Source organism: Pseudomonas abietaniphila, assembly GCF_900100795.1.
Taxonomy (GTDB): Bacteria; Pseudomonadota; Gammaproteobacteria; order Pseudomonadales; family Pseudomonadaceae; genus Aquipseudomonas; species Aquipseudomonas abietaniphila.
On the sequence record NZ_FNCO01000002.1, the window covers coordinates 171,596 to 227,396 of the forward strand.

Sequence of the window (55,801 nt, forward strand, 5' to 3'; positions counted from 1 at the left end):
CCCGACTGGCGTCTTCCAGGCCGAAGCGCCTTGCATAGCGCTCGTTGATCCAGACGATTCGCGCTTCCTTGTCCACGATCACAGTACCTTCACTGGACTGCTCGATGATTTCGAACAACGAACGGATGGCGAGTCGCCGTACGCGTCGGTAATCCTTGAGGCTGTCACTGTCTTTCATGCACTGTTCCGTCGTTTCCGTCCCCGGCATCTGGCCGAACAGACTGCTGGTGATTGCTTTGTTCAGTTGAAACCCGGATGTGCTGCCGCCAGCAGTTCCTTGGTGTAGGGGTGCTGAGGTGCGTCGAACACGTCGTGGCTGGCGCCTCGTTCGACGACTTTGCCGTCCTTGACCACGATCAGGTCGTGGGCGAGCGCCCGCACGACCGCCAGATCATGGCTGATGAACAGATAGGTCAGACCATGCTTTTCCTGCAGTTGGCGCAACAGCGCCACTACCTGCTTCTGCACGGTGCGATCCAGCGCAGAGGTGGGTTCGTCGAGCAAAATCAAGGCAGGTTTGAGAACAAGCGCGCGTGCAATGGCAATGCGTTGCCGCTGCCCACCGGAAAATTCATGGGGATAGCGATGTCGGCTCAACGGATCGATACCGACTTCCTCCAGTACACGAATCACTTCGGCCTCACAGCAGACCTTGTCCAGTTCGCTGTGGACTTCCAGGCCCTCGCTGATGATCTGCGCCACCGACATGCGAGGACTGAGGCTGCCATAAGGGTCCTGGAAAACCACCTGCATCTGCTTGCGCCATGGCCGCATCTGCTTCTGGCTCAGGGTGTCCAGCGCGTGGCCCTTGAAACGGATACTGCCACGGGATTCCAGCAAGCGCAGGATTGCCTGACCAAGTGTCGATTTTCCTGACCCAGACTCGCCAACAATGCCGAGGGTCTTGCCGCGTTCAATGCTCAGACTGACGTCGTCGACCGCCTTCAGGTACTCCTGGTGACGATTGAAGATGCCACCACCCAGCGAGAACCAGACACGCAGGTTATCGACTTCAAGTACTTTCTCACGTGTGTCACGAGGCAGCGGTTCGCCCGCAGGCTCCGCGTCCAGCAGCAACCGGCTGTAAGGATGCTGAGGGTTCTTGAACAGCAGGTGGCAGTTGGACTGCTCGACGATTTCACCTGCGCGCATCACGCAGACTTTCTGGGCGATGCTATGAACCAGGTTCAGGTCGTGACTGATCAGTAGAAGTGACATGTTAAGACGTTGCTGTAACTCTTTGAGGAGCAACAGGATTTTCCGCTGCACCGTGACGTCCAGAGCCGTGGTGGGTTCGTCGGCAATCAGCAGTTCTGGCTCGCACGCGAGCGCCATGGCGATCATCACCCTTTGCCGTTGCCCTCCGGAAAGTTCGTGCGGATAGGCTTTCAGGCGCTTCTTGGGATGCTGGATGCCGACCAGTTCAAGTAACTCGAGAATGCGAACCTTGGCCTCTCTTCCGGTCAGCCCTTTGTGCAGCAGAAGCGTTTCCCCGATCTGTTTGGCCACGGTGTGCAGCGGGTTCAGCGAGGTCATCGGTTCTTGAAAGATCATCGCGATCTGATTGCCGCGAATGCGCCGCATCAGTTTGCCGTCTGCGCCCAGTAATTCCTGGCCGCGATACCTGATGCTGCCGGTGCTGACCGTGCCGGCTTGGGGCAGCAGTTGCAGGATCGAGTGCGCGGTCACGGACTTGCCAGACCCTGACTCACCGACCAGTGCCAGGCACTCACCGGCAGGAATGTCCAGACTGAGGTTCCTGACCACAGTATTTCCATTAAAAGACACCGACAAGTCGCGGATTTCAATCAGGTTTTCAGACATGTCAGGACCTCGGGTCGAAGGCGTCGCGCAACGCCTCGCCAATGAACACCAGCAACGACAGAATCAGCGCCAGCGTGAAGAAGGCGGTGAAACCAAGCCAGGGCGCTTGAAGGTTTTGCTTGCCCTGACCGATCAATTCACCCAGCGACGCACTGCCTGCCGGCATGCCGAAGCCCAGGAAGTCGAGGGCGGTCAGGGTTGAAATCGCACCGGTCAGAATGAATGGCAGGTAACTCAGCGTCGCGTTCATGGCATTGGGCAGGATGTGCCGCATGATCACCTTGCGGTCATCCAGCCCCAAAGCCCGCGCCGCCTTCACGTATTCAAGGTTGCGTCCGCGCAGGAATTCGGCACGCACCACGTCCACTAGGGCGAGCCACGAAAACAGCGCCATGATCCCCAGCAGCCACCAGAAGTTGGGCTCGACGAACCCCGAAAGAATAATCAGCAGGTACAGCACCGGCAACCCCGACCAGACTTCCAGCAGCCGTTGGCCGAGCAGGTCGACCCAGCCGCCGTAATACCCCTGTAAAGCGCCGGCAGCGATGCCAATCAACGCACTGATGACGGTCAGCGCCAGCGCAAACAGGATCGATACCCGCGAGCCGAAAATGACCCGCGCCAGCACGTCCCGTGCCTGGTCATCGGTGCCCAACCAGTTGATGGCGGAGGGCGGACTCGGGGCAGGCTTGTTCAGGTCATAGTTGGGTGTGTCATCGCTGAACGGAATGGGCGGGAACAGCATCCAGCCATCGCCCTTGCTGATCAATTGCCGTACATAGTCGCTGCGATAGTCGGGCTGAAAGGGCAGCTGCCCGCCAAATTCCTGTTCGGTGTAGCGTTTGAATGCAGGAAAGTACAACGAGTGTTGATAGCTGAGCATCAACGGCTTGTCGTTGGCGATCAACTCGCCGCACAGGCTGACGAGGAACAGGCCGCAAAACAGCCACAGGGACCACCAGCCGCGGCGGTTATTGCGAAAGCGCTCGAAACGTCGGCGAGCCACCGGAGACAGTCTGCGCATCAAGCATTCCTCGCGCTGAAGTCGATTCGGGGGTCGACCAGGGTGTAGCAAATGTCCCCGACCAGTTTTATCAGCAGTCCGAACAGCGTGAAGATAAACAGGGAGCCAAACACCACCGGGTAATCCCGGGACACCGCGGCCTCGTAACTCATGCGTCCCAGGCCGTCCAGCGAGAAGATCACCTCGATCATCAGCGAGCCTGCGAAGAACACGCTGATGAACGCCTGGGGAATACCCGCCACGACCAACAGCATGGCGTTACGAAACACATGCCCGTACAGCACCCGGCGTTCGCTAAGGCCTTTGGCCCGCGCGGTGACCACGTACTGGCGCGTGACCTCATTGAGGAAGGAATTCTTTGTCAGAATGGTCAGCGTCGCAAAACCGCCGATGACCAGCGACATCACCGGCAATACCAGGTGCCAGAAGTAGTCAGCGATCTTGCCCAGCGTCGTCATCTGATCGAAGTTCTCAGACACCAGCCCCCGCACCGGGAACCAGCTCAGCGACGTGCCGCCGGCGAACACCACCACCAGCAACATGGCGAACAGGAACGCAGGCATGGCGTAGCCGATGATGATCGCCGTGCTGCTCCAGATATCGAAATGGCTGCCATGCTTGACGGCTTTTCGGATCCCCAGCGGGATCGACACCAGGTAGGTGATCAGCGTCGCCCATAGGCCAAGGGAAATGGACACCGGCATCTTTTGCAGGATCAGGTCGGTGACCTTGGCCCCGCGGAAAAAACTGTTGCCGAAGTCCAGTTGCGCGTAGTTCTTCAGCATCAGCCACAAGCGCTCATGCAACGGCTTGTCGAAGCCGTACTGGTGTTCGATTTCTTTGATCAGCTTGGGGTCCAGACCACGACTGGCGCGGGATTGCCCTGTGTTCATGGTTTCGGTGTGTCCGGCGCCGATCGTGCCGCCCGCCACACCTTGCAGCTTGGCGATGGCCTGCTCAACCGGACCGCCCGGTGCCGCCTGCACAATGAAGAAATTCACCAGCAAAATGGCCAGCAGGGTGGGGATGATCAGCAGCAGGCGCCTCATCAGGTAGCCGAGCATTATTTGACCTCCGAAGGGATGGCCGACGCGCCCCGTTGCTGGGCGAATTGTTCGTTGGTCAGGGCTTGTGGGCTGATTTCCCACCAGGTGTCGATGGCTTCACTGTTGCTGGCCTGGACTTTGGGAATGCCGAATCGGTTCCACCACACGGTCGAGGAGCCCGGCGGGTAATAGTTGGGAATCCAGTAAAAGCCCCATTGCAGCACGCGATCAAGCGCATGGGCGTAGTCGATCATCTCAGGCTTGTTGTCAGCCTTGGCCAGGCCAGTGATCAGGGTGTCAACGGCGGGGTCGCGCAGCACCATGTAATTGCTGGAGCCTGCGTCTTTCGCCACCTTGGAGCCGAAATTGTTGTAGAGCTCCATCCCGGGCGATGTGGACACCCCGTACCCGGTCACGATCATGTCGTAGTCACGGGCCATTACGCGGTTCAAGTATTGTGCCGAGTCGATCCGGCGGATTTCAAAGTCGATGCCAATCTGCGCCAGGTTGCGCTTGTACGGCAGCAGGATCTTCTCGAAGCCGCTCTGGCCATTGAGGAACGTGAAACTCAAGGGCTCTCCGGCGGCGTTGACCAGTTTGTCGCCCTTGGGCATCCAGCCGGCTTCCTCTAACAACGCCAGCGCTTGCAGCTGTTTGTCGCGAATGAAGCCGGTGCCGTCTGTTTTGGGCGTATGGAACACGGTGGTGAACACTTCCGGTGGCACCTGACCGCGTAATGGCTCCAGGATCTTCAGTTCGGATTCGGTGGGCAGTTCGGTGGCCGCCAGGTCGCTGTTCGAGAAGTAGCTGTTCTGGCGAACGTAGACGTTGCGCATCATCTGCTTGTTGGTCCACTCGAAGTCCCAGAGCATGGCCAGCGCCTGACGCACGCGGCGGTCCTGAAACTTGGGGCGGTCTAGATTGAAGACGAATCCTTGAGAGCTTTGCACCGAACCTTTCGCCAGATGAGCGCGCTGCAGGCGACCTTCGGTCAACGCGTCGCCGTCGTAACCGATGGAATAGCCGGTGGCGGAGTATTCACGGTTGTAGTCGTAACCACCGCCGCGCAATACCTGCCGCGCGACGTCCGTGTCGCCAAAGTATTCGACTTTGAAATGATCGAAGTTGTACATCCCGCGATTGACCGGCAAATCTTTCGCCCACCAATCGGTGTTGCGCTCGAAGGTGATGCTGCGGCCAGGGTCGACCTGACCGATACGGTAAGGACCGCTGCCGACAGGCGCCTCGAAACCGCCGCCGTTGGCGAAGTCGCGGTCTTTCCACCAGTGCTCCGGAAATACCGGGAGCGAAGCGAGGTCCAGCGGCAAGGTGCGGCTCTCGTTGCTCTTGAAGTCAAAGCGAATTTGCGTGGGGGACTCGACTTCCACGCCTTGCACGTCGCCGAACTCGGTGCGATACGACAGGCTGCCTTGGGTCATGAGCAGGTTATAGGTGAAACGTACGTCTTCGGCTGTGATGGGCGTGCCATCTGCGAAACGCGCCTTGGGGTTCAGATAGAACCGCAGCGACATGCCGTCGGCGGCGCGCTCCATCTTTTCGGCGATCAGGCCGTACACCGTGTAAGGCTCATCCAGCGATTTGACGGCCAGCGGGGAATAGAGCAGCCCGTTGACCTGGGACACGCCGGTGCCTTTGTCCAGATACGGCATGATGTGGTCGAACTGACCGATTTCCTGCGCCGAGCGACGCATGCTGCCGCCTTTTGGGGCGTCGGCGTTCACGTAGTCGAAATGCTTGAAGTTGGCCGGATAGCGAGGAGCCTCGCCGTAAACGGTCAATGCATGTTGAGGGGCGGCGGACAGGGCTTGAAAACCTGAAACAAGGACCAGCGTTGCTACCATCAGCGATGAAAAAACAAAACGCATTACACGAATCCTGACTGATGTCGTGGCACAACATCAGGGTTGAAGGTCATGAGCAGGCGATTGCGGCGTGCCCTTTGGTTTTTTATTGGTTACCTCCGGTGGCAAGGTACCGTAATGCCGGAATCTTTGTAACCGCACAATAGCGGGGGTTGATAACTTCTTTACCTTGCGGTGCGGCCTGGACGCATTTCAAGGGGCGATCACCGGCGCAACCGGCCAAATCAAAGCAATTTCTTTGCCGGAATCGTTACAGCAGCGGTGTGCGGTGCGCTATATACAAACGGCCCGCTTTTAAGGGCGGGCCGTTCGAGGCGTTGCTACGGTGTGAATCAGTCCTGACGACTGGTCACTTCCAGAAGGTGGTAGCCGAACTGGGTCTTTACGGGACCTTGCACCACATTGACCGGGGCGCTGAACACCACGGTATCGAATTCCTTGACCATCTGGCCTGGCCCGAAGGATCCGAGGTCACCGCCTTGACGGCTGGATGGGCAGCTGGAGTTGGAGCGTGCTACTTCGGCAAAATCAGCGCCGCCTTCGATCTGAGCTTTGAGTTCGTTGCATTTCTCTTCGCTGGAAACAAGGATGTGGCGGGCAGTGGCCTTAGCCATTTGGAATACTCCTGTCAAAAAAAGGAAAGAGCCTACCGGATTAAGGGGCCGTTTTCCCGAAAAAGTTCCGGTCTGGCTATCGAGGGGGCGATCTGCTGTCAGTGAGCGAAACTCGGGATTAGTACGCCTAGAGTCCTTTGCGAAACAATAACTGAGCATGATCGACATAAAGTTTTACTGGATCGATGCTTTTTCGAACAATACCAGCGGTCTGGTTAATCGTGTCGACATGATCCATCGGGTAATCGGAGCGAATGACTTTCCCCAAGTGCGAGCTGTAGCGTCCTACCAGGCCGTCGTTGAACGCGGCTTCCCTCTCAAATAGCAGTGTGTAACTGCGAAGTGCCAAGTGGAGTGGGTCAAAGGCATTTCGCCCTTCACTGATCAGCGGATGCTGAATGCAGCCACTCCAGGAATAGTAGTGCACGCCATCGACGCGCTCGGCGCCTTCACCTCCCCACTCCAGGGGCAGGCCTTGCGGGTATGCGCTATTGAACCGCGCCACACCCTCGGTGGTCAGGGCATCCAGCGCCAGAAGCGGGTCTTGCGGGAGTTCGGGGTTACCCCCGAGCAGCGCAAGGAAATGAGCAAAGCCCAGCGTCAGCCGCGAAGCCAGTCGCTCGGGCATCTCGCCGGGTGAAAAAGCGCGACGGACCCGGTCCGCGACCTCCGACCCGTGATTCGGGCCGCTGACGGAAGTCACCGAGGCGACCCAGTCTGGTCTGACCGCGGCAGCGTAGCGAGACGTCAGCGCCCCCTGACTGTGGCCGATCAAGTTGATCTTCAAATAGCCTGTGCGTTTAAGGAAGCGCTCGATCTGATCCAGCAGTTGTTCTCCGCGTGTCTCGTTGTCGTGAACGCCGGAAACGGCCGGCACGTGAACCCGACAACCGGCCTTTTCCAGGGCTTGAACGATGCCATGGAACATGGCGAATTCGCCGACACGCTCGAAACCGAACAATCCGTGAACCAGCAGGATGGGGTATTTGGTGGTGACTTCCGTGTACATGAGGATGACTCCCGTTTGATTGCTGAGGCGCACGAGAGTAAGGGGCAACACGCTGCGCGCAACGGCCTGTTGCGGGGTGCTTTTGAAGGGGTGCAGGCGTCTCCGAAGTTGTCGTTGGAAGGCTAAAACCCGGAGGAAAAGGCCTGTGCGCCAAGGAGGCGATGCTGCGCCGTAATGTCCCGGTGTCACGGAGCACATTTCCCACAGAGTCGATCCAGAACGTGACAGGCGATTGCTGTCATTGCGACAGGCGCATGAGAAGTCGGCCGTCGCTGTTTGACCGACTTCCCATAAACAGATGTTACCTGTAGCGCAGTTTGTTCACGGCTTCGCGCAGCAGGTGTTCGGTGCCTTCCCAGCCCAGACAACCATCCGTCACCGACACGCCGTAGCGCAGGGATTCGCTCAGCGGCTGACAGCCTTCGAAGAGGTGACTTTCCAGCATCATCCCGATCAGCGTGTTATCGCCCGCCAGACGTTGTTGCAACACATCGTTGAAGACCTGAGGCTGGCGCAACGGGTCCTTGCCGCTGTTGGCGTGACTGCAATCGACCATGATTCGAGCGGCGATGCGGTTTTTGTCGAGGCTGGCGTTGACCTTGCCTACACTCTGCGCATCGTAGTTTGGCCCGCTGTGACCGCCGCGCAACACGATGTGCGTGTCCGGGTTGCCTTGGGTCTCGATGATCGCCGGATGACCGTGACGATCGATGCCAAAATGACGGTGTGCGTGAGCGGCTGAGCGAATGGCGTCGCAGGCCACGGCCACGCCGCCGTCGGTGCCGTTCTTGAAGCCGACCGGCATTGGCAGCCCGCTGGCCATCTCCCGGTGGATCTGCGATTCAGTGGTGCGCGCGCCGATGGCCACCCAGCTCAACAAGTCGTCGAAGTATCCGGCGGCCATCGGTTGCAGCAACTCGGTCGCAATCGGCAGGCCGAGTCGAATCATTTCCCGCATCAGGTGACGGGAGAGCGTGAGGCCGGCGGCCATGTCGTCACTGCCGTCAAGATGCGGGTCGTAAGCGAGGCCTTTCCAGCCGACGGTCGTGCGTGGTTTTTCAACGTAGGCGCGCATCACCAACAACATCTGATCACTGACGTCGGTCGCCAGGCTTGCCAGCCGCTCGGCATATTCGAGAGCCGATTTCGGGTCGTGGATCGAGCATGGACCGATCACGACTAAAAGACGGGTGTCTTCGCCATTGAGAATGGCGCGCACGGATCGGCGATGAGCTTCGACTTGTGCGATCAAGGCAGCGTCCAGCGGCACCTGGTTCTTGAGTGCCAAGGTGCTGGGCAGGCGTTGTGGCGCGGGGTGGCTGTCGATCAAGGTCACAGGACGGGACGGCAGGTCGGACAGGTTGTTAGCGGCGACGGATGAATTCATGAGTAAGGCTTCCTGGTCGGCGGGCGTTTCCCGCACGGACCTACTGGGGTGTTCGACAATTGGCCGTATTGGCTGAGTGTGTGGATTTGCCACCTGTCAGTGACCGATCGGAGGCGGCAGGCTGTCCCGAACGGAGGTTGCTAAATCGCCATGCGAAGTCGATGTCGTTGCGGTAATAGGTGCTGTAGTTCATGTCATGTTCCTCGATTCGAAGCGAAAGTCAGGTTTTTGAAGGGCTAAAAAAACGAAACCCCCGGTCGGGAGGCCGACCGGGGGTAGAGTTATCTCTGGTTGGCGTCCCGTGATTCGTGGGCGCCGTTTGGGTATCAGGCGCGCCAGTGGCTAAACCAATACCCATAAAAATAAGAAGCAGGCGACGCGATCGTCAGCGCATCCCACACAGCGGTCTTCGCCACCGAACGCAAGGCGTCGGCAGGGCGATGAAGCGGTGAAAGGCTGGAAAGCAACATGATCGGTCTCCGTTGAATGACGCCGAGCTTACTTCAGCGGCATCCGGTTATTCAATTGGAAAATTCAATGGAATCGATTGATAGGGTATAGCCGTCTGCGTTGAAGTGGTCATCGCTGTGTGTCGCAGTAGAATGTCGCGACAGTCAGCCGCAGCACTTATCGTCGTGCGCGGGTAACGGGTGATCAGGAGGATCTACAGTGTCCACGAACGAGCAGCACGGCAACAAGCAGGGTCAGCGGCACCGATCAGCACCGGTGTTGTGGGCGGCGGCCCAATCACTGTCCGTGGCGGGCGACGTTGCCGCCAATGTGCGGCGCCACCTGCGTTTCATGGAGATCGCCGCGGAGCAGGGCGTCCGGTTTCTGTTGTTTCCGGAGCTGTCGCTGACCGGCTACGAACCTGCGATGGCTCGCGGGCTAGCCTTCACCGAACTGGACTCGCGACTGCAGCTTTTAAACAATAAGGCTCAAGCGTTGAAGATGGTCACTGTGGTTGGCGCGCCATTGCTCAGCAGGACGCGAGCTGATGTCCAGATCGCCGCGCTCACACTCGGGCTTGATGTCGGGGCACGTGTTTACACCAAGCAGCATCTGCACAGCGGCGAAGAGTCGGTGTTCACGGTTGGCTCAGGCGGCGCTTCTGTCGACTTCCAGGAGGAGCGGGTGCATCTGGCGGTCTGCGCGGATTTCAGCCATGCAGCGCATGCGCAGAAAGCTGCCACAGCGGGCGCCACCCTTTACGCCGCGAGCGTATTGATCTCAGGTCCCGGCTACGCGAACGATTCCGGCTTACTCCAGGATTACTCAAGGACCCACAGGATGCCTGTCTTGATGGCAAATCATGCTGGCGTCACCGGCGGCTGGCAGTCGGCCGGGCGTAGTGCGTTGTGGGCTGAGACCGGGGAGCGGGTCGCGCAGATCGCTGGCGTGGGTGAGGGCCTGCTGATTGCTTCGCGCACTGAAACTGGGTGGACGGCGCGCACCTTGACTGTTTCTCTTTAAGTAGCATGCGCTGATGATCGTGAAAAAAGTGAATCTTCGCCTGTCCCTCGCCTCGATCGATGATCTTCCGTTCGCCCGAGAACTCACGCGGGTCAACATGCGCGCTTATTACGCCCAGTACGGCTTGATCTGGCAGCCTGCGGCGTTTGACGCCGAATGGCCTTCGCGCGAGAGTTACTTGATTCACAGGGAAAGTTGTCTTATTGGATTTCTGGGAATCACTGTCGAGAAGAACTACCTGTACGTGCGCGATATTCAGTTGGTAGAAGCGTATCGCGGCGAGGGTGTCGGGGCGTGGGCCATGACGCGCATTGCGCACATGGCGGCTGAGAGGCGATGTGAACGCATACGGTTGAAAGTGTTTAAAAGCAATCCCGCAACAGCCTTGTACCGCAGGCTCGGCTACGCGAGCGTGGGGGAAGAAACGGCGTTGCTCTGGATGGAACGCCTTGTAGACGAGCGCTGACAAGCAGTTTGCGCGGTAGTGTCTTACTGCCATGGCGGATATTTTTGTTTATGACTGCGGTATGGGCAGGCGATTAGCACCAACTTTGCAGAAACATCCTACAAATAACAGGATGTAAATAACTTACTCTACTTCTGAACCGTTGTTACTCAGCGTCGTTGCGGGTATGACACCAACTTTCATTCCCAGCAGCACGGCCACTTTATGCGATTCGCCGCGCCGGCCTTTTTTTCGGCCGGAAAGTATTTGATAAGTCGTGGCCGGGTCAACACTGTTTTCCCGTGCAAACTCTTGAACAGATTTACCTTGTTGTTCCAGCCAGGCCTTGGCTTGTGCTGCGGTGCGGATTCCGGGCATAGTTCAAAACCGTTCAAGTCTGTTTAAATTTATCTCGATTCTACCATTCGTAAGGATGGGGTCAACAAGGTTGTGCATTCAAATGAGTGGAATAGGTGCCCGTATTAGGGAAGAACGCGAGCGCTTGGGGCTGTCGCAACGAGCATTCGGAGAAATTGGTGGAGTGGAGCCTAATGCGCAGGGCAAATACGAGAACGGGGACCGTACACCCAAGGCCGACTATCTGGCAGCGGTCGCTGCAAAGGGCGTCGATGTGCTCTATGTGCTAACGGGCGGGCGCACGCCGGCGCCCGTTGAGAACCTCAGCGAGGTCGAAGAATGGGTGCTGGGCAGCTATCGAACATTGGTCAAAGAGGATCAGGACGCGATTTTGCGATTGACCACAACACTGGCCGAATACAAGGCGAGCTACGCGCCGGAGAAGAAAACGCTATCGGAGGAAGATTGATACTCATTGACGTCTGCAAAGCGTGCGTTTGAAGATTTTTTCAAGTTTCATGGTCGATGGTGATACGTTGTCTCGATATTGTTATCGATTCTCTGGCACGGCCGTTCGAAGCGTTTTTCGAGCTAGGTCATGCACTTTCTTTTTTGCTAAGGTGACGACCATTCGTCATAAACTGTTCGTGAGGTGTCTGCTTGATTAGGGTGCTGGTTGTCGATGACCACGATCTGGTTCGGACAGGTATCACGCGCATGCTCGCTGACATCGACGGTTTGCAGGTGGTGGGTCAGGCCGACTCCGGCGAAGAGTCGTTGAAGAAGGCCCGCGAACTCAAACCGGATGTGGTACTGATGGACGTCAAGATGCCTGGCATCGGCGGACTGGAAGCCACTCGCAAACTCTTGCGCAGCCACCCCGAGATCAAGGTCGTGGCGGTCACTGTGTGTGAGGAGGATCCGTTTCCCACCCGCCTTCTGCAAGCCGGGGCTGCGGGCTACATGACCAAGGGCGCCGGCCTGACCGAAATGGTGCAGGCGATCCGTCTGGTGTTTGCGGGGCAACGCTACATCAGCCCGCAAATTGCTCAGCAGCTGGCGCTCAAGTCATTCCAGCCACAGACCAGCAATTCACCCTTCGATCTGCTGTCCGAACGGGAAATCCAGATCGCCTTGATGATTGTCGGTTGTCAAAAAGTACAGACCATTTCAGACAAACTTTGTCTGTCCCCCAAAACTGTTAATACCTACCGTTACCGTATCTTCGAGAAGCTTTCGATCGGCAGCGACGTTGAGCTCGCGTTGCTGGCCGTACGTCACGGCATGGTCGATGCCAGCGCCTGAAAATGACCCAGCCGTTTGATCCAAGTGCATTCCTGTCCACCTGCAGTGGCCGTCCCGGCGTGTATCGCATGTTCGATACCGAAGGGCGGCTTCTTTACGTCGGCAAAGCCAAAAACCTGAAGAAGCGTCTGGCGAGCTATTTCCGCAAGACCGGCCATGCGCCGAAGACCAGTGCGCTGGTCGCCAGGATCTCGCAAGTGGAAACCACCATCACCGCCAATGAAACCGAGGCGTTGCTGCTGGAACAGACGCTGATCAAAGAGTCTCGGCCGCCTTACAATATCCTCTTGCGCGACGACAAATCCTACCCGTACGTGCACTTGTCCGATGGTGAGTTTCCGCGGCTGAGCATTCATCGCGGTGCGAAAAAGGCCAAGGGCCGTTATTTCGGTCCTTACCCCAGCGCTGGCGCGATTCGCGAAAGCCTGAGCATTTTGCAAAAGACCTTTCATGTGCGTCAGTGCGAGGACAGTTTCTACAAGAACCGCACGCGACCCTGCCTTCAGTATCAGATCAAACGTTGCAAGGGACCGTGTGTCGGTCTGGTCGAGCCACAGGTGTACGCCGAGGATGTGCGCCACTCGGTGATGTTCCTCGAAGGGCGCAGCAACGCCTTGACCGACGAGTTGAACTCTCTGATGGAAAAGGCGGCGATGGACCTCAACTTCGAGCACGCCGCCGAACTGCGTGATCAGATCGGCTTGCTTCGACGCGTGCAGGACCAGCAGAGCATGGAAGGCGGGACGGGCGATGTCGATGTCGTGGCCGCGTTCGTCAATCCGGGCGGTGCTTGCGTGCATCTGATCAGTGTGCGCGGTGGTCGCGTCCTGGGCAGCAAGAACTTTTTTCCTCAGGTGGGTATCGAGGAAGAGGTCGGTGAAGTCATGTCGGCCTTCCTGGCTCAGTATTTCCTGGGAGGCGGCGAGCGAGAGCTGCCAAGCGAAGTGATCGTCAACGTGGTAAATGAAGATTTCCCTGCGTTGATCGAAGCCATCGAGGCCTCGCGCGGTCGTGAAATCACCATCAGTCATCGTGTGCGAGGCACGCGGGCTCGCTGGCAGCAGTTGGCGGTCACCAACGCAGAACAGGCGTTGGCTGCGCGATTGGCGAACCGTCAGCATGTCGCTGCTCGCTTCGAGGCGTTGGCTGAAGTTCTCAAGCTGGACGAGCCTCCGCAGCGTCTGGAATGTTATGACATCAGCCATTCCAGCGGCGAGGCCACGGTTGCCTCTTGCGTGGTGTTCGGGCCTGAAGGGCCGATCAAGTCAGACTACCGTCGCTACAATATCGAAGGTGTCACAGCGGGTGACGATTATGCTGCCATGCATCAGGCCCTGACCCGGCGCTTCAGCAAGATCAAGGAGGGTGAGGGCAAGCTGCCCGACATTTTGCTGGTGGACGGTGGCAAAGGTCAGTTGAACATGGCCCGCGATGTTATGAATGAGCTCGCCGTGCCCGACCTGATTTTGCTCGGTGTCGCAAAAGGCACCACCCGCAAGGCGGGTTTTGAAACCTTGTACCTGAACGATGCCGCCCACGAGTTCACCTTGCGGGGGGACTCGCCCGCATTGCATCTGATCCAGCAAATCCGTGATGAGGCCCACCGGTTCGCGATCACCGGACACCGTGCCCGTCGTGGTAAAACCCGACGCACATCAACGCTGGAAGGCGTCGCTGGGGTAGGTCCGACGCGTCGCCGGGACCTGCTCAAGCACTTCGGTGGATTGCAAGAACTGTCCCGCGCCAGCATCGAAGAAATTGCCAAAGCGCCCGGAATAAGCAAAAAGCTCGCAGAGTCGATTTATGCGAACCTGCACAGCGAGTAGAATGCCCGCTCACCTCGTAGCCAGTTGTGCCGATGAATATCCCTAATCTGATTACCGTTTTACGTGTCCTGCTGATTCCGATCTTCATTCTGTTGTTCTACCTGCCTTATTACTGGAGCTACACGGCAGCCAGTTCGGTCTTCGCATTAGCAGCGGCCACCGACTGGCTCGACGGCTACCTGGCTCGACGCCTTGAGCAGAGCACGCCGTTCGGTGCGTTCCTTGACCCGGTGGCCGACAAGCTCATGGTGGCTGTGGCGTTGGTATTGCTGGTGCAGGCCCACGCTAATTTCTGGCTGACATTGCCAGCGGCGGTCATCATCGGACGCGAGATCGTGATTTCGGCGCTTCGCGAATGGATGGCCGAGCTGGGCGCTCGTGCTCAGGTCGCGGTGTCAAACCTGGGCAAATGGAAAACCGCAGCGCAAATGCTCGCTTTGGTCATCCTGCTGGCCAACCCGCCGGCATTCACGTTCTGGGTTGTGCTGGGTTACGTACTGCTGATGGTAGCGGCGGGGCTGACGTTGTGGTCAATGGTGCAGTACCTCCGGGCCGCGTGGCCGCATCTGCGCACTACGACAGATGAAAAATAAGTTTTTTTAAATCAAGGGGTTGACGGGGTCATTTGAATCTATAGAATGGCGCCCACACCAAGCGGGAATAGCTCAGTTGGTAGAGCACGACCTTGCCAAGGTCGGGGTCGCGAGTTCGAGTCTCGTTTCCCGCTCCAAGTTTTGATCTACAGACTTCCACTGACGTCTGTAAGTCATTGAAATTAGGGGCTTCGGCCCCTTTTTTCATTCCAGCCAAAGCCACGGAAATCCACCGACAGCCAGCGTTTTTGAGGCCAAAATTGAGGCCAGAGAATGCGGGTGGTGCCGGTTCCGGGTTGTTGCTGGGGTTGGATCGGGATGACCAGCAGCATTGAGCCTAAGTCTCACGACTTAGGAGTTTGATGATGGCACTCTCTGATCTGACCGTGCGGCAAGCCAAGGCCGCCAAGAAAACCTACAGCATCCCCGATACCGATGGCCTCGGCCTGGTGGTCGCCCCCACCGGCGGCAAATCGTGGCACCTGCGCTACTACTGGCTCGGCAAGCAAAAACGCATATCCCTGGGCAACTATCCCGAGATCGGCCTGCGCGAAGCCCGCACCTTGCGCGACGAAGCCAGGGCGCTCCTGGCCCAAGGCATCAACCCCCACACCGACCGCAAGCAGAAACGGCATGCGGTCAAGCTGGCCTCGGACTACACATTCAAGGCAGTCTTCGATGCTTGGGTCGAGCACCGCGCCAAGGAACTCAAGGAAGGCCGGAACAGCACACTGTCGCAGATCAAGCGGATGTTCGAGAAAGACGTGCTGCCCAGCCTCAAGCAGATGTCGATCTATGACATTCGCAGGCCGCAACTCCTGGGCGTCCTGGCGCGGATCGAGAAGCGCGAGGCCTTCACCACTGCCGAAAAGGTCCGGACCTGGCTGGGGCAGCTATTCCGCTATGCGCTCGTCATCGTCGAGGGCATGGAGGCCAATCCGGCCACGGACCTGGACGTAGTGGCCGAGCCCAAGCCCGCGGTGACCCATAACCCCTACCTGCACCTGCCCGAGCTTCCCGAGTTCCTCCAGAAGCTCAGGCTCTACAACCCGCGCGGCTGGCAAACCCAGCTCGGTATCCGCCTGCTGTTCTTGACCGGCGTGCGCACCGGCGAACTGCGGCTGGCGACCCCGGATCAGTTCGACCTCGACCGTGGGCTTTGGATCATCCCCCCGCAGATCGTCAAGCAGCTTCAGGACGAGATGCGCAAAGCGGGGAAGCGGCCGCAGGACGTACCGCCCTACATCGTGCCGCTGTCCCTTCAGGCCATCGAGATCGTGCGCTACCTCCTGGGGGTGATGCGGCCCGCCCAGCGCCACCTGCTGACGCACCGCAGCGAACTCAAGAAGCGCATCAGCGAGAACACGCTCAACGCCGCCTTGAAGCGGATGGGCTACGAGGACAAACTGACCGGCCACGGTATTCGTGGAACCATCTCGACGGCACTCAACGAGATCGGCTATCCCAAGATTTGGGTGGACGCGCAGCTTTCGCATTCCGACCCAAACAAGGTGAGTTCGGCCTACAACCACGCCAAGTACGTGGAACCGCGCCGCCGGATGATGCAGGACTGGGCCGACCGCCTCGACTTGCTCGAACAGGGCCAAGTCGAAGCGGCCAGCGCGCACCTCACTATCCACATCGAGGGCGTACCGGCCATGGCGGAGGAGGACAAGCCCGACGCCATCGTTGCAGCTTCCTCTGCGCCTCCCGTTCCGCCGGTGGTGGCCACCCCCATCGTCGTGACGCCGAACGAAGGGGGCATCACCTTCCAACGGTTGTCGCAGGTGCCGCCATCCCCGACTCATGCGCCAGAACCCGAGGTGTCGGCCATCCAGCGCGAGCGCGAGGAAATGCTGGCCATCTACGAATCGCCGAGCAGTCTGCCGGTGCCCCTGTTCGGCAAGTTGGCTGGAAAGTCCAAGGACCAGATCAACCGCGAGTTGAAGGCGGGCAAGCTGCTCTCCATCAGCCTGGGCAACCGGGGGCAGCGAGTTCCCGATTGGCAACTGGTGCCGCTCAAACACAAGCTGGCCCAGGTGCTCATGCGCCAGTACCCCCAGGCGGATTCATGGGAGCTTTACCGCATGCTGACCCAGCCACATCCCGACCTGGGTGACCGCGCGGCCATCGACATCGTGACGCCAAGCAATCTGGGCATGGTGGTACAGATCATCGCAGGCAGCGAGCCACATGCGAATGCTCCCGAGGTCGTACCGCCGCGGCCTATCTCCGAAGAGGTGCGCCAGAGTGTTCGCCGGCTGATGGAGAGCGCTGTCGCCTTGGACGGCGCATAGGGTTACAGCCCTCGCGGGGGCCTTACGGCCCCCGCGCTACATCTGCACCGCCTGCATGAGTTCGCTCAGCACGCTGTGCGGGAGCGAAGGACACGGCGCCGGTATGCGCCGTCGAGAAATCGAGCAGACGATCATGCATGTCCAGCAGATCGCCGGACGCCTGGCGTCTGCACATCAGGGAACGCTCAGCGCGGGCGCGCTATCGGGTATTCGATTGGACTGCACTATCCTTGGCTACCTGCATCGCTCTGCGCTCGAACCGCTCAGAAACCGCGTTAGTTCGTCCTTTGAGGCGCTGCAGATGAGTCACGACCTCGTAGGGCCCCTCGGCCAGCGGCCGGGCGGTGATCCCCCATGCATCAGCGCGCTCGATGCGCGATTGCGCGGTGATCCCGACACCATAGCCAGCGCCGACCCATAGCGCCAACATGTCGAACGAGGTCACATGCTGGACGCTCTGCCGGCTTAAAGACGGGAGGGATGACAGCCGCTGATCCAGTAGTGAGCAGCTTTCTGCCGGCCAGCGAAACACGGGGTAGTCCAAAAGTTCGGCGATCGTAAGCTTTGTCTGGGCGAGCAAGGGGGACCACAATGGCATGGCAACAGCGATGTTCTCGATCCACAAGGGTTGGCTTTTCAGAGACGGAGCGCTTACGGCCCGAAGCGACATTCCTGCGTCGTAACGACCTTCATCAATGCCCGTCACCAGGTCGTCACTTGATGTCTCAAAGAACGCGATAGTGATTTCCGGCTCTTCCGCGCGTTGCAGGGCGAGAAGCGAGGAGAAGCATGAGGATGGCACCCCAGGTGCTATCGCAAGCCTGAGATGGGGAAACTGGCTGGTGGCATCATGCATGCGAGCCCCCAAAAAGTGTTCTGGCCGAGTAGGTGAACTTGCATCGTGGTCAAGAGTGAAGTTTAACGCCGTTATCTTTAACGTGGTTAATTTTGGCAGATTGTTTGACGCTTCTGCTAATGCAGAAATCAACCATTCAGCCAGGCCGTCCTTCTGGCACAACAACGTATGAATCCGCAGCGGCGACAGCTTTCGGACAGGCCGTGCGCGCTGCGCGCGTCGCACAAGGAGTCGCGCAAGACGAGTTCGCATCTCGGGCAGGCATTTCGCGCTCGCACATGGGCAAGATCGAGCGTGGAGAGCACGTGCCCACGCTGCCCCTCATACTGAAAATTTCAGTAGCACTTGGGATAAGCGCGGCTGAATTGATGGCGGCCACCGAGCGCAATCTTCGTGCCGAAACCGATCTTTGAGGGTGTCTGCCAGCGGGGCCTTCAGCCGCTCGCAGAGTCACGTAGGCGAACGATGAACCGCTCCAGCGAAGCCGACAAATCACTGCTGTCGGCCCGCAGCAAGTAAGTCGTGATGACGGCTGAATCGATGGCCAGGGGACGGATCACCACGTCCGGGCGTTGGCAAACCGGAATCTTGCTCGCCGCGAGAAAGCCGATACCGTAACCAGCACCGACCAAGGTGAGCATCATGTCCAGCGAGGACACCTCCTCGACGACGTTCAACTTGTGCTCAAGCACCTGCAGCAGTCGTGTCAGTTCCCGGCAGTAGCCCTCGCACGCATGGGGATCGCACAAGACCAGTGGATGGATCCCGACTTCTTGGAGCGGGACCTTTTTGTGGGCGAGCAGTGCGTGCCGTGCCGGCACGGCAATGACCAATGGATCTCGCCAGATGGGCTCAGCCCGTATGTCGTCGCCGACGTCGGCCGTATGCGCGAATCCGATCATGAAATCCCCGGACCGCAGGCCGCGCAACTGCTCGGCCAGCGGAACCTCGGACAGCCGTATCTCGATCTCCGGCTCCTCCGCGCGGCACCGGGCCAGAAATGCCGACAGGCGAGCATCGATTGCCCCGTCGGAAATCGCGATGCGCAGACTGCCTCGCAAACCTGCTGCCAGGGCCTGGGCGTTTTCGCGTGCCTGTTCGAGCACGGTGAACAATCTGCGGATATCTTGAAGAAAGACAACACCCGCCGACGTCAGCACGGTTCCACGGCGGTTCCGGTCGAACAGCACGACCCCTAGCTCGTCCTCCAGTTCTTTGATGGCACGGGACAAGGGGGGCTGTTCGATGTGCAGGCGCTCGGCGGCGCGCGTGAAATGCAACTCTTCAGCCAGGGCCATGAAATAGCGCAGATGTCGTAATTCCATGGTCTCAGCCCCCCCATGCCGAACCGGCAGTCGCGTGCTACGCCCGTATGTAGATCCATCCCGCTTGCTGCATGCGCGCCATCTCGATAACAGCAGGCCCGTCCAGTACTTCGAGCGGCTCTCTGTTGTCCCTGCCGATCCGCGAAAGTGTGTTCGGGCATACCCAGGTGAGCGCGTCGAGGTCGGAAGGTGCCGTGTCCAGGGCGGCGGCGACGGCTTGCGCGTTCGCAACGATGCGCACATCGGCATCGGGCGCCGCGCGCTTGAGATTGGTTGCATTGCTTCGCGCACGCTCAAAGGCTTCTGCCGTCGGTGCGTGGAGGATCACTTTCAATGTGGGGCGCTGGGTGTCTTGGGTCATGGTCGGTCGGTGGTGCAGTCAGAAGGGTTGTTCACGGGCGCATCTGCTGGGATGCGGATTTCAAGGCGCTTTGCAGCATCTCCTCGATGGAGGGGTGGTAGTACGGCATGGCCAGCAGATCGTTGACGGTCTGCTTCGCCTGGATCGCCCAAGCGATCAGGTGCGCCAGGTGCTCGCCTTGCGTCAGGAGCATGCTGGCACCGAGCAAGGCGCCTGAGCCGGGGTCGGCATAGATGTGCAGCAGGTTTTCCGGAGCACCAAGAATCTTGGAGCGCCCGTTGCCGCTGCCTTCCGCGGTGCCGACGACCGCGCCTTCCTGCACCGCCGCCTCGTAGGTCATGCCGACTGCGCACGCATCCGGGTCGGTGAACAGGATCGTGATCGGCACGCGCCGGGATGCGCCCGGCCAACTTTCGCCGCGCAAGCTCGCCAGTGCGGCTTGCGCTGCCATCTGACCCTCGTCCGCGGCCTCGTGCATCAGAGGGCGATCCGGCTGCACATCGCCTGCGAAGAAAATCGGCACCTGGGACGGCCCGCAGGCCTGCATGGTCGCGGGGTCGATGCTCGGTCGGCCAGCCTGATCCAAGGAGATGCCGGCCGCGGCGAGATCGAGCGCCTCGGTATTGGGTTGTCGTCCCGTCACGACGAGAAGCCGATCCACGAGCGCGTCGCGCTCGCCGGCGCGCATGCGCACCTGGTCGCCTTCAAGGCTGACTTCGACGGCGGCGCCCAACCACATCGGCAACTCGGTCTCGAACCTGGCGATCGCCCGCTCCAGGACATCGGGGTCCTGGATGCCGCCGATGGCGTCTTTCTGGTCTGCCGCGACCACCTGCACATCCAAGCGAGACAGGGCCAGGCCGAGTTCCAGCCCGATGGCGCCCAGTCCCAGGATTCCCATCCGTGCGGGCAGGACGCCCAGGTCGAACAGGGTATCGGTGGTCAGGATGCGGGAGGCAACGCCGTCGAGCGCTTTGGGGACCACCGGGCGAGAGCCCGTCGCCACGATGAAGGCGCTGGCCTCGATCCGTTGTTCACCTGCCTGCAAGATGCCCGGCGCGACGAAGCGCGCTTCGGCCATGATCAGGCTCTCGCCAGCCGCCTTGCGCGTGCGCTCCGCGGCGGCGCCGGCCAGCGCATCCCTGGTCTGGCGGGCGTGGGACCATAAGGCCTGCGGCCCTTGGGTCGATGGCGTGGCGCTCGCTGCCAGTGCCTTGGCGACCTTCCAGTGCATGCCGGCATGCAGGGCCGCCTTCGAGGGCATGCATCCGACGCGCGCGCAGGTCGTCCCCAATGGCCCCCGATCGATCAGAACCACCTGTTTGCCTGTCGCTTTCAGCGCATGGAATGCGGTGCTGCCAGCGGTTCCCGCGCCAATGATGGCGACATCTACTTTCCTTGTCTGCATTGAATTTTCCCGTCCACAATCAATTAATCGAACATCGGACCTCTAGCCAACATTGCGCATGAGCATGAGGGCCGCCACGGCCACGCAGGTGATCGAAAACACCCGCTGGAGCATCTTTGAGGGAATCCTGCGTGCCAGAACACGGCCGAGCGACATGCCCACGAGCGCCGTGAGAACGAATGTCCAGGCGGGCGCGGTGAGCGTCATGCCATGACTCCACGCGATGAACACGGTTACAGCGGACAGCAGCGCGATCACCATGAGCGAGGTCGCGACGATGCTGTGCATGCGCAGCTCGCTGAAATGCGCCAGAGCCGGGACGATGATGAATCCGCCGCCCACCCCCAACATGCCCGTGGCCAAACCGGAGACGATGCCGATGCTCCCCAGCGTGGTCGCTGTTCGCACGTTCCAGACGAAGCGGCCGGTGTCCTTGGAGATCTTGCAGACCCGGGCTGGCTCGTCAGCCAGATCGTCCTGCGTCTGGCTGCCGCGAGATGACATGAACATCCGGTAGGCCACCACGAGCATGATGGCGACGAAGATCAGGTTCAGCCATCGAGGCGAAAGCCAGTGGGCAAACTGCACGCCCAGCGGAGCCGTCACGGCGCCGGCAGCCGCCAACATCATCGCTGCCTTGTACCGAACTACCCCCTGGCGCAAGCCCTGCAAAGCGCCCAGGGTCGCCGCTGCTCCCACGGCGAGCAGCGCCACGGGCGCGGCCTGACGGATGTCCATGCCCAGGCCGAACACCAGCGCCGGCACCGCGAAGATGCCGCCGCCGGCGCCAGTCAATCCCAGCACGGCTCCGATGATGAGGCCCAGCACTCCACCCGTCAGCGAGAGCATAGTGAATGATCCTTTGTGCAATTTCCGTTGAGCAGCCTGAGATGCGGGCTGAGAGAAGCGGCCATCAGGTTCGGCGCCTGGGCGGCTGGTTCAGCGCGGCCCCAGCACTTCACCCAATTGCGCCCCTCGCGGCATGCCGTTGTACTTCTTGAGGATCCCATTGGGGCCGCGTACAACGATGCCGGGCGTCCCCCGGAAGCCGGTGCTCGCCATGAGTGCCAGGTTGTCATCGAGGATCTTGCGCACATCGGCAGGCACGCTCTTGGCTGGCGTAATCCCGCCCTGGCCAAACTGCCGCTCGTTCGTCAACAACGCCGCACTCCGGTCAGGCGCGCCAAGAATGGCCGCGGCTTTGGCCGGGCTGTCATCCTTGATGATGCCTACCAGAATGTGCCGCAACTGGACCTTGCCGGAATCCACCCAGGGGCGTGCAGCTTCCCAGAAGGCGTTGCAATAGGGGCAGTTGGCATCGCTGAAGGTGTAGATGACGCGCGGCGCATCTGCCTTGCCGTCCAGCACCCAGGTGGACGACTGCAGCTGCGACCATTCCTTGTCGCTGACCGGCTTGGCGGCCAGCTTTTCCAGGTCCGCTTCGTCCATTGGCTCGCCCTTGGCGTTCAGGCGAGTTCCCACGATGGCATTGCCATCGCTCGTGATGTACACGGCAATGGGCCGGTCACCCGCGACGGCAGCGAAGGCGCGCAGACCGCCGCCGACCTTGAATTCCTGCGTGACGGTCAGGCCCTGACCTTCCAGCGCCTTGAGGACGGCCGGCTTGTCAGCCGTCTCTGCCTTGCTGCAGCCGGTGACCACCATGAAGCTGGCGGCCAGCAGGAACGAAATGTGCGAGCGTTGTGCAAACATGGTTACTCCTTGTCTGTCTTGATCTGTTGGGCTGGCGCGAATCGGCGCGACACCGTGTGTTTGAGGCTGGCCATCGTGAGTTCGCCCAGATGGGTATCCACCAGGCGTCCTTGCTCATCGAAGAACAAGGTGGTGGGCAGGCCTCGCGATGCGACGGCCTGCATGGTCTGGGAAGCGGGGTCGAGCAGCACATCCTTGAGATGCAGGCGTTCGCTCTCAAGAAAGGCGCGGGCTTGCTGGGCGCTCTCTCCCTGGTTGACCATGACAAAAGCGATATCGGGATACTGCGCTTGTGCCTGCTCGAACACCGGCATCTCGCGACGGCATGGTGGACACCACGACGCCCAGAGGTTGAGCACGACGGGCCGCCCAGCATAGGAATTCAGGACGACTGGCTGTTCATCGAGCGTTGCGAGCGTCAACGCTGGCAACGGCGGTGCCGAGCGCTGCAGCAGAGCCAGTACGCCCCCGGTAGCAAACCAGGCTGCGAGTCCGACCGCAACTCCCGCCAATACAGGCCGGCGCAATGCCCGAACCGCACGGGTGCGCCACCAGATGAGCGCCAGCGCTGCCAGGACACCGACCCACCACGAAAAGCCTTGGTCGCCAATGGAAATCATGGACATCGGCGACTGCGCGTACTCTTCCCACCATTGCGCGATGTAGCCGAGGCGAGCCGCCACAAACCCCACAAAAGCGGCGTCCAGCAACATTCCGCCGGCCGCCTTGTACGGAGAGTCGGGCAACCGCTTGGCAACCATGCGCGCCACCGCCCAGGCCAGCAGGACGGCCAGGAAGACGGCAACGACTTGGACGGAGAACGGACCTACGCTGATCATCAGGAACCTGCCTTGTCCAAGCGCACCAGGAAGGCGCGGGCATCGATCTCACCGACGACGCGCAGGTCCCGGCGTTCCGTACCGTCCGGGCCAACCAGAATGAGCGTGGGCGGCCCCATGACACCCCAATGCTTGAGCAAGGCCTGATCGGTCGCATCATTGCGCGTCACATCTGGTCGCACGACCTGCATCCGGGCCAGGCGGGACGCGACGGCGGGGTCGCCGAATACGTTGCGTTCGATCACATGGCAACTGACGCACCAGTCGGCGTAGAAGTCGATCAGGGTCCATTGGCCGCGCGAAGCGGCCTGTGCCAAATGCGCATCCACGTCCTCGACCGATTTCGCCTGCAGGTAAGCGACGCCGCCCGCCGCCGGTGCTGGCGAAGTCGAACCACCGCGCAGGTGGGCCAGCGGCTGCAATGCCGATTCGCCGCCAGAGGCCGCGCCGACCAGCATCAGGATGGACCACAAGCCGGCGAAGACGGCGCCGGACCGCAGCGACCATGCCAGCCGATGCTTCGCTGCCACGGCCTGGCCCCACGCGATCAGGCCAATCGCCACCGACAAGACCCATGCGCCCCACAGAACCAGGCTGACCGTGCCGGGCAGGAAGCGCGTCAGCATCATCACGGCCATGCCCACCATGACGTAGCCGAATGCCACGCGCACGCGGTCCATCCACGCGCCAGGCCGTGGCAGGACCCGGGCACCGAACACGGCGATGGCCAGCAGGGGCAGTCCCATGCCCAAACCCAGCGCGAACAAGGCCATGCCACCGTAGACCGCGCTGCCGGTCTGCCCGATGTACAGCAATGCGCCTGCCAATGGAGCGGTCATGCAAGGCCCGACCAGAAGCGCCGAGAGGAAGCCCAGCGCCGCCGCGCCGGAGATGCTCCCGCCCGAGCGATCTCTACCGGCGGATTCGACCCGATTGATCAGCGCCGAGGGCATCTGCAGCTCGAACAGGCCGAACAGTGAACTCGCCAGGACCAGGAACAAGGCTGCAAACGCTCCGAGCAGCCAAGGCGATTGCAGTGTGGCTTGCAGGTTGGCCCCGGCCAAGCCAGCGGCCACGCCCACCGCGGCGTAGGTGCCCGCCATCGCCAGGACATAGGACAGAGAGAGGAAGAAAGCCCGCCGCGGCTTGGCCTGGCTGCCGACGACCATGGTGGAGACGATGGGGATCATCGGGAGCGAGCATGGTGTGAAAGCGAGCAGCAAGCCGAAGCCAAAAAACAGCAGTGTTCCCCACACGGGGCCCAATGCTGCTAGGCGCTGCGCTGCCGCTTGATCCTCTGCCACCTCGGTAGCTCCGCCCAAGCTGACTGTGTTGGTGGAGGTCAAAGCCGAACTCCGCTGTACGGAGTCATTGCCGGTCGGGGATGTGCCGGCCACCACTGCCGGCAATGCCACATTCATGGTCTGCGGCGGATAGCAGATACCTGCCTCCGCGCACCCTTGCCAATGCAGTGTCAGCGGGCCGGGGGCGGTGGCGGGAAAGCGCAGATTGAGGGCATCGCCCGTATAGATTTCCGTATCGCCAAAGAATTCGTCGTGTTTGGCTGTTCCTGCCGGAAGCGTCAGGCTGACTTCATGGCCCTGCGCATCGACCAACTTGATGGCATGGCGATAAACGTAGTAGCCATCGGCAACGTGTCCAGCGGCCGAGAACGAATCGCCCTGCTGCTGCACAGCGTCCAGCTTGAGAACTTCGGCAACGTCCAGAAATTGCCGCTCGCTGCGGCCCCAGGAGGGAAAAAGGCCGTCCGCCCACGCACTGCCGACCGCACAACCACACAGGAGAAAGATCGCTACGATGCGCCGATAAAAAGCCAAATCCGAGTCCTCCAAGCAAAGCTGCCTGGATCATGCGATGACCCGATTAAGCGAAACTAAAGGTCCCCCCAATGGCCCGTGGGGGACGGGGATGCCATCAAGGCTTTGCGCTTGGCTCTGGTGATCGACCATGGGCGAGTTCCGCCTGCTCCGTCCGGGCCCGTTCAATCCCGGCCGCGACGACTTTCGCCGCCTCGGAATCGGGGGGCATCATCCCGAGCAGCTTCTCCCAGTGCGCGATGGCCGTTTGATAGTCCCGGCGCTGCACCGCAGCAGCGCCGGCCAGAGTCAGAGGCAGGGCTGCATTGGGATCGAGCGACAAGGCGCGCTCAAGCAGACGAGTGGGCTCTCCCTCAAAACCGGAGCCACGGATTCTGGACAGCGACTCCGCGTACTCCGCCAACGCCTGTGGATCGTTCTGGACCAGCTCATTGGCGTGGGTGAAGGCATTGACGGCTTGCTCATGATCGCCGAAGTAACGGTAGGAACGCGCCAGCATGAGCCAGCCTCCAGGATCATCGGGGTGCTGGGCCAGCCGTGCCTGAAGAGAGGCCACCATTGCTTGCACATCGGTTTGCGTCGTCATGCTCGCGCTGCGAACCTGTGACGGGTCCGTGGCGGCCGGATTTCCCAGGTACGAATAGGTGAGCGCTGTCGCGATCGGCAGCAGAATGGCGACAGTGATCGCTGCCCGCTTGCTTCCAGCAGGCGGCCCCAATTTCAACGGAGGAGCAGCAGTTTCATTCAGCGCTCGCCGCTGAAGATCAGATCTTGCATCGGCCAATTCATTGGCCGACAACGTGCCATTGATGTGGTCTCTCTCCAACTCCGCCCATTGATCGCGCAGTACCGCGACGTTCACGCTTTCAGGGGCAACTTGGTCGCTCGCACCATGTCCCCCTCGCCAGAGAACGAAAGAAAGCCATATCGAGACGCCTCCCACGAGCACCGACGCCAGAGTCAGGAAAACGATGCTCATGTTTCGTCCAGTACATTGTGTGGCGGAGCCAGCAGCGCGTCCGCGTGTCTGCGCTCCTCTTCATTGAGTGCAGCATGCTTCGGCTTGCGGTTTCGGCTGCGCAGATTCATGACCAAGACCACAATGCCCAAGGCAAGCACCACGAACGGGCCAAACCAAAGCAACATCGTTGTCGGCTTCAAGGGCGGGCGATAGAGCACGAAATCGCCGTATCGCTCGACCATATAAGTCCGGATGTCGTCATCGCTCTTGCCGGCACGGATCTGCTCGCGGATCTGTTGGCGCAAGTCAGCGGCAAGATCGGCCTGCGAAGCTGCAATCGATTCATTCTGGCAAACCAGGCAACGTAACTCGGATGCAATGCCCAGCATTCGGTCCTCGGCCGCTTGGTCGCTGGCCCAGACCGGAGCCGTGAACAGAAAGAAAAACAATGCCACCCGCCAGAGAATCATTTCTCAAGCTCCCGCACCAGCGGCAGCAGCTCGCCGCGCATTTCCCCCGCGTCAATCGCCCCGGTGTGCTTGTAGCGAATGATGCCTGCCTTATCGATCACATAGGTTTCCGGCACGCCGTACACCCCGAAGTCGATGCCGACCGCCCCATGCGCATCGGAGACCGTCGTTTCAAAGGCATTGCCATTGCGCCGTAGCCAGGCGATGGCGTTCTGGGGCGTGTCCTTGTAGTTCATGCCGACCACCGAAACAGCATGCCTGCTGGCCAATTCGGTGATGACAGGATGCTCCTCAAGACAGGGCGCGCACCAGGAAGCCCACACGTTCAGTACCCAAACTTTCCCGATCATGCTCTCGGATGAGAAGGTCAGGTCCGGAGCTTGCAGTTGCGGAAGGCTGAAGCGCGGCGCGGGCTTGTTGATCAAGGGCGATGGCACCTCGCTGGGCTTGAGCGTCAGGCCCACTGCGAGGAACGACACCAAGACAAGGAATCCGAGCAGCGGCCATAGGAAACGGTTCATGATGCGGCCTCGGGCAATGGCGGAGCGACGTGTTGACGGCGAGGCTTCAGACGGTATCGACGATCGCTGATGGCCAAGCCACCGCCAAGCGCCATCAGGATGCAGCCGATCCAGATCCAGTCAACGAATGGCTTGTGGTAGACACGAACGCTCCAAACACCGTCGCCGAGCGGTTCGCCGAGCGCCGCGTAGACGTGGCGCAGTCCGTTTGCATCGATCGCCACCTCGGTCATCGGCATCTGCGAGGCCGGGTAATTGCGCTTTTCCGGATGCAGCCGACGCAAGACCTTGCCGTCGCGCGACAGTTCGATATCGCCTATCTGCGCCACGTAGTTGGGCCCCCGCGTGCTTCTGACGCCGATCAAAGTGAGGTCGTAGCCGCCGATGCTGACGGACTCGCCCTGGGCCAATCGAACGTCTCGCTCGGTCTCATACCCACTGACGATGGTCACGCCAGTCACGAATACCGCGATGCCCAGATGCGCCATATGCATCCCAAGCCAACTGCGTGGCTGGGCACGCAACCCGCCGCGGGTGGCGCGCATTCGGCCGAAGATGCCCGTCACCACCGACACCGCAATCCACGTGGCGAGCATCAAGCCCAACGCCGCAGAAGCTGACCAGTGCCCCAGCACGAACGGGGCGGTCAGGCCCACCAGGGGTGCAGCAATCATCGGCACGCGCAACTGCCTGAAGATGGCACCGAACTGGGCGGCCTTCCAATTGGCGGCGGGTCCTACCGCAATCAGAAGCAACGCGGGGATCATCAATGGCACGAACACCGCATTGAAGTATGGCGGCCCCACGGAGAGCTTGCCCAGGCCCAGCGCATCGACGAGCAGTGGGTACAGCGTACCGAGCGCGACAGCGCCGGCAGTGACGACCAACAGCACATTGTTGACCAGCAGCAAGGACTCCCTGGAGACCATGTCGAACCGTCCTCCCATGCCGACCTTAGGGGCTCGCCATGCGAACAAAGCGAGCGACGTGCCCACAATGACCGTCAGCAGAATCAGAATGAATAACCCGCGTCGCGGATCGGTGGCAAATGCATGCACAGAAGTCAGTACGCCCGAGCGCACCAGAAAGGCACCCAAAAGCGAGCAAGAAAATGCGCCGATCGAGAGCAGCACCGTCCAGTTCTTGAAACTGGCCCGCTTTTCCGTCACCGCCAAAGAGTGGATCAAGGCGGTGCCCACCAGCCAGGGGATGAACGACGAGTTCTCGACCGGGTCCCAAAACCACCAGCCCCCCCAGCCCAACTCGTAGTAGGCCCACCAACTCCCCAAGGCGATTCCGACCGTCAGATTTGCCCAGGCTGCGGTGGCCCAGGGACGAGACCAGCGTGCCCACGTCGAGTCCAGTTGTCCGGCAAGCAATGCAGCAATCGCGAATGCGAAGGCCACCGAAAATCCGACGTACCCCATGTAAAGCAGCGGTGGATGAAAGATCAAGCCGATATCCTGCAGGAGCGGATTCAGATCCCATCCATCTTGCGGTACCGGGAAAAGTCGCTCGAAGGGATTGGAGGTCAACAGGACGAACAGCAGGAAGCCGGCCGTCACCAGGCCGAGCACGCCCAGAACGCGCGCCACCATGGCATCCGGAAGCTGTTTCGACAACCGGCTGACCGCATAGGCCCAGCCGGTCTGCATCAGCAGCCAGAGCAGGAGCGAACCCTCATGTCCGCCCCAGACCGCGGCCATTCTGTAGCCCAGCGGGAGCTGAGAATTGGAGTTTTGAGCGACGTAGGCGACCGAGTAGTCCTTCGCGACAAAGGCCCAGGTGAGCGCGGCAAAACCGACCATCACCAACAGGAATTGAGCGCGTGCAGCGGGGCGGGCGAACGCGATCCAGGTGAGGTTGGCTCGCGCCGCGCCGGCCAGGGCAAGAACACCTTGAGCGAGTGCCACGAACAAGGCAGCGATGAGGGCGAGGTGGCCGATTTCTGGAATCATGGGTCAAGGCTTCCTTGAAGCCGGCTTCTTCTGGACTTCGTCCAGCGCATGCTGGGCCTCGGGCGGCATGTAGTTCTCGTCGTGCTTGGCCAGCACCTCCTCGGCGCGAAAGAGGCCGGCACTGTCCAGCCGTCCTTGAACAACCACCCCTTTTCCTTCACTGAACAGGTCAGGCAAGATGCCCGAATACGTGACCGGGATTGCTTTGACCGTATCGGTGATGACGAACTGCACGGCAAGCTCACCACGCTGGCGCTTCAGACTACCTCGTTCCACCATGCCGCCGACTCGAAAGGTGCGCTCCAGTGGTGCCTCCCCGGCACTGACCTGCGAGGGCGTGAAGAAGAACACAAGGTTGCTCTGAAAGGCATTGAGCACCAGCGCGGTGGCGATGCCGAGGGCGGATAGCCCGGCGACGATGAGTGCGATGCGTCTATTTCGTGGCTTCACGCCGCGCCTCCTTGCCCAGCAATTCCGACTGGATGCGCCATAGCGCTGCTCGGCGCCGGCGCCGGAGCATTCGGCATTCAGTCCAGAGCAACACCACCGTCGTCAGGACGGATCCCCAAACGTACACGCCATATCCGCCCATCGCCAGGAACTCACCCACACTGGCCCAGTTCATCGCTTCACCTCCTCGATGTCCTGCAGCCAGCCGGCGTGATGTTCGCGTTCCAGGATGATGCAGCGCACACGCGCCAGCGCCGCCGCAGCCGTGTAAGCCCAGGCCGCAAGAACCATGATCAGCATGCCCAACAACATGACCGTCGCCATGGAGGGCGAACGAGTCAGCGATACCGAGGCGCCCTGGTGCAAGGTGTTCCACCACTGCACGGAGAAATAGATCACAGGGATGTTCACCACGCCGACCAGTGCCAGCACGGCGCCTGCCCGGTCGGCACGGCGACGATCTTCGATCGCCGACTGGAGTGCGATGAAACCGATGTACAGAAACAGCAGGACTAGTTCAGAGGTCAGCCGCGCATCCCAGACCCACCAGGTTCCCCACATCGGCTTTCCCCACAAGGCGCCGGTCCACAGAGAAAGGAAGGTGAACAGTGCACCCGTGGGGGCCAGCGCCGAGGCCATCATTGCCGACAGGCGGCTGTTGAACACCAGGCCAATGCCGGCCCAGAACGCCATCGCCAGATAGATGACCATGGACATCCATGAAACCGGCACGTGCAGGAAGATGATGCGATACCCCTCTCCCTGCTGGGCGTCGGTGGGTGCCAAGAAGAACCCCACATAGACGCCCGCGAGCGACAGCGCCGCGGCGGTCACGCCGAGCCAAGGGACGAGCTTCCCCGCGAGTGGGTAGAACGCCTTGGGAGATGAAAACTTGAACCAGTTGACCATACGCTTCGCTCCTCAGTACTCCAGTGCGATGCGCAGCGATGCACTCGCTGCGAATGGCGTGAAGAACGCCGCCAAGACGAACACGGCGGCGAGCAAAGAGAGGTTGGCCGACGCTCCCTGACCGATGATCGACGCATCGACCGCGCCGGCACCGAAGATCAGCACCGGGATGTAGAGCGGCAGCACCAGCACAGCAACGAGGACACCCCCTGCGCGTACGCCCAGCGTCAGCCCCGCGCCGACGGCGCCGATGAGGCTGAGCACCGGCGTACCGATAACGAGCGATGCGGTCAAAATCCAGAGGGACAAGGCAGGCAGGTCGAACTGCAATGCCAGCGCGGGCGCAAGCAAGGCCAAGGGCAAACCGGACAACAGCCAATGCGCCGCGATCTTGCCGACGACCAACATGGCCAACGGCGCTGGCGACAGCATCATCTGCTCCAGCGTGCCATCGGCGTGATCCTGCTCGAACAGGCGATTGAGCGAAAGCATGCTGGCCAGCAACGCCGATACCCACAGGACGCCCGGAGCGATCCGTCGGAGCATTTCGCGCTCGGGGCCGATACCCAATGGAAACAGACTGACGACCACGACAAAGAAGCAAAGAGGTATCAGCGCGTCTGACCTTCGGAGCAAGGCGAGCTTCAAGTCCCGGCGCATCACGACAAATACCGGATTGGCAACGAGGGGCCGGCTCATGCCCCCATCCGGACGGTCTGAGAAGTTTTCAAGGCCAGCTCCTGGTGACTCGTCAGAACGACCATGCCGCCGCGTGACTGGTGCCGATGGATCAGTTCACCAAGCCATCGCGCACCGAATTGGTCCAGCGCTGTGGAGGGCTCATCGAGAATCCACAACTTCCTCCTGTAGAGGAGCAATCGAGCCAGGCTTGCACGACGCTTTTGGCCTTGTGACAACATCCGGAACGGCAAGTGCCTGTGCTCGGCCAAGCCAACTTCGTCCAACGCTGATTCCACGCATTCCGTGGTGACCGGCTCACCAGCGATGGCGGCCGCGGCAAGCAGGTTGTCCAAGGCATTCAGGTCTTCTTTGAGTCCAATGCCATGGCCGTTGTAAACCAGTTCGCGTTGGTATTCACTCCACTGGTTGCGCAGCGGCTTTCCTTTCCACAAGACTCTGCCAGCAGCAGGCGTAGCGAACCCTGCAAGCGTTCGCAATAGCGTGGTCTTCCCGCTGCCGTTCTCGCCGTGCACCGACAGGCACTCGCCCGGCACGATCCGGAAAGTCAAATGGTCAAACAGGCGGCGCTCCCCGCGAACGCCCGCGAGATCGAGAGCTTCAAGCATGGGCCGGGTCATAGTTCATGCACATGGGCATCCCTGGAAGGTGCGCCCTCAAGGGGCAATCTTCAAAATCATGTCTTCTCCCGATTAACTGAGAATTAGCGGGAACTTGCGTCCTACCTTGCTGTCATTTCTGGCCTAACATGAGCGTGTCAAACAAGCAAATTCAGGTTGGTAGGCGCCATGCGAATACTGTTGGTGGAAGACGACAAACTGATCGGACGGGGGATCGTGGCCGGTCTGCACAAGCACGGCATCGCGGTGCATCACGTCGGCACCGCAGAAGAAGCCGAAGCCACGCATGCGGAAGACACCTTCCATGCCCTGGTGCTCGATCTCGGGCTGCCTGACCGGGACGGCATGGAGTTGCTGGCCAGCATGCGGGCCGTCGAACCTCAATTGCCCGTCCTGATCCTCACGGCGCGGGACGCCATCGAACACAGGCTCAAAGGGCTGCATGAAGGTGCCGACGACTACATGATCAAACCGTTCGACCTGCGTGAACTCGCAGCCCGGTTGCATGCGCTGGTCAGACGCACGCAAGGCCGTGCGGCCCAGGTCATCTCGGCCGGTCCCCTGCGGCTGGAGCCGGAGAGCGGGCTGGCCTGGTTCCAGGGCGAGCCCGTCTCCTTGTCGCGCCGCGAGGTCGATCTGCTGGCCCATCTCGCCAACGCCGATGGCCGGTGGGTCCCGCCCGACATGCTCAACGAGCGCTTGTACGGCCTCGGGGAAGAGATCGGCAGCAACGCGCTGAATGTGCATATCCACAACATCCGCCGCAAGCTCGGCGCCGAAGCCATCGAGACGGTCCGTGGGCTCGGCTATCGGCTGGGCTGGAGGCTTGCATCATGAGCCTGCGGCTGCGCGCCGTTCTGATCGCCGGCATTTCGCTGTTGGTTCTGTGGGGCGCTGCCGCCGGCTGGATGATGCGCGGCGTTCATTCCAATCTCGACCGGACCCTCGACGGTCGTCTTGCCATGTCGGCACGCATGGTGTCGGGGCTTCTTGAACGCGCCGCGCTGGCTCCGAATGCAGCGTCCAACGACTTCACCGAGGCGGTGCGCGTCAGCGGCAAGGAGGGCATCGCATGCGAAATCCGGTCTTTGCAGGGAGAGATCCTGGCACGAACGACCACCGGACCTCACTCGGAGTTCGAGTCACTGCCGGCCGGCTTCAGCACGCGGGACGTTTTGGGACATCAGTGGAGGGTCTACGTTCTTCGTGCCAATGGCTACCAGATCACGACGGCGGATCGCGTGGATCAGCGGGATATGCTGATCAACGAATTGCTAAGCGTGGCTGGCGTGCCCTTCTTGATTGCCTTCCTGGGCGGCCTGGCTGCCCTTTGGATCGGCATCGGACGGGGGCTCGCCCCCCTGGAGGCTCTGTCGCAGCAATTGCGCGACAAACACGCGGACGACACGTCCCCGATCGCCGTCAACCATTCACCCTCGGAACTGCGCCCGGTTCTGGACGCAATGAATGGGCTTCTCAAGCGCCTGGCACGGACACTCGCCAGCCAACGGGCATTCACCGACGCCGCGGCGCACGAGCTGCGCACGCCGTTGACCGTGATCGATACGCACCTGCAGGTGGCCCGGATCAGTGAAGGCGACGAGGTGGCGTCCTCTCTTTCCAGTGCAGAGGAAGGCGTGAAGCGGCTGAGGCGCACCTTGGACCAGATGATGATACTGGCCCGCGCCGAGACGTCTGCCGACAAGGCGGATGGTTGCACTTCGGTGGTCGCTTCCGTCGGCGGCGTGCTGGAACAGTGGAAGGCCGCAGAAAAAGAGCGCTTGTCGTTGAACGTCAGCGGCGAGGACATCGGAACCCCGGTGCCCAAGTCGATGCTGGAAACGGCGGTTCGCAATCTGGTTGACAACGCGATGCGCTATTCGCCGCGAGATACGGCCATCGAGGTGGGCGTGTTCCTGGATCCGAATGCACAGCAGTGTGTGATTAGCGTGTCGGACCGTGGCCCCGGGCTGACTGCCGAGCAGGCATGCCAAATTGGCCAACGTTTCTGGCGCGGTGATCAGGGCCGAAAGAGCAAGGACGGGGCGGGCCTGGGCATTTCGATCGTTCGGGCCATTGCAGAGAGATTTGGTGGGGCCCTGAATCTCGAACCCCGGGAAGGCGGAGGCCTGGTTGCGAAATTTCTCGTGCCCACCGACCCCGCACCCAAAAAAGGTCAAGCTAGGCCTGCAGGGCGTGGCTTGGATTCAAAACCGTAGGTTCGGACCCTGCCAGGGATAGCGCGGTCACAGCCAATGGACGCAGGCGTGCTGATGTGGTTCGCCTTCGTTCGATCCAGCGCCTGACTTCGGAGTAGGCATCCGCCAGGGATCAGGCGCATGGCGGTGCTCGTGCGGCTGCCGCTCTTGCGACTACCGTGGGGTCGGGCGCCGTACGAGAGCAGCCAATACTATCCCTACCAGCAACAGGACCGGCTGGTCGCCATAGCGAACATACGGCGTCAGGCCGCTCATGCCTTGTACGGTCGCGGACAACACGCCCGGCCGATGTGGCGGCAGAGCGGCAACGACCCGTCCTTTCGGATCGATCGAGGCCGTGATGCCTGTATTCGTGGAGGTCACCATAGGCCGAGCGGTCTCGATGCTGCGCAACCGCCCGATCTGCAGATGCTGGCGAAGCGCCCAGGTCTGGCCGAACCAAGCGAGGTTGCTCAAGTTCACGAGCACGCTCGCGCCGGGTCCTGCGCCTGGGGTCGGCAGGAGCGACGGGAGCAGCTCGGAACCGAAAACATCCTCGTAGCAAATGTTGAACGCCAAATGCTGATCATTCACCGAGAATGGTCTCTGGACCGGGGCTCCACGATCGAAGTCACCCAGCGGCATTTTCAGCATCCGCGTGAACCACTCGAACCCAGCCGGTACATATTCGCCCCAGGGCACGAGGTGGTGCTTGTCGTAGCGTAGCGGCACGGAGGCGTCGACAAGCTGCTGCAACGGCGTGCCGGAGTCGAAGCCGATGGCGCTGTTGGTGTAGCGCGAACTGCCGTCGGCCGCCATGCTGTGCAAAGGGACGCCCATCGCGATCGTGCTGCGCTGGTTCGCCGCTACGTCGAGCCAGGTTTTCCAAATCATCGGGTCGAGCTGGTCTTGGAATACGGGCACGACGGTCTCTGGCAAGACGATCAGGTCCGGATGCGGCTCTCCGGGGCCCGGTGGCTGTGCGGCCAGCCGCAAGTGACTGGCGATGCCGTCTTCAAGCAGGGTCGGGTCGAACTTCTGCGATTGATCGATGTTTCCCTGCACTAGCCTCAGATGCAGCGGCTCGCCTTCGGCCGTCGACCAATCGAGGCGAGTAAGTGTCCATCCCGTGGCGATCAGGATCAGCACCGTCGCCAGCAAAGACACGTTCGAGCGCATGGAAGCCGCGGCCGGACGCGACAGGAACGCCACGGTCCCCGAGGCGCACGCCGCGAGCAGCGCGACGCCATGCACGCCCAGCAACGGCGCCCAGCCGACCAAGGGGCTGTCCACATGGGCGTAGCCAATGTTCAGCCACGGAAAGCCCGAGAACAGCACGCCGCGCAGCCATTCCGAGGCGGCCCAGACAGCTGACCAGACCAGCACTTGTGACAGCGCTGCTCCCCGCCGAGTGCGAGACTGCAGCCACTTGCTGATCGCGCAGGCAAGAGCGGGAAACAGCGCGAGAAAGGCAGACAGCGCCACGACGCTCGCACCGGCCAGTGGCGCGGACAAACCACCGTAGTCATGGATGCTGATGAACAGCCAGTACAAGCCGACCGCAAAATTGACGAAGCCGAACGCCCATCCGCGAAGGAATGCCTGCCGGCCGCGCTCGGCGGCAAAGCTGGCGCGTGCCAGCACCGCCAGCGCGAGGATTTGAACGATGGGCAGCGACCACTGGGGCAACGGATCCGGGGCGAACGTCAACGCATGTGCGCTACCGGCAAACGCCAAGGTCGCGGCATTTCGCCACCGCGCAAGCCTGCTCACAGCCTGAGCATTCCAGTGCTCCTTTCAGGACGCAGCCGGCTTGGCCTGCATCGACTTGTCACAGACGACGCGGCCCTGCAGCAGCCTGCAGGTGTTCAGGAGCACCGACGCGCTGCTGGCCAGCATGGCGAGCGCGGCGGCAAAGGGCGTCACGCCTGCTTCGAACAGCACGACAATCACGGCGAGGTTGTACACGACGGAAAATGCGAGATTCTGCCGGACGATGCGATCAAACTTGCGAGCCAACTCACGGGTCTCGACGACAGCGCCCACGCTGCCGTGCGCGATCACCACCCCGGCTGCGGAAACAGCCACGGAACTCGATCCTGGGATGGCGATTCCGCAGGCTGCCTGGGCCAGGACCAGGCCATCGTTGGCGCCGTCGCCCACGAATGCGACAGGCGCTGGGCTCTTTGCCACGATGTCGGCTTTTTCTTCCGGAGAGCAATCGGCCTCGACCCGGTCGAAGTCTATGCCCAGGTCAGCCGTCAGGCGTTCGGACGCTGCGCTGGAATCCCCGGTCAGCAACCAGAGTTTCAATCCCTGCGCACGTAACCGCTGCAGTGACGAACGGGCGTCGTCGCGAGGGGCATCCTGCAGACGCAAGGAGCCGAGCCAATCCCGGCCATTGGCTACGTGTACCAGCCCTGGCAGGCCATCTTCCGGCGGCATGCCCTCGACTCCCGCGGCGAGCAGCCAATGCCTTTCACCCACCCACACGGTCTCGCCGCCGGGGACATGCATCGTCACGCCTTTCGCGCACGCCGTCACCTGGCATCCGTCGGGCTCGCACGCGCTGCTCATTCCAGACTGCCGGGCCGCGAGGACCACCGCGTGTGCAATGGGGTGCGCGACGCCGGCCTCGGCCCTTGCCGCAAGGTCGATGAGGTCCTGTTCGGCCCCCCCGTGCCGCGTCTGGATGCTGACGATACGCATCTGACCGCACGTCAATGTGCCGGTCTTGTCGAACGCCATGATCCTTGCCCTGGCGAGCGCTTCGACGCTCGCGGAGTCTCTCAGGAGGACGCCGCGCCGCGCGGCCTCGCGGCAGGTAAAGGCGTAGGCCAGCGGCATCGCCAGACCGACCGCGCAAGGGCAGGCTGCGACCAGAAGGCTCAGCGCACCGAGCAACGCCTGGTCTGCGCTTGAGCCGTTCCACAGGTAATGGACGAAGGCGAGCAGAGATGCCGTCACCACGACCGGGAGCAGTATCCGGACGAAGCGCTCGGCCGTCTCGGACAACGACGAACGAGCGCCAAACAGCTCAAGCATGCGCAGGCCGAGCACGTCCAATCGTCGGTCCCCCGCACCGGCGGTCACGTGGACCGTCAGAGGTCCGCGCAGGTTCACGGACCCGGCGAAGACCCGTTCGCCAGGCTGAACGCTGCGAGGCGCGGACTCGCCTTGCAGCAGCGAGAGATCGACGGCCGACTGTCCCGCTACGACGATGCCATCGACCGCGATGCGCTCGTTGGCGCGTATCAAAACGGTATCACCGGGCGCGAGCTCTGCCAGCAGGACGGTGCTCTCGGCCTTTTCGCCGCCGGCAGAAGTCAGCTTCGTCGCGGTTTCCGGCGCAAGGCTGCGCAATGCTTGTACGGCAAGTCCGCTCTCCTGCCGGGCATGGATTTCGATCAATCTTCCGATCAGCAGAAAAGTGATCAACATGGTGGCGGCGTCGGTGTAAATCGCCACGGACCCCATGGCCAGGGACCCGACCGACACAAAGAGGGAGCCAAGGACAGCAACAGAGGCAAAGACGTCCATCCCTGCGATCCCGGCGCGCAGCGAACGGGCGGCGGCGCGGTAGAAATCCCACGCCGAATATCCGACGACGGGAAGGCTTGCTACGACGCTGGCCCAGGCGATGACGAGCGCCGCCGCCTCGTCGGCGTTCAGGTAAAGCACCCATGAGCCCAGCATGCTCCACATCCCGAAGACGACCGCGACGGTCAACTGCAAGCGGATCTTCCTGGCCTGCCGCTGCAGGGCCGCTTCCAGCTCGTCGCTGCCTTTCAACGGGGACAGTGCGTAGCCCAGACCCTCGGCCTTTCGCAGCAGCAAGGGGAAGTCGATCGACTCCGGGACCCAGGTCACCAGCGCCGAACCGGAGGTGAAATTCACCGTCGCCGAGACCACGCCGGGCACACGCTGCAGGACGCGCTGCAAGGCCATCGCACAGCTCACGCACCAAAGCCCGTCTACGAAAAACACCATCCGGCCCGCCACACGGGCCTGCTCATAGTCGAAATCCCCACCGGAACTACGGTCCGCTCTTGGCATCCGTTCCAACCCCAAGCAGTTTTCCGCCCACGACCTTCCCGTAGTAGCTTTGCTCACCTTCGTGGTATTTCTCCAGCGCCTCAGCCACGGTTCCGGTCTGGCGTGTGTCCTTGGGGCGTTCGTGGCTGTTGATGAATGCCGCCACGTCCCAGGCCTCCTGTTCTGTCAGACTGTATGGCTTTCCAAGCGGCATGTTCGCCCAGATAAAGCCCGCTGCAGTATCGATGCGGGCCATGCCGGCGCCCCAGTTGTACGACTCGGGTCCCCAAAGCGGGGGAAATCTCATCTTGCCGTTTTCCTCCCGCGTGCCCTGTCCATCAGGACCATGGCACAGTGCGCAATTTTGTTGATAGACCGCCAGACCTCGGCCCACGTCGTAGTCGTCCTTTGGTTTCGGCACCTTGGGATAGAGCGCTCCGCGCGGCTTGTTGCCGGCGGGCAGCCCATCGGCCATCCAGGCCATATAGGTCATGAGATCGCGGTACACATCGCTGCCAGCGGGCGGCGGTTTCCCGGAGGACGACGCCTGGGCGTTCATCGAATAGGTGAAACAGCCCATGATCCGGTCTTCGAGCGTGCTGATGGTCCCGGTCTTGCTGCGAAAAGCGGGGTAGGACGCATAGGCCGCCCACATCGGTGCGGCATTCTCTCGCCGTCCCGAGTCGAGGTGGCAGTTCGCGCAGGCCAGCGAATTGCCCACGTGGTCTTTGACCATGGCGCCAGTGTCGGTGAAGATTTTCATTCCTCGCCGGATGGCATCGCCATAGGGTCCTTTCGGAATGTCATCCTCCGCAGGCGGGAGGTAGTAGCCGTCCGCACCGACGGGCATACCGGGCGGAGACGCCTTGGCGTCTTTTGCGTAGGCCTTGCGAGCAGCTTCCATATCTGCTCTCGAATAGGGCGCGGCCGAAGGAATCGTGACCGTTTTGCCGCTGATCGCGCTGTACAGATACCCCATCACGCCGCTCTCGTAGACGCCGTAACCTGCCGAAAACAGCAGGAGACCCAGCGCCGCAGCATAACCGGCACGCCGGAGTGTCCCCGTGTGCGCAGAGCGGCGATCACCGTTGTTCGTCATGATTGCCTCCTTTGCTGCCCGGACGCAAAGATCCGAAATACTGAGCCACATCGCGCATGTCTTGGTCCGACATGCGCGACGCGATGTCATCCATCAAGGATTGCGGCGAATTGTGGCGATGGCCGCCTTTCCATGAGACCAACTGGTGGAAGATGTACTCGGGCTGCTGACCCGCCAGCGCAGGGAAATGGCCGCCGACACCCTCACCCTGCTGGCCATGACAGGTCACGCACGCCGGGATATCCTTTTTCCAGTCGCCCGTTCGGCTCAGTGCCTCTCCACGCGCCGCGTCTCCGCCCAGATCGACGGGCGGCCCGGCAACGTGCGGCAGCGCAGCGTAATAGGCCGAGACTTGCCCGATCTCCTCGGCGCTCATTGCACTGGCCACGTACCGCATGGACTCGTTGGGGCGGCTTCCGGTAGCGAAGTCGTGGAGTTGCTTCGCGATGTAGGCTTCGGACAGGCCGGCCAGCGCGGGCGTCAGCCCCGCGCCAGCACCGTGGTCGCCGTGACATGACGCGCAGGCCCAGACGATGTCGTTGCCCTGAAAGACGAGCACCGGCGCGTCATCGGGAACTGCGGGCGCCTGCTGCTTCGGCGCAACGGTCCCGCCAATCGCCGCCCCGCGATTCGGCGCCAGGTCGGCGATGTAGCTCAAAGCGCCCCAGATCGCCAGCGCCAGGAAGATGGCCAGCACAAACAAGGGAATGGGACGCGATTGCTCCCAGGGGTCGAATGTCGGGTCTACGTCTTGAACACGACGCCCCTTGCCGCTCAGCTCGGATTTCATCTCGCCCCTCATTGACGCGGGCCCTTCTGAGTTTTCGGATCGTAGCCACGATCACGCAATGTCGCCTCTTTGGCGCTGACGGGGTAGGAACGGTCCAGGCTCAACAGGTACGCGACCAGGTCGAGCGCCTCCTGTCGGGCCACCACCACTTTCCCGTCCGCGGGACGGTACTCCTGCGGCAACTTGACCACGACCTCGCCGGGCGCGGCCTTCTCCTTGACCTCGAAGAGGAAGGGGTACGAAGGCATGATGCTCCAGTCGAAGATGGCCCTGGGCTGGTACAGGTGGGTCAATTGCCAGTCCCGGCTCGGCAGGCGCACCCCGACATTCAGCAAATCGGGGCCGGTGCGCATCGTCCCGAGCAGTTGGGGAGCGTCGTAGGCGTAGTCGCCCGGCGTGGACGGCCTTCCCCAGCCCCGGGCCTGATCCGCCAGCGTCTGGCCACTCGAACGAGGCTGCTGGCTGTGACAGTAGACACAGCCATTGGCCACGTACTGCGCACGGCCTCTTAGCTGTTCGATCGTGTAGTTCTGCAACTGCGCAGGTGCCTGGACCGTACGGACCTGCAGGCCGGGGAGCACCACGAGCATGACGGTCGCGAACACCAAGATTCCGACAGCGCCGACGAACAATGGAATCAGCCGGTTCATGCGTCACCTCGCCGTTTCGACCAGAGTAGGGCCATCGCATGGAAGGCAAAGACGAAGTGTCCCAGCGTCATCATGCCGCCGCCCACCGATCGACCTTCGAGATACGGCACGATGTTGCGGGTGATGTCAGCGAAACTGGTCTGTGGATCGAGCAGCGACATGCCTTGCAGGAAACCGCCGATGGTCAATGACAGGAAATAGATCAGAAAACCCAGGACCGTCAGCCAATAGTGGATGGCGATGAGTCGCGGACAGGGCCAGTTCTTGCCCGTCAGGTAGGGCAAGAGATAGTAGAAGGCGCCGAACAGCACGATGGAGACGAATGCGTAAGCTCCCAGGTGCGCATGCCCCACCGTGTAGTGCGTGAAGTGGGTGATCGAGTTGATGGCCCGTACAGCCTCCAGCGATCCCTGGAAGGATGCGGCCGTGTACATCAATGCGCCCGTGGACACGAAGCGCAGCGCCATGGACTCCTTGAACGCCCAGAAATTCTGCGCGACCGTCACGTGCTGATTGATCGCCACCGCGATGACAGGAATGAACATCATGACGCTGTGCACGATCGACAGCGTGACCACCCACGTCGGCACGGGCCCACCGATCAGGTGATGAATACCCACCTGGCTGTAGAACAAGGCAAGGCCCCAGAAGCCCAGCAGCGAAACGCTATACGAATAGATCGGCTTGCCGATGATCTTGGGAATCAGGTAATAGGCAGCACCCAGCCCCAGCGGTGTCAGCCAGAGGCCAAGCACGTTATGCGCGAACCACCAGTTGGTGGTGGCTTGCTGCACGCCTGAATGCAGGCCCGGGATATTCGCGATGAAGAACAGAATGGGGAACCATGCCAGTCCCGCGAGGTAGTACCAGCCGCTGACGTAGATGTGGTGAACGTTGCGTTTTCGGGTCGTCGCGATGGCGGACCATGCGATGAAGAAGCCGCCGAGGGCCAGGACGATGTCGATCTGCCATGGGATTTCGAGCCACTCCAGGCCGTCGCTCCATCCATTGGCAATGGCAATGGCACCGGCCGCCACGCCGAGGGCCCACAGCACCGCGCCCACCATCGCCATTGCGGGCCTTCGCAGGGGCGTATGAAACATGCGAGGGATGATCCAGAGCGCGACCGCTATGCCCCCTGTGGACAGCCAGCCGTACGCGACCAGATTCAGATGGACGGTGCGCGCGCGCCCGAAGGTGGTGAACGCCTGACTCGCCAGCCAGTCGGGCCAGTGCAACTTCAGCGAGGCGATCATCCCGAACAGCGAGCCAACGATCAGGAACAGGAAGGAAGCGATGGACAGGACCAGTACGACGTTCCGACCCGGGGCGTCGACGCCGGCACGCAAGGCGTCGAATCGATGCTCGGCCGCCCCTTCATCGAATGAAGATGGATCATCCGGGGAGCCGGCCTCGCCCTCCAGAAATATGGTCGAAGCCTCCTTCTTTCCCGCATGGATCTGGCGCGTCACGATGGACCAGATCAACGCGCCCAGAGCCGCCAGCGAGACGATAAAGCTCAGAGCAAGGAGAAACCCTAGGCTTTCATTCATGGGCGCTCCAGAAATGGCGCGCAACCATCCGAATTGGTTCCGATGCCAACCACTGGTGTTGGCGATAGTGTTCCATCAGGGCTTGCCTCAGCATTGTTTTTATGAATGTCGCATGTGAATCACGGGAATGATGGTCAGCCTCGATTAAGCGAAAGTTAAGAGTGTTTTTCGAGGTGCCCCGCGCTCTTTGACCGTGGACTGTCTGGATGGCGAGATCCAAATACAGTCGGCCCGGATATTCGAATCGTCGTGACGCGAAGGTCTCGGCCGCCTCGCGGCAGACACCGGCGCTGCGCCTGGGGTCAGCATCGGCAGGGGGCGGGACGATCGCTTGTTCGCCTAGTGCCAGGAAATCACAGTGGACGCACGTATCCGTTATAACCACCCGCATCCCGAAGGACAGTCTCCCCTGGCAGGGATAGCCGCTGTTGAGGCTCGGAGGGCCGAATGCCGCTCCTCCTTTCGCCCGCACTATGAGCGTCGGTTTCCCATGTCCCGGCGATGACGCATGCGGCGGCTCACCCGTCCGAGAGGACAGGATGCGCGAGCCATTCGCGGCCCTTGAGCATGCCGTCCCAATAGACCGGCGGCAGGATGCGTTCCTTCAGCAGCCACGCCAGCGATGACGGCCGCTTGCCGTCGATGAACCATTTCGGAAACGAAGGCGCCAGCTTGCCGCCGTAGGCAAATTCCGCCAGCACGATCTTGCCGCGCTCGACAGTGAGCGGGCAGGAGCCATAGCCGTCATAGCTGGCCAGGCGCGTGGACCCGCTCCGGGCGGCGAGCAGGTTGTGCGCGACCACCGGCGCCTGCTTGCGTGCGGCCGCAGCAGTCTTGGCATTGGTGGTGTTGGTGCAGTCGCCGAGTGCGAAGACGTTGGCGTACTTCTTGTGGCGCAGGCTCGACGGGTCCACGTCCACCCAGCCCGCAGCGTCCGCCAGCGGGCTCACTCGGATGAAGTCCGGCGCCTTCTGTGGCGGCACGGCGTGCAGCAGGTCAAATGGACGGGTGACGCGCTCCTTGGTGCCGTCGGCGTTCGTGCGGATGAAGGTGGCTTCATGCGCTGCGCCATCGACGGCCACGAGCTGGTTGCTGAATTGCAGATCGATGCCATAAGCCTTCACGTACTCCATGAGCGCGGGCACGTAGTCCGGCACGCCGAAGAGCACGCCTCCCGCGTTGCAGAACTCGATGTGGATGTTCTTGAGCACGCCCTGCCGCTTCCAGTGATCGGCCGAGAGGTACATCGCCTTCTGCGGCGCACCCGCGCATTTGATGGGCATGGGCGGCTGCGTGAACAGGGCCTGGCCGCTCTTGAGGTTCTGCACCAGTTCCCAGGTGTAGGGCGCGAGGTCGTAGCGGTAGTTGGAGGTGACGCCGTTGCGGCCCAGTGTTTCAGGTAGGCCCTCGATGCCGTTCCAGTCGAGTTTCAGGCCCGGGCAGACCACGAGCTGCTGGTACTTGACGACGCGGCAGCCATCGAGCACGAGGGCGTCGCGCTCGGGCTCGAACGCGGCGACGGCCATCTTGATCCACTTGACGCCGCGCGGAAGCACGCTCGCCATCGTGCGCGCCGTGTGCGCAGGCGGAAAGATGCCCGCGCCCACCATCGTCCACCCCGGCTGGTAGTAGTGCACATCCGCCGGGTCGATGACGGCGATGTCCGCGTCCGGCTTGCGCGCGAGCAGGCTGGACGCCACCGCGATGCCCGCCGCGCCCGCGCCGACGATCACGATGTCATGCGTGGCGTCCACGACTTCGGTGGGTGTGCGCCCGCCGTTGGCGATGCGCCGGGCCACGCCGGACAGGTCGTAGCCGGCACCGCGCGCGGCTTCGAGGATGGAGGCCAACGGCTGACGCTGCGCCTGGCTCAGCGCCCACAGCGTGGCCGAGCGCGTGCCGGTGCGGCAGTAGGCGAACACCGGGCCGGGCAGTTGCGTCATCAGCGTCCCGAAGGCCTGGGCCTGCTGGTCGGTCACTTTGCCGGACTCGACGGGCAGGTAGGTCGCCGCCATACCCAGTGACTGGGCGGCCTGCTCGATTTCGCTGAAGCCGGGCTGATCGCCCGCTTCTCCATCGGGCCGATTGCAGATCACCGAGCGGTAGCCAGCCTCGGCGATGGCCTGCAGGTCGGTGGCAGCGATCTGGCCGCTGACGGCCAGTCCCTGGTCCAAGGCTTTGATGTCCATGAGGGTCTCCTGCCCGGAAATTGTCCTTTCAGCCGGTCGGTGCCGCTCTCAGAGGGCATCGATGGGAATCTTGAGGTAGTGGACGCCGTTGGATTCGGCAGGCGGCAACTCGCCGGCCCGCATGTTCACCTGCACGGAGGGCAGCAGAAGCACGGGCATCGCCAGCGTGGCGTCGCGCTGCTCGCGCGTGGCCGCGAAGTCATCCTCGCTGATGCCGTCACGCACATGGATGTTGTGCGCACGCTCCTCGGCCACGGTGGTCTTCCATTGAAGCTCGCGCCCCCCGGGGCGGTAGTCGTGGCACATGTAGAGCACGGTCTCCGGCGGCAGCGACAGCACGCGGCCGATCGAGCGGAACAGTGTGCGCGCGTCGCCACCCGGAAAGTCGCAACGCGCCGTGCCATAGTCGGGCATGAACAGCGTGTCGCCCACGAAGGCTGCGGCAGGCGCTTCAGGTGTGGCGTTGTCCTGGACCAGATAGGTCATGCAAGCGGGCGTATGGCCGGGGGTATGCATGGCCCGCACCTGCAGCGTGCCGAGCATGAAGGTCTCGCCGTCGTCGAACAGACGATCAAACTGCCGGCCGTCACGCGCGAAGGCCGGCTCGGCGTTGAAGAGCTGGCCGAACACCTGCTGTACGGTACGGATGTTCGCCCCAATGCCGGTTCGGCCGCCCAGGCACGAATGGAGATACGGCGCGGCGCTCAGGTGATCTGCGTGCACATGCGTCTCCAGAATCCACTGGACGCTCGCCCCCAGTTCCCGCACGCGCTCGGCCATGCGGTCCGCGCCGGCGCGCGAGGTGCGGCCGGATTTAGGATCGTAGCCGAGCACGCTGTCGATGATGGCGCACTGACCGCTTTTCGTGTCCAGCACGATGTAGCTGAAGGTGCTGGTGTCCTCGTCAAAGAAGGGTTCGATCTTCACGGTGTCTTTGCCTCGCTGAATGTATGACCCGTCTGTTGTCGCCCAAGCTCCCTTGATCGGATGTTTGTGGGTCGTTCTCACATGCCAGATGGTGTCCGGGTCGAATTAACTCAAAATTAAAAACTTGCCGTCGCATGTTCTTGCCGACCGGCGGCCGAGTGAAGAAATCGCTTCCCCACCCGTAGACTCAGCCGGCCAGCGCGCGGCGGTTCCAGGGCATGCGCATCAGCACGCGCGCGAGCCCACAGAACCCCGAGACACCGGCGAAGACCAGCCCCGCGCCCACGAAGCCCGAAAGCACATGGAACCATGGCGAAATCGTGGCGCCCAGCACGGCACCCAGCACGATCAAGGACCCCGCAACAATCTGCACCTGCCGTTGCAGCTCCAGGGGTTGAGAGGCGTCCGCCACGACGGGCAGGCCGGCCTTCTTCCAGGCGTCCAGCCCGCCTTCAAGCACGTAGGCCTCGCAGGCCGTGCATGCCCCCAGCGTCGGGGCGTTCACCCGCGTCCGGTTGCCCGAGCGGCAGTGGAAGATGATTGCCGAAGCGCCGTCGAGCGGCAGGCCGCCGCTTCGCAAGCGGTCCATCGGCACATGGCGTGCCTGCGCGATGCGCTCACGGGCATGTTCGTCCGCCGCACGGATGTCCACCAGAACGGCACCCTGGTTCATGAGTTCGCTGGCAGCTTGGGGCGAGATGGATTTCAGGGACATGGCAATGGCCTCCGAGGGTGGATCAGGGACAGAAGATGGCCTTGAGCGTGGCGATGAGCTTGGCCACGTCGGGGTTGTCGATACGGTAGTGCAGGGTCTGCGACTCTCGCCGATAGGTCACCAGGCCTTCCTCGCGCATCTTGGCCAGGTGCTGGGACAAGGCGGACTGGCTCAGCGCCACGTTTTCGTGCAGGGCACCGACGGTCATCTCGCCATGCTCGATCAGCAGGCAGAGAACGAGCAGGCGATGCTCATTGCCGACCGTCCGCAGCATGGCCGCAGCCTTGGCCGCGCCGTCCTGTAGAAACGACTGGTCTTTCTTGTCAACCATCATGGCAGCTTGTATTTAACATGTATCTAATTTAGCATAAGCTAATAAAATATCAAGGCACTTCCTCGAAGGCAGGAAGTGCGGCAGGTCTTCCTGCCGGTGTTCTCATGCTGCGGCGTGGGTTCGCCTGACACCTCATTCCTGATTCGTTCATGACGCCACCTGCTTCGCTGCCACCGCCCGCTGCGACAGATGCCCGCCGCAATGTGGGCCTGCTGATGGCCGCCCAATCGCTGGGCGGCGCCGCGCCACCCATCATCATTTCGCTGGGCGGCATCGTGGGTCAGATGCTGGCCAGCAACCCTTCGCTGGCCACACTGCCGGTCAGCCTCTACAACCTGGGGCTGGCGCTGTCGACCATCCCTGCGGCCCTGCTGATGCGTCGTCTGGGCCGGCGCGCGGCCTATGCGTTGGGGGCGCTGCTGGGTTCGGTGTCCGGGCTCATCGCCGCATTGGGCGTCCTGTGGGGCAGTTTCGAGACCTTCTGCGTGGGCACGGCGATGGCTGGCTTCTACGGCGCGTGCGTGCAGAGCTACCGCTTCGCGGCCAGCGATGCGGTGCCGCCGCCGCAGCGCGCCACCGTCATCTCGCGCATCATGATCGGCGGCCTGATCGCCGCGGTCATCGGCCCGCAGGTCGTCATCTGGACGCGCGACGCCTGGCCCATGGCGCCGTTCGCTGGCAGCTTCCTCGGGCAGGCGGGCCTGGCGCTGCTGGCCTTGCCGCTGCTGCTGATGCTGCGCATGCCGCCGCCCCAGGCGTCCGCCGTCGTGGGCGCGGCGCGCCCGCTGGCAGTGATCGCGCGCAGTCCAGGCTTCGTCGTGGCCGTCACGGCGGGCATCGTGTCCTACGGCCTGATGGCTTTCATCATGACGGCCGCGCCGATGGCCATGGTGGGTTGCGGCCACACCGTGGGCGAGGCGGCGCTGGGCATCCAGTGGCACGTGCTCGCCATGTTTGCGCCGAGCTTCTTCACCGGCCACCTGATCGCGCGTTTCGGCAAGACCGCCATCACGGCGTGCGGACTGGTGTTGATCGGCACCTCTGGCCTGCTGGCCCTGGCCGGCCTCGAACTTCTGCACTTCTGGGGCTCGCTGATCCTGCTGGGCGTGGGCTGGAATTTCGGCTTCATCGGCGCCACGGCGCTGGTGACCGACTGCTACACCGCGCCCGAGCGCGCCAAGGTGCAGGCACTCAACGATTTCCTGGTGTTCGGCACCGTGGCCGTCGCCTCGTTCGGGTCGGGCCGGCTGCTGAACACCTCGGGCTGGGAAACCATCAACGGCCTGATGCTGCCCCTCATCGCGCTCGTGCTGGCCCTGCTGGGTTGGCTGGCTTGGCGCAACCGCCGGCAGTCGGCGGCGGCCGCTGCGCCATGAAGCCGTCTGGGTCCGGTCGAGCGTGCGGGTCAACCCGGTTTCATATTCGATGTTCCAAAACCATGAGGAGTTCGCGATGACGACAAGTTACCGGCAACTGACGCAGGACGTGGTGGCTCACCTGGCGCCCCTGCACAAGGGAGTGCCGCAGGTCATGAAGAGTTTTGGTGAGATGGGCAAGGCAGCGATCGCCGACGGCGCACTCGACGCCAAGACGAAAGAGCTGATCGCGTTGGCGATCGGCGTGGCCGCGCGGTGCGATGGCTGCATCGGCTTTCATGCCAAGGCATTGGTCAAGCTCGGCGCGACGGCTGCGGAGGTCCATGAGGCCCTGGGCGTGGCCATCTATATGGGAGGGGGTCCGTCGGCGATGTACGCATCGAACGCGGTGGCCGCCTTCAACGAGTTCGCGGCGCTGTCCAGCATTCCGGGCGCGCCGGCCAGCGCCCCGTAGCCTGGGCCCGGTCCGTCGTGCGGCGCCGCGGACCGCCTGCATCCGGTGCCAGAGCTTTGCACCCTCCAACTCGCATCCCCACAGTCGCTGTTTATCACAAGGACCTAGCCATGCAGACCACCGACTTCGTTGCGACCATTTTTGACGGAAGAAGCAATCCCAACAAGGTGACCGTGACCTTCATCATGGCGCTCAACGCGCTGCTCAAGGGACATACGGCGACCATCATCCTGATGGTGGAAGCCGTGGAACTGGGACAACCCGGCGCGGCCGCTGGATTGGACATCGGCAAGCCTTTCGAACCCGTTGCCGATCTGCTGGAGAAATTCTTGGAAAAGGGAGGTCGCATTGCCATCTGCGGCTCGTGCATGATCCACAACGGTATGACCGCCGCGCAGATGGACCCGCGTTTTAGCGTCATCAACGCACCCGATGTGGTGGAGTTGCTGATGGGCGCCAGGGGGTCCTTGCAAGTGACCTGAGCCCAGCCATGACGCGGTCGCGCATCGCTGGCCGAGGCCGGTAGCGCGCGTCTTGAAGATCAAGCATTCAGTTGGACCTTGTGCGCCTTCTTGTTCACGAAATCGCCCAGGCGCTCCTGCACATCGTCACCCTGCTGGATCATGGCCATCACCAGCCCCTCGGTGAACAGCCCGTCCGTGGCCGACATGTCGGCGATGCGGCTGATGGCGCTGACGATGGCGTAGTTTGAAAGGGGCGCATTGCCCGCGATCTTCTTTGCGAGGGTCAGGGCGAACTCGGGTGCGGGCGTGTCGCCTTTCGCGATGTCGCATACGTAGTGGGCCAAACCCAGTTCGCGGCCCTCCCGCGCATCGAGGACCCGTCCGGTGAGCATCATCTCCACCATGCGAGGGGCGGAGATGATCCGCGCAGTGCGCACCGTGGCGCCGCCGCCCGTGAAGATGCCTCGGGTGCCCTCGGGCAGTGCGAAGAAGGTGCGGCTGTCGGCAACGCGCACGTGGGCTGCGCTGGCCAGTTCCAGCCCGCCGCCCACGACCGCTCCCTGCAGGCAGGCGACCACGGGAATGCCGCCATGCTGGATCTTGTCGAACGCGCGGTGCCAGCCCTGGCAGACGCGCATGAACTCGACGCCGCTGCGTGCCTTGTCGTGATGTTCCTTGAGGTCCAGGCCGGCACAGAAGTGATCGCCCTTGGCCGTCAGGAGGATGGCCCGGATGTGGCTGGGCACCGCTGAGAAATAGGCGTCGATGGCGGCGATCGCTTCCTCATTGAGCGCGTTGCGCTTGTGCGCCATGTTGAGCGTGACGATGCCGATGTTGTCTTGTTCGGAGGTCAGCAGAATGGGCTCGGACATGAAGTTCTCCTTGCAGTGGGTCATGAACATGGTGGTCTGCGGCGGGCAGGTCGATATGCTCGGTCCGGCAGGCATCGGCCGCCTCGCCGCTGCGGTGACGGCATGGCCCGCACTGAAGCGGACCATCCGTTCAAGGCCGAGGATCTATGCCAATGTTGCCAATTCTTGCGCACTGAGCCTGGCCTGGGCGCGAAGTGCAGAGAGACCGCCGGAATCGCGGTCGAACCTCGCAGCCGATACTATTGAGGGGCCTTTACCTTTTCCATGCCCGTAGATTACTTACCGGGGATGCTGGGCTCAATTGCCAATAGCGCCGTGAAATTTGCAAAAACTGACAATCTCGTCAGGCCGCCAAGAGGACTTCCTGCGAGCCCAAATGCCGTCGCGGCGGCCACGGTCTCATGCGATCTGGTGGAGGACCTGCTGCGCAGCCTGCGCTCGCTGTGCTCGGACCAGGCCCTGGATCGCTGCCTGCAGCAGGCCGGCATCGTGAAGGCATTCATCAGCCACCCCGGCTCGCGTCTGACGCACGATCAACTGGTCGGGCTGTACCGACGAAGCGCCGCTGCCACCGGCGATGAAATGATGGGACTGTGGAGCCGGCCCATACGGACCGGCGCTTTGAAGTACATCGTCCGAGCGGTCATGGACGCGCCAAGCATCGAGGTAGCGCTGTATCGCTTCACGCAGGTCTGGAACCTGCTGCTGGACGACTACAGGCTGAGTCTCACGAAGGCAGACGCCTCCTTGCGCTTGGAACTTGTCCCGCGGTCTTCCAAAGCGGGGGGGAACCGATTCGGGCACGCACTGATGCTGAAGCTGACGCACGGCATCGTGTCATGGCTCGCCGGCCGAGAGGTCCCGGTGCGCAGTGTGGCCTTCGCTTTTCCACGCCCATCATTTGCAGCCGACTATTCGATCCTGTTTCCGGCCCCGATCGATTTCTGCGGACCCCTCTCTCAGATCACCTTTCACGCCGAACTCGCAAAGGTCCGGCCGAAACGCAGCGCGTCCGACGCGCGCAGCTTCCTGGAGCGGGCGCCGCGCGACTGGATTTTCACCTCCTACCACCAGCACGCCCTCCGGCTGAAGGTGCGTGAGCTGCTGCATGTGGATCTCGGACGGACGCTGGACGATGTTTCCAGCCGGCTGCACATGTCCTCGCGGACATTGATGCGCAAGCTGCAGCAGGAAGGGCTGTCGTTCCAGGGCATCAAGGATGAGTTGCGCAGGGATCTGGCCATCCTCCACCTTGTGCGCAACGACAGCTCACTGGAGGAGATATCCGATGCTTTGGGCTTCAGTGCCCCTGCCGTCTTCCACCGCGCGTTCCGCCACTGGACGGGTATGACCCCCGGACGATACCGGGCGGCGCAGCAGGGCATTTCCCATGGGGTTACGCTCTGACCTGTGCACCGAAGAGCGGGCATCCGGACCGCGCCCACTGGATATCCTCATTTCGCAGCCAGCGAGACTTCACGCCCCGCCTCCTCGTTGAAGAGGCACAAGTAGGGGTTGTTGGGCGGCACTCGCTCGAACAACGCACCGGGCTGCGTCAACAGGTAGCCGTGCAACTGCCGCGATTTGCGCGGCCCTGAGACGTGACAAGTCCAGATGTTCAGGCCGCTGGCCTGCTTGCGGTGCGCGGCCAGCTTCTCGAAGCGCTTTTGTGCCCACTGCCACGGCTCCAGTTTTTCCTGGCGGGCAATGGCTGCCAACTGCGGATGCTCTTGAGCGTATCGCTGGAACACTCCTGGGCTGACCAAGTATGCGGTATCGCTGACGGTATGCACGAGTGCCTTCGCGTCATTGATGATGAGCCGACGCGAGGCAATCCCCTGTTTCAGCCATGCCATGAAGTGCTCGCCAGATGGCTGCACCGTTGTCGCTGCTGGTGTGGCCGCGGGCGCCGGTGATGAGGGTGAAGATGCCACGATCGATGGTGGTGGTGCTTCAGGGCGTGTGGCAGAGAGTTCGGTGGGGATGGTTGACTCATCCTGCTGTGTGGCGGACGAATCGCCCATTCCTACCATCGTCAGCAGATCCTCCATGACGTCGGGCATGGCCTCAGCCAGGGGGGCGATAATTGGGTCAGCAGCGCTGCCGCCTTCCCATGGCGGCGATTCCTGACCTCCTGGGGTCGGTTTCGCCGCGACCTCCGGCGACGATGCCGCAGCGGCGTGCTTCTCGACAGGTGACGTGTCGATCGCTACCGTCCCGGCGAACGGCGCCGGTCGCTCGCCAGCCTCCCAGATCAGCGCAGGTGCGAGGCGCAGCAGCGTGAATGAGTGGGTCCAGCCGGCGTTGCTGGTCACGGTCGCCCGCCAGACCGCCTTCCCGTCCAGTGTGGGCTGCAACATGCCGTGGTCCTGCAGCACGTTGAAGACGGCGGTGTTGTTCGCAGGGATGCCATCGATGCCCTGCGATAACAGGTGCGCGCGCAGCTTGTCCGAGACCGTCTTGCTCACCAGCCACAAGGCATCCTCGGTGAGCCAGCCATCGGAGGCCTCGGGCTGATTCAACTTCAACTCTTCCTTGAGCAGGTAGCGCAACCCGTCAAGCAGCTTGCGTTGCAGCGCGTGCTTGGGCGCGGCCATGGCGCGCGCCGGATCGCCGCCCAGTTCCTGGGCCACGGAGGCGCGGTCGGCCTGCACCACGAGTTCGCCCAGCACACCGGCATGCTCGTACTGGCCGGCCAGGACGTAGAGCAGCGGTCCCCACAGGTCGCGATAGTCACTGAGCCAGTCCAGGAGTTGGGTGTCCAGCAGTTGGCGGTAGAGCAAGCCCGTCGCCGCGCTGTGCAGGCGGTATTCGCGATCGTCGCGGTAGCGGAAGCGGTACGGCTGGTGCAGCGGACCGTACCACGGGTGCCACAGCGAGCCATCGGCCAGTTCGACGTGCAGATCGACGGCGATCTTGCCGATGTCGTGCAACAACGCGGCATAGGCGACCGCAGCAGTCCAGGCTTCAGCCTGCGCAGCTTGGTCCTCGGGGCTTGCGCCGATGGGAAGCAGATGGGACTGCCGCAGCTTGAGGGCATAGGCAACGATCTCCAGGCCATGGTCGAGCATCCCGCCCGGGTACGCATGATGATGCGATTCGGAAGCCGGGAAGGCCTGAACCAGTTCGGCGTAGCGCTCCAGCGGCGCGCGGTACAGGACGGCGAACTGCTTGCGCGACAGAGACGTGCGCTGCCAGATGTGCTCCAGCAGCTTCTGCCGACGCGGGGTGGCCAGCAGCGATGCGGCCGACTCGGGCCGCATCAACCCTTTCGGGAGGTCGGATGCGGGTGGTGGCGTTGGAGCGGTAGCGACCGCGGGCCGTTTTCGCTGGAACAGGGAAAGCATGTGGGTGTCCTGATGACGGGCCGATCGGGAGGCCTTTTGGCCTTTTCGAGGTAGGGCCTTTCCCCTTGCACCCCGTTCCCTTGCCATTTCGGCCCTCTGGCCTTTCACCGTTTCGGTATAGCGGGGCACGGGATGCGATTCCAGCGTCAATGGGGAACTCGGTGGAATGGATTGGACGGCGAGCCGGTGCTGGTCGCGCTCTATGCTGAGTGGACGCCGCTTCCGCCGGGCAGGTTCTCGAAAGGCGACAAAGTTGACAAAAGCGACAATAGAGACTAGAGTGAATCCTGTCTCAAACCTGCCTGGGAGATCACCATGCCCAATGCCATTGAATTCATTGCCGATCGCCTGCCGCGCGTCACGGTGGAGGATGTGCGCCGCTTCGCGGATACCGTCGAAATCCGGGATGCGCCGGCTTTCGCGGCCGAGTTGCAGGCTTTCATTCACGAGCGCGTGGAGGCGGTGAAGCTGCCCGCCAACTTGGACGGAGAGACGGTGGGGCAGGCCCTGGCACGCAAGGCGGCCGCGCTGCGCACCGAAACGCGCTGGGCACCGACTGAAACCGACGTCCAGCGAGGCCGCGCCGTGTTGCTGGAAGCCTTCAACCAGCCGCATAACCTGCCGATCCCCGAGTACGCCAAGCTGGCGGACAAGTCGCGCCAGCAGATCTACAAGGACATCCTCGCCCGTCGGCTGTTGGCGCTGAACGTGGGGCCGCGCGGTCAGAAGCTGCCCGACTGGCAGCTCGACCCGGTAAAGCAGCAGTTGACCCAAACCGTGCTTCAGGAGGTCGAGGGCATCGACCCCTGGACGATCTACCGCGCGCTGTCCGAACCGCTCGAAGGCTTGGGCGGCCGCTCGCCGGTGGATGCGGTGACGCACAGCACGATCGATGACGTGGCCGATGCCGTGTTCAACGTACTGGGCGTTCAGGTGCATTGAAGCGAGATCGCCATGAGCCACGAGCTGCCTTCGTTCCTGATCGATGCCGGTGAACTGCTCCAGCATGTGAGCCGCGTCGTCTATCGGGGCAGCCCGCTGTACTATGGCCGCAGCAGCACCAATCGCTACGATGACCCGGCGCGGGCCTACGGCGTGCTCTACCTGGGGCGCGACCTGCCCACGGCGCTGATGGAGTCGGTGTTTCATAAGCACCAGTGGCTTGCGGACACGAAGCGCTCGATCGCGCTGAAAGAAGTCCAGGCCCGGATGGTGCGCGCAGTAGGCGTGATGGACGATGTGCTCTTGGCCGACCTCACGGCGCCGGGCGTCATGGCGGGCTACTTCGGCCTGAACCTGGAGCAGTTGGCCAGCCGCGACTACACGCACACGCAGCAAGTGTCCGCCCAGGTGCATGCAATTCTCGGAGACGACGGCCAAGCGCTGTTCGACGGGGTGCTCTATCCGTCGCGCAACAACTATCCCGCCAAGAGCATCGCCCTGTTCGAGCGTGCGGCAGCAAAGGTAGGCGTTGTCGATGACATCGACCTGGTGGACCATGTGGACTGGCCGCACTTCGTTGCCACGTATCGCGTCGACGTGGAGCCTGACCCCGGCCCGGTGGAACCGGATGACGAAGCGTCATGAAGCACTTTGAAGCCCGCAGCAGAATGAAATGGACCAAATTGGAATAGGCATCCCTCAGTAGCAGGAGACGACCATGAGCACCACGACCCGCATCAGCACTGCGGAACGCCTCGGCCGCGCCCTTGGCCGCGGGTGGCGCGCCTATGCGCGCAGCGAACGTCGGGCGTCGAACTGGTTGGTGTCCAAGGGTGTGCCGTTGGCTGCCGCCGCCGCGCTGCTGTGGGCCGGCAAACTGGCTGTCCTGGGGCTGCTGCTCTACGTTGCTTTCTGGCTGGCGTTGCTGCTGGTCGCGCTGGTGTTTGTGGCCCGGGGGCACGATACCGTCGAATGGGAGCCGCCCGAACCAGAGTGGCGGCACGGGCACGCCGGTTTTGGCCTCTATACCCACGATGAGTATCGGATAGATTCACATGATCCATCTGATGAGACCTAGCGAAGAAGCAAGGCACTACTTCCTCTTGCTGGGTGTCGATGCCCACTTCATAGCGCCGCCAAAGGCCATGTCGGCGGCTTTGCCGCCGGCCGCTTTGGCGCCTGCCGTACCAGCAGCAAGCCCTTGCAACATGCCCCCCACGGCGTAGCCCGCCCATCCCAAGGCGGTTACCCAGAACAAGGGCAGCACGATGAACATCGTCGCCATGACGAAATTCAACAGCATGTCTCCGAAGGCATTGTTGAGGCCCATGACCGGATCGAAATTCGTATGCGGCCGGTTCCATCCCCAGCCCCATCCGTAGAGCGCGTCCAGAATGGTGCTGTCGATCCAGCGCGCGAGTTGGAACCAGAAATCCACGAAGAACAGCGCAAACTGCACCACGCTGACCGTCACGAGTGTTTTCAGGTTGTAGGTGCTAACCATGAGCACCACCGGAATGCAGACAACCAGCGCCATCTTCAAGAGCGCCAGCACCATCGGAAGAGCCTGGCGCATTGCATCCATGGAGGGGAAGTAGCCCAGCGAGCCTACCGCCAGTCCTACGTCGGCCGCCGCCCGGGTGATGATGTTTGGGTCGGTCATTTCGATCTGGCCACCGTAGTCCGTATAGACGCTGCCTTGGTTCAGCTTCTGCTGTCGCGGTGACGCGATCGCGCGGATCACCGAATCGTCCACCTCGGCACGGCTCAGGAAGCCAGCCCAGCCCGCCAGGCGATTGAGCAGGCTCGGGTCCACCTGACCCAGCAAGCGTGCCCGCAGTCCAT

General features: G+C 62.1%; 57 protein-coding genes and 1 tRNA gene (2 of these 58 cut by a window edge). 18 read left to right on the forward strand and 40 right to left on the reverse strand.

From position 1 onward, the window contains the following. The 9 genes from BLS87_RS04065 to BLS87_RS34105 all read right to left on the reverse strand — a co-directional run. On the reverse strand, nt 1-178 hold the start of the coding sequence (locus BLS87_RS04065; RefSeq protein WP_074750503.1) for a sigma-54 interaction domain-containing protein. It extends 1,235 nt beyond the left edge of the window; the window shows 178 of its 1,413 coding nt (coding positions 1-178); its start codon is at nt 176-178; the stop codon falls past the left edge of the window. Nucleotides 179-240: 62 nt separating this feature from the next. Next, complete coding sequence (locus tag BLS87_RS04070; protein WP_074750505.1) at nt 241-1,824, reverse strand: ABC transporter ATP-binding protein; 1,584 nt, start codon at nt 1,822-1,824, stop codon at nt 241-243. A 1-nt stretch (nt 1,825) separates the two neighbouring features. Then, a complete protein-coding gene (locus BLS87_RS04075; RefSeq protein ID WP_074750507.1) occupies nt 1,826-2,848 on the reverse strand; it encodes an ABC transporter permease in 1,023 nt (340 codons plus the stop codon). After that, nucleotides 2,848-3,912, reverse strand: coding sequence for a microcin C ABC transporter permease YejB (locus BLS87_RS04080; protein WP_074750509.1), 1,065 nt, complete (start codon nt 3,910-3,912; stop codon nt 2,848-2,850). The genes BLS87_RS04075 and BLS87_RS04080 overlap by 1 nt, the downstream gene beginning before the upstream one ends. Further along, entirely contained in the window at nt 3,912-5,780 is a 1,869-nt protein-coding gene (locus BLS87_RS04085) for an extracellular solute-binding protein (RefSeq protein WP_074750511.1), read from the reverse strand. Before BLS87_RS04085 ends, BLS87_RS04080 begins: the two co-directional genes overlap by 1 nt. A gap of 329 nt (nt 5,781-6,109) precedes the next feature. Beyond that, nucleotides 6,110-6,391, reverse strand: coding sequence for a peptidylprolyl isomerase (locus BLS87_RS04090; RefSeq protein ID WP_074750513.1), 282 nt, complete (start codon nt 6,389-6,391; stop codon nt 6,110-6,112). Nucleotides 6,392-6,518: 127 nt separating this feature from the next. Next, nucleotides 6,519-7,400: an esterase/lipase family protein gene (locus BLS87_RS04095; protein WP_074750515.1), complete on the reverse strand. Its 882-nt coding sequence runs from the start codon at nt 7,398-7,400 to the stop codon at nt 6,519-6,521. A 301-nt stretch (nt 7,401-7,701) separates the two neighbouring features. Then, the gene (locus tag BLS87_RS04100; protein ID WP_074750517.1) at nt 7,702-8,787 is read right to left on the reverse strand and encodes a 3-deoxy-7-phosphoheptulonate synthase; all 1,086 of its coding nucleotides are present in this window, start codon (nt 8,785-8,787) and stop codon (nt 7,702-7,704) included. Between the two features lie 326 nt (nt 8,788-9,113). Further along, nucleotides 9,114-9,257 (reverse strand): hypothetical protein, encoded by a 144-nt coding sequence (locus tag BLS87_RS34105; RefSeq protein WP_167362029.1) that lies wholly within the window; start codon nt 9,255-9,257, stop codon nt 9,114-9,116. Between the two features lie 256 nt (nt 9,258-9,513). Here BLS87_RS34105 and BLS87_RS04105 point away from each other — a divergent pair, with 256 nt between their 5' ends. Both BLS87_RS04105 and BLS87_RS04110 read left to right on the forward strand, forming a co-directional pair. Then, a complete protein-coding gene (locus BLS87_RS04105) occupies nt 9,514-10,260 on the forward strand; it encodes a carbon-nitrogen hydrolase family protein (protein WP_074751351.1) in 747 nt (248 codons plus the stop codon). Nucleotides 10,261-10,273: 13 nt separating this feature from the next. Continuing rightward, entirely contained in the window at nt 10,274-10,726 is a 453-nt protein-coding gene (locus BLS87_RS04110; RefSeq protein ID WP_074750519.1) for a GNAT family N-acetyltransferase, read from the forward strand. A 123-nt stretch (nt 10,727-10,849) separates the two neighbouring features. On the opposite strand, the gene BLS87_RS04115 is transcribed toward BLS87_RS04110, so the two are convergent. Then, on the reverse strand, nt 10,850-11,083 hold the full coding sequence (locus BLS87_RS04115) for a DNA-binding protein (RefSeq protein WP_074750521.1): 234 nt from the start codon (nt 11,081-11,083) through the stop codon (nt 10,850-10,852). An 82-nt stretch (nt 11,084-11,165) separates the two neighbouring features. Here BLS87_RS04115 and BLS87_RS04120 point away from each other — a divergent pair, with 82 nt between their 5' ends. The 6 genes from BLS87_RS04120 (at nt 11,166) to BLS87_RS04145 (ending at nt 17,083) form a co-directional block, all read left to right on the forward strand. Further along, a complete protein-coding gene (locus tag BLS87_RS04120) occupies nt 11,166-11,531 on the forward strand; it encodes a helix-turn-helix domain-containing protein (RefSeq protein ID WP_074750523.1) in 366 nt (121 codons plus the stop codon). Nucleotides 11,532-11,722: 191 nt separating this feature from the next. Beyond that, complete coding sequence (gene gacA, locus BLS87_RS04125) at nt 11,723-12,367, forward strand: response regulator transcription factor GacA (RefSeq protein ID WP_074750525.1); 645 nt, start codon at nt 11,723-11,725, stop codon at nt 12,365-12,367. A 2-nt stretch (nt 12,368-12,369) separates the two neighbouring features. Next, nucleotides 12,370-14,193 carry an excinuclease ABC subunit UvrC gene (uvrC, locus tag BLS87_RS04130; protein WP_074750527.1) on the forward strand — a complete coding sequence of 608 codons (1,824 nt, stop codon included), beginning with the start codon at nt 12,370-12,372 and terminating at the stop codon, nt 14,191-14,193. Nucleotides 14,194-14,225: 32 nt separating this feature from the next. Continuing rightward, nucleotides 14,226-14,786: a CDP-diacylglycerol--glycerol-3-phosphate 3-phosphatidyltransferase gene (pgsA, locus tag BLS87_RS04135; protein ID WP_074750529.1), complete on the forward strand. Its 561-nt coding sequence runs from the start codon at nt 14,226-14,228 to the stop codon at nt 14,784-14,786. A 61-nt stretch (nt 14,787-14,847) separates the two neighbouring features. Then, nucleotides 14,848-14,923 (forward strand) — tRNA-Gly (locus tag BLS87_RS04140). 228 nt (nt 14,924-15,151) lie between these two features. Further along, nucleotides 15,152-17,083, forward strand: a complete 1,932-nt coding sequence (locus BLS87_RS04145; RefSeq protein ID WP_208605142.1) for a tyrosine-type recombinase/integrase — start codon at nt 15,152-15,154, stop codon at nt 17,081-17,083. A gap of 199 nt (nt 17,084-17,282) precedes the next feature. Here the strand turns inward: BLS87_RS04145 and BLS87_RS04150 are convergent, their stop codons facing one another. Next, nucleotides 17,283-17,939 (reverse strand): substrate-binding domain-containing protein, encoded by a 657-nt coding sequence (locus BLS87_RS04150; RefSeq protein ID WP_003149848.1) that lies wholly within the window; start codon nt 17,937-17,939, stop codon nt 17,283-17,285. Between the two features lie 119 nt (nt 17,940-18,058). Between BLS87_RS04150 and BLS87_RS04155 the strand changes: the two genes are divergently transcribed. Continuing rightward, complete coding sequence (locus tag BLS87_RS04155; RefSeq protein WP_003149846.1) at nt 18,059-18,352, forward strand: helix-turn-helix domain-containing protein; 294 nt, start codon at nt 18,059-18,061, stop codon at nt 18,350-18,352. A gap of 21 nt (nt 18,353-18,373) precedes the next feature. On the opposite strand, the gene BLS87_RS04160 is transcribed toward BLS87_RS04155, so the two are convergent. From BLS87_RS04160 to ccmA, 16 genes are all read right to left on the reverse strand, one after another. Then, nucleotides 18,374-19,264 (reverse strand): LysR family transcriptional regulator, encoded by an 891-nt coding sequence (locus BLS87_RS04160; RefSeq protein WP_074750533.1) that lies wholly within the window; start codon nt 19,262-19,264, stop codon nt 18,374-18,376. 37 nt (nt 19,265-19,301) lie between these two features. After that, the gene (locus tag BLS87_RS04165; RefSeq protein ID WP_003149844.1) at nt 19,302-19,625 is read right to left on the reverse strand and encodes a hypothetical protein; all 324 of its coding nucleotides are present in this window, start codon (nt 19,623-19,625) and stop codon (nt 19,302-19,304) included. A gap of 31 nt (nt 19,626-19,656) precedes the next feature. Continuing rightward, nucleotides 19,657-21,033 carry a dihydrolipoyl dehydrogenase gene (locus BLS87_RS04170; RefSeq protein WP_004350672.1) on the reverse strand — a complete coding sequence of 459 codons (1,377 nt, stop codon included), beginning with the start codon at nt 21,031-21,033 and terminating at the stop codon, nt 19,657-19,659. A 42-nt stretch (nt 21,034-21,075) separates the two neighbouring features. Next, nucleotides 21,076-21,882, reverse strand: coding sequence for a sulfite exporter TauE/SafE family protein (locus tag BLS87_RS04175; RefSeq protein ID WP_004350669.1), 807 nt, complete (start codon nt 21,880-21,882; stop codon nt 21,076-21,078). A gap of 90 nt (nt 21,883-21,972) precedes the next feature. Next, nucleotides 21,973-22,746, reverse strand: coding sequence for a thiol:disulfide interchange protein DsbG (dsbG, locus tag BLS87_RS04180; protein ID WP_003149839.1), 774 nt, complete (start codon nt 22,744-22,746; stop codon nt 21,973-21,975). Nucleotides 22,747-22,748: 2 nt separating this feature from the next. Then, complete coding sequence (locus BLS87_RS04185) at nt 22,749-23,585, reverse strand: TlpA disulfide reductase family protein (protein WP_004350666.1); 837 nt, start codon at nt 23,583-23,585, stop codon at nt 22,749-22,751. Further along, nucleotides 23,585-25,438 (reverse strand): protein-disulfide reductase DsbD, encoded by a 1,854-nt coding sequence (gene dsbD, locus BLS87_RS04190; protein ID WP_004350664.1) that lies wholly within the window; start codon nt 25,436-25,438, stop codon nt 23,585-23,587. The genes BLS87_RS04185 and dsbD overlap by 1 nt, the downstream gene beginning before the upstream one ends. 82 nt (nt 25,439-25,520) lie before the next feature. Beyond that, complete coding sequence (gene ccmI / locus BLS87_RS04195; RefSeq protein WP_003149835.1) at nt 25,521-26,402, reverse strand: c-type cytochrome biogenesis protein CcmI; 882 nt, start codon at nt 26,400-26,402, stop codon at nt 25,521-25,523. After that, nucleotides 26,399-26,854, reverse strand: a complete 456-nt coding sequence (locus tag BLS87_RS04200; protein WP_003149833.1) for a cytochrome c-type biogenesis protein — start codon at nt 26,852-26,854, stop codon at nt 26,399-26,401. The genes ccmI and BLS87_RS04200 overlap by 4 nt, the downstream gene beginning before the upstream one ends. Then, entirely contained in the window at nt 26,851-27,375 is a 525-nt protein-coding gene (locus BLS87_RS04205) for a DsbE family thiol:disulfide interchange protein (protein WP_003149830.1), read from the reverse strand. Before BLS87_RS04205 ends, BLS87_RS04200 begins: the two co-directional genes overlap by 4 nt. Continuing rightward, nucleotides 27,372-29,333 carry a heme lyase CcmF/NrfE family subunit gene (locus BLS87_RS04210; RefSeq protein WP_003149828.1) on the reverse strand — a complete coding sequence of 654 codons (1,962 nt, stop codon included), beginning with the start codon at nt 29,331-29,333 and terminating at the stop codon, nt 27,372-27,374. Before BLS87_RS04210 ends, BLS87_RS04205 begins: the two co-directional genes overlap by 4 nt. 3 nt (nt 29,334-29,336) lie before the next feature. Then, the gene (gene ccmE, locus BLS87_RS04215; RefSeq protein ID WP_003149827.1) at nt 29,337-29,783 is read right to left on the reverse strand and encodes a cytochrome c maturation protein CcmE; all 447 of its coding nucleotides are present in this window, start codon (nt 29,781-29,783) and stop codon (nt 29,337-29,339) included. Further along, nucleotides 29,767-29,958: a heme exporter protein CcmD gene (gene ccmD, locus BLS87_RS04220; RefSeq protein WP_003149824.1), complete on the reverse strand. Its 192-nt coding sequence runs from the start codon at nt 29,956-29,958 to the stop codon at nt 29,767-29,769. Before ccmD ends, ccmE begins: the two co-directional genes overlap by 17 nt. After that, nucleotides 29,955-30,692: a heme ABC transporter permease CcmC gene (gene ccmC / locus BLS87_RS04225; RefSeq protein WP_003149822.1), complete on the reverse strand. Its 738-nt coding sequence runs from the start codon at nt 30,690-30,692 to the stop codon at nt 29,955-29,957. The genes ccmD and ccmC overlap by 4 nt, the downstream gene beginning before the upstream one ends. A 12-nt stretch (nt 30,693-30,704) precedes the next feature. Further along, a complete protein-coding gene (ccmB, locus tag BLS87_RS04230; protein ID WP_003149819.1) occupies nt 30,705-31,391 on the reverse strand; it encodes a heme exporter protein CcmB in 687 nt (228 codons plus the stop codon). Then, nucleotides 31,388-31,999, reverse strand: a complete 612-nt coding sequence (gene ccmA / locus BLS87_RS04235; RefSeq protein WP_004350655.1) for a cytochrome c biogenesis heme-transporting ATPase CcmA — start codon at nt 31,997-31,999, stop codon at nt 31,388-31,390. The genes ccmB and ccmA overlap by 4 nt, the downstream gene beginning before the upstream one ends. 180 nt (nt 32,000-32,179) lie before the next feature. Here ccmA and BLS87_RS04240 point away from each other — a divergent pair, with 180 nt between their 5' ends. Together BLS87_RS04240 and BLS87_RS04245 are read left to right on the forward strand one after the other, a co-directional pair. Beyond that, a complete protein-coding gene (locus BLS87_RS04240; protein ID WP_003149815.1) occupies nt 32,180-32,848 on the forward strand; it encodes a response regulator in 669 nt (222 codons plus the stop codon). Then, a complete protein-coding gene (locus tag BLS87_RS04245) occupies nt 32,845-34,230 on the forward strand; it encodes an ATP-binding protein (RefSeq protein ID WP_003149813.1) in 1,386 nt (461 codons plus the stop codon). Before BLS87_RS04240 ends, BLS87_RS04245 begins: the two co-directional genes overlap by 4 nt. Nucleotides 34,231-34,383: 153 nt before the next feature. Here the strand turns inward: BLS87_RS04245 and lnt are convergent, their stop codons facing one another. From lnt to BLS87_RS04300, 10 genes are all read right to left on the reverse strand, one after another. Next, on the reverse strand, nt 34,384-35,946 hold the full coding sequence (lnt, locus tag BLS87_RS04250) for an apolipoprotein N-acyltransferase (protein ID WP_202552664.1): 1,563 nt from the start codon (nt 35,944-35,946) through the stop codon (nt 34,384-34,386). 60 nt (nt 35,947-36,006) lie between these two features. After that, nucleotides 36,007-38,265: a heavy metal translocating P-type ATPase gene (locus tag BLS87_RS04255; RefSeq protein ID WP_011517003.1), complete on the reverse strand. Its 2,259-nt coding sequence runs from the start codon at nt 38,263-38,265 to the stop codon at nt 36,007-36,009. Then, nucleotides 38,246-39,343 (reverse strand): c-type cytochrome, encoded by a 1,098-nt coding sequence (locus BLS87_RS04260; protein ID WP_004350647.1) that lies wholly within the window; start codon nt 39,341-39,343, stop codon nt 38,246-38,248. The genes BLS87_RS04255 and BLS87_RS04260 overlap by 20 nt, the downstream gene beginning before the upstream one ends. After that, nucleotides 39,327-40,133 (reverse strand): c-type cytochrome, encoded by an 807-nt coding sequence (locus tag BLS87_RS04265; RefSeq protein ID WP_023120493.1) that lies wholly within the window; start codon nt 40,131-40,133, stop codon nt 39,327-39,329. The genes BLS87_RS04260 and BLS87_RS04265 overlap by 17 nt, the downstream gene beginning before the upstream one ends. Nucleotides 40,134-40,141: 8 nt before the next feature. After that, nucleotides 40,142-40,783 carry a cbb3-type cytochrome c oxidase subunit II gene (locus BLS87_RS04270; RefSeq protein WP_003149800.1) on the reverse strand — a complete coding sequence of 214 codons (642 nt, stop codon included), beginning with the start codon at nt 40,781-40,783 and terminating at the stop codon, nt 40,142-40,144. After that, on the reverse strand, nt 40,780-42,360 hold the full coding sequence (locus tag BLS87_RS04275) for a cbb3-type cytochrome c oxidase subunit I (RefSeq protein ID WP_244165798.1): 1,581 nt from the start codon (nt 42,358-42,360) through the stop codon (nt 40,780-40,782). Before BLS87_RS04275 ends, BLS87_RS04270 begins: the two co-directional genes overlap by 4 nt. 494 nt (nt 42,361-42,854) lie before the next feature. Then, nucleotides 42,855-44,525 (reverse strand): bifunctional protein tyrosine phosphatase family protein/NAD(P)/FAD-dependent oxidoreductase, encoded by a 1,671-nt coding sequence (locus BLS87_RS04285; protein WP_004350643.1) that lies wholly within the window; start codon nt 44,523-44,525, stop codon nt 42,855-42,857. Nucleotides 44,526-44,573: 48 nt separating this feature from the next. Then, nucleotides 44,574-45,452 carry an MBL fold metallo-hydrolase gene (locus BLS87_RS04290; RefSeq protein WP_003149790.1) on the reverse strand — a complete coding sequence of 293 codons (879 nt, stop codon included), beginning with the start codon at nt 45,450-45,452 and terminating at the stop codon, nt 44,574-44,576. A 187-nt stretch (nt 45,453-45,639) separates the two neighbouring features. Next, nucleotides 45,640-46,167: a rhodanese family protein gene (locus BLS87_RS04295; RefSeq protein WP_004350638.1), complete on the reverse strand. Its 528-nt coding sequence runs from the start codon at nt 46,165-46,167 to the stop codon at nt 45,640-45,642. A 22-nt stretch (nt 46,168-46,189) separates the two neighbouring features. Continuing rightward, nucleotides 46,190-46,501, reverse strand: a complete 312-nt coding sequence (locus tag BLS87_RS04300) for an ArsR/SmtB family transcription factor (RefSeq protein ID WP_003149789.1) — start codon at nt 46,499-46,501, stop codon at nt 46,190-46,192. A 149-nt stretch (nt 46,502-46,650) separates the two neighbouring features. On the opposite strand from BLS87_RS04300, the gene BLS87_RS04305 reads away from it, so the two are divergent. From BLS87_RS04305 to BLS87_RS04315, 3 genes are all read left to right on the forward strand, one after another. Beyond that, on the forward strand, nt 46,651-47,877 hold the full coding sequence (locus BLS87_RS04305; RefSeq protein ID WP_004350634.1) for an MFS transporter: 1,227 nt from the start codon (nt 46,651-46,653) through the stop codon (nt 47,875-47,877). A gap of 76 nt (nt 47,878-47,953) precedes the next feature. Further along, nucleotides 47,954-48,331 carry a carboxymuconolactone decarboxylase family protein gene (locus tag BLS87_RS04310; RefSeq protein ID WP_004350630.1) on the forward strand — a complete coding sequence of 126 codons (378 nt, stop codon included), beginning with the start codon at nt 47,954-47,956 and terminating at the stop codon, nt 48,329-48,331. Between the two features lie 110 nt (nt 48,332-48,441). Then, complete coding sequence (locus BLS87_RS04315) at nt 48,442-48,813, forward strand: DsrE family protein (protein WP_003149783.1); 372 nt, start codon at nt 48,442-48,444, stop codon at nt 48,811-48,813. Nucleotides 48,814-48,872: 59 nt separating this feature from the next. Here BLS87_RS04315 and BLS87_RS04320 read toward each other — a convergent pair whose 3' ends face one another. Continuing rightward, nucleotides 48,873-49,667 carry a crotonase/enoyl-CoA hydratase family protein gene (locus BLS87_RS04320; RefSeq protein ID WP_004350627.1) on the reverse strand — a complete coding sequence of 265 codons (795 nt, stop codon included), beginning with the start codon at nt 49,665-49,667 and terminating at the stop codon, nt 48,873-48,875. Between the two features lie 264 nt (nt 49,668-49,931). Here BLS87_RS04320 and BLS87_RS04325 point away from each other — a divergent pair, with 264 nt between their 5' ends. Then, nucleotides 49,932-51,074 (forward strand): AraC family transcriptional regulator, encoded by a 1,143-nt coding sequence (locus BLS87_RS04325; RefSeq protein ID WP_023120494.1) that lies wholly within the window; start codon nt 49,932-49,934, stop codon nt 51,072-51,074. 47 nt (nt 51,075-51,121) lie between these two features. Here the strand turns inward: BLS87_RS04325 and mobH are convergent, their stop codons facing one another. Further along, nucleotides 51,122-53,014 carry a MobH family relaxase gene (gene mobH / locus BLS87_RS04330; RefSeq protein ID WP_004350623.1) on the reverse strand — a complete coding sequence of 631 codons (1,893 nt, stop codon included), beginning with the start codon at nt 53,012-53,014 and terminating at the stop codon, nt 51,122-51,124. A 315-nt stretch (nt 53,015-53,329) separates the two neighbouring features. Here mobH and BLS87_RS04335 point away from each other — a divergent pair, with 315 nt between their 5' ends. The 3 genes from BLS87_RS04335 to BLS87_RS04345 all read left to right on the forward strand — a co-directional run bounded on the left by BLS87_RS04335 (nt 53,330) and on the right by BLS87_RS04345 (nt 55,034). Next, nucleotides 53,330-53,956 carry a hypothetical protein gene (locus tag BLS87_RS04335; RefSeq protein WP_003149774.1) on the forward strand — a complete coding sequence of 209 codons (627 nt, stop codon included), beginning with the start codon at nt 53,330-53,332 and terminating at the stop codon, nt 53,954-53,956. Between the two features lie 12 nt (nt 53,957-53,968). After that, on the forward strand, nt 53,969-54,601 hold the full coding sequence (locus tag BLS87_RS04340) for an RES family NAD+ phosphorylase (protein ID WP_003149772.1): 633 nt from the start codon (nt 53,969-53,971) through the stop codon (nt 54,599-54,601). 73 nt (nt 54,602-54,674) lie between these two features. Beyond that, a complete protein-coding gene (locus BLS87_RS04345; protein ID WP_003149770.1) occupies nt 54,675-55,034 on the forward strand; it encodes a DUF3742 family protein in 360 nt (119 codons plus the stop codon). A 15-nt stretch (nt 55,035-55,049) separates the two neighbouring features. On the opposite strand, the gene BLS87_RS04350 is transcribed toward BLS87_RS04345, so the two are convergent. Then, nucleotides 55,050-55,801, reverse strand: partial view of a conjugal transfer protein TraG N-terminal domain-containing protein gene (locus BLS87_RS04350; protein ID WP_004350620.1) — the 3' end only. 796 nt of this gene lie beyond the right edge of the window; 752 of the gene's 1,548 nt are visible here — the last part of the coding sequence; its start codon lies beyond the right edge, outside the window; it ends in the stop codon at nt 55,050-55,052.

Coding starts and splice junctions, on each gene's coding strand:
- BLS87_RS04340 (WP_003149772.1), top strand. CDS start 53,969: ATGAGCCACGAGCTGCCTTCGTTCCTGATCGATGCCGGTGAACTGCTC.
- BLS87_RS04155 (WP_003149846.1), top strand. CDS start 18,059: ATGCAGAAATCAACCATTCAGCCAGGCCGTCCTTCTGGCACAACAACG.
- BLS87_RS04310 (WP_004350630.1), top strand. CDS start 47,954: ATGACGACAAGTTACCGGCAACTGACGCAGGACGTGGTGGCTCACCTG.
- ccmC (WP_003149822.1), bottom strand. CDS start 30,692: ATGGTCAACTGGTTCAAGTTTTCATCTCCCAAGGCGTTCTACCCACTC.
- BLS87_RS04325 (WP_023120494.1), top strand. CDS start 49,932: ATGCCCGTAGATTACTTACCGGGGATGCTGGGCTCAATTGCCAATAGC.
- BLS87_RS04115 (WP_074750521.1), bottom strand. CDS start 11,083: ATGCCCGGAATCCGCACCGCAGCACAAGCCAAGGCCTGGCTGGAACAA.
- BLS87_RS04335 (WP_003149774.1), top strand. CDS start 53,330: ATGCCCAATGCCATTGAATTCATTGCCGATCGCCTGCCGCGCGTCACG.
- BLS87_RS04305 (WP_004350634.1), top strand. CDS start 46,651: ATGACGCCACCTGCTTCGCTGCCACCGCCCGCTGCGACAGATGCCCGC.
- ccmD (WP_003149824.1), bottom strand. CDS start 29,958: ATGAACTGGGCCAGTGTGGGTGAGTTCCTGGCGATGGGCGGATATGGC.
- ccmI (WP_003149835.1), bottom strand. CDS start 26,402: ATGAGCATCGTTTTCCTGACTCTGGCGTCGGTGCTCGTGGGAGGCGTC.
- BLS87_RS04095 (WP_074750515.1), bottom strand. CDS start 7,400: ATGTACACGGAAGTCACCACCAAATACCCCATCCTGCTGGTTCACGGA.
- BLS87_RS04270 (WP_003149800.1), bottom strand. CDS start 40,783: ATGAACCGGCTGATTCCATTGTTCGTCGGCGCTGTCGGAATCTTGGTG.
- BLS87_RS04175 (WP_004350669.1), bottom strand. CDS start 21,882: ATGCTCTCGCTGACGGGTGGAGTGCTGGGCCTCATCATCGGAGCCGTG.
- BLS87_RS04345 (WP_003149770.1), top strand. CDS start 54,675: ATGAGCACCACGACCCGCATCAGCACTGCGGAACGCCTCGGCCGCGCC.
- uvrC (WP_074750527.1), top strand. CDS start 12,370: ATGACCCAGCCGTTTGATCCAAGTGCATTCCTGTCCACCTGCAGTGGC.
- BLS87_RS04160 (WP_074750533.1), bottom strand. CDS start 19,264: ATGGAATTACGACATCTGCGCTATTTCATGGCCCTGGCTGAAGAGTTG.
- BLS87_RS04300 (WP_003149789.1), bottom strand. CDS start 46,501: ATGATGGTTGACAAGAAAGACCAGTCGTTTCTACAGGACGGCGCGGCC.
- BLS87_RS04185 (WP_004350666.1), bottom strand. CDS start 23,585: ATGATCAGCGTAGGTCCGTTCTCCGTCCAAGTCGTTGCCGTCTTCCTG.
- BLS87_RS04070 (WP_074750505.1), bottom strand. CDS start 1,824: ATGTCTGAAAACCTGATTGAAATCCGCGACTTGTCGGTGTCTTTTAAT.
- BLS87_RS04080 (WP_074750509.1), bottom strand. CDS start 3,912: ATGCTCGGCTACCTGATGAGGCGCCTGCTGCTGATCATCCCCACCCTG.
- BLS87_RS04090 (WP_074750513.1), bottom strand. CDS start 6,391: ATGGCTAAGGCCACTGCCCGCCACATCCTTGTTTCCAGCGAAGAGAAA.
- BLS87_RS04315 (WP_003149783.1), top strand. CDS start 48,442: ATGCAGACCACCGACTTCGTTGCGACCATTTTTGACGGAAGAAGCAAT.
- pgsA (WP_074750529.1), top strand. CDS start 14,226: ATGAATATCCCTAATCTGATTACCGTTTTACGTGTCCTGCTGATTCCG.
- BLS87_RS04085 (WP_074750511.1), bottom strand. CDS start 5,780: ATGCGTTTTGTTTTTTCATCGCTGATGGTAGCAACGCTGGTCCTTGTT.
- ccmA (WP_004350655.1), bottom strand. CDS start 31,999: ATGCTTGAAGCTCTCGATCTCGCGGGCGTTCGCGGGGAGCGCCGCCTG.
- ccmB (WP_003149819.1), bottom strand. CDS start 31,391: ATGAGCCGGCCCCTCGTTGCCAATCCGGTATTTGTCGTGATGCGCCGG.
- BLS87_RS04170 (WP_004350672.1), bottom strand. CDS start 21,033: ATGCAGACAAGGAAAGTAGATGTCGCCATCATTGGCGCGGGAACCGCT.
- BLS87_RS04110 (WP_074750519.1), top strand. CDS start 10,274: ATGATCGTGAAAAAAGTGAATCTTCGCCTGTCCCTCGCCTCGATCGAT.
- BLS87_RS04165 (WP_003149844.1), bottom strand. CDS start 19,625: ATGACCCAAGACACCCAGCGCCCCACATTGAAAGTGATCCTCCACGCA.
- BLS87_RS04145 (WP_208605142.1), top strand. CDS start 15,152: ATGGCACTCTCTGATCTGACCGTGCGGCAAGCCAAGGCCGCCAAGAAA.
- BLS87_RS04200 (WP_003149833.1), bottom strand. CDS start 26,854: ATGATTCTCTGGCGGGTGGCATTGTTTTTCTTTCTGTTCACGGCTCCG.
- BLS87_RS04205 (WP_003149830.1), bottom strand. CDS start 27,375: ATGAACCGTTTCCTATGGCCGCTGCTCGGATTCCTTGTCTTGGTGTCG.
- BLS87_RS04075 (WP_074750507.1), bottom strand. CDS start 2,848: ATGCGCAGACTGTCTCCGGTGGCTCGCCGACGTTTCGAGCGCTTTCGC.
- BLS87_RS04240 (WP_003149815.1), top strand. CDS start 32,180: ATGCGAATACTGTTGGTGGAAGACGACAAACTGATCGGACGGGGGATC.
- BLS87_RS04255 (WP_011517003.1), bottom strand. CDS start 38,265: ATGCCAAGAGCGGACCGTAGTTCCGGTGGGGATTTCGACTATGAGCAG.
- BLS87_RS04265 (WP_023120493.1), bottom strand. CDS start 40,133: ATGAAATCCGAGCTGAGCGGCAAGGGGCGTCGTGTTCAAGACGTAGAC.
- BLS87_RS04245 (WP_003149813.1), top strand. CDS start 32,845: ATGAGCCTGCGGCTGCGCGCCGTTCTGATCGCCGGCATTTCGCTGTTG.
- BLS87_RS04320 (WP_004350627.1), bottom strand. CDS start 49,667: ATGTCCGAGCCCATTCTGCTGACCTCCGAACAAGACAACATCGGCATC.
- BLS87_RS04210 (WP_003149828.1), bottom strand. CDS start 29,333: ATGATTCCAGAAATCGGCCACCTCGCCCTCATCGCTGCCTTGTTCGTG.
- BLS87_RS04295 (WP_004350638.1), bottom strand. CDS start 46,167: ATGTCCCTGAAATCCATCTCGCCCCAAGCTGCCAGCGAACTCATGAAC.
- BLS87_RS04120 (WP_074750523.1), top strand. CDS start 11,166: ATGAGTGGAATAGGTGCCCGTATTAGGGAAGAACGCGAGCGCTTGGGG.
- BLS87_RS04285 (WP_004350643.1), bottom strand. CDS start 44,525: ATGGACATCAAAGCCTTGGACCAGGGACTGGCCGTCAGCGGCCAGATC.
- mobH (WP_004350623.1), bottom strand. CDS start 53,014: ATGCTTTCCCTGTTCCAGCGAAAACGGCCCGCGGTCGCTACCGCTCCA.
- dsbG (WP_003149839.1), bottom strand. CDS start 22,746: ATGTTTGCACAACGCTCGCACATTTCGTTCCTGCTGGCCGCCAGCTTC.
- BLS87_RS04150 (WP_003149848.1), bottom strand. CDS start 17,939: ATGCATGATGCCACCAGCCAGTTTCCCCATCTCAGGCTTGCGATAGCA.
- BLS87_RS34105 (WP_167362029.1), bottom strand. CDS start 9,257: ATGTTGCTTTCCAGCCTTTCACCGCTTCATCGCCCTGCCGACGCCTTG.
- BLS87_RS04100 (WP_074750517.1), bottom strand. CDS start 8,787: ATGAATTCATCCGTCGCCGCTAACAACCTGTCCGACCTGCCGTCCCGT.
- BLS87_RS04260 (WP_004350647.1), bottom strand. CDS start 39,343: ATGACGAACAACGGTGATCGCCGCTCTGCGCACACGGGGACACTCCGG.